Genomic DNA, 52,031 nt, shown 5'->3' with positions numbered 1-52,031 from the left:
CTCACAAAGACGAGCGAAATCCCTGCGATCCCGCCCCATCCAAACATCCCCGGTTACTGCGCAACAGGCCCATCGTGGGAGAAGGAAAAGTCCCCTCCCGCGTCAGAACGCGTCCATCCTGGCCGCGACCTTCGCGATGAACCTCGTCCGCGTCTCGTCCGTCGACAGGTTCATCGAGTAATGCGCGAGGTAGGAGACCGACCCGCCGGGTTTGATGGTGGCGCGCAGCACCCGCTTGACCAGCTTGCGCGGCGGGTCGCCCATCAGCATGGCGCGGAACCGGCTGCCGCCATAGGTGGTGACCGCCGCGACCTTGTGAATGTTGTGCAGCGACGGCTGCACCTTGCCGTTGACCAGCTTGAACGACACGCCGGGCAGGAAGACGCGATCGAAAAAGCCTTTCAAAATGGCCGGATAGCCGAAGTTCCACACCGGAAACGACAGCACCAGCGCCTCGGCCCGCAGTAAGCGCTCGACATAGGCTGACGCCGGATCGCCGTCGCTGCGTTCGTCGTGATAGGACAGCCGTTCGGCCCGCGTCAGCCTGGGATCGAAACCCTCCGCATAGAGATCGCAGTCGTCGACGACATGGCCGGCGGCCTTCAGCCGCTCGATGATCGTCCGGTGCAGATCGGCGTTGAAGCTGGTCTCCACAGGATGAGCGTAGAGGACGAAGACGTTCACAGGAGAACATCTCGCAAGTCGGCACCAAGCACCCCCCTCTGCCCTGCCGGGCATCTCCCCCTCAAGTGGGGAGATCGGCTGTCAGTATCGCTTTCGCCAGTTGACGACGTTGGAAGATGGTCGAGACGATGGAACTGCCAATCTCCCCCCTTGAGGGGGAGATGCCAAGTGGTGGCAAAGAGGGCAGGCCAGAGGGGGGTACAGCGCCACACGCCCGTCATCGTCTCAACCCGCCTTCTCCAGTCCCTTGAACAGGAACGACTTGCCCGAGCGATAATCATAGTCCGGGTTCTCCCAGGCGATCATCTTGCCCGGATTGAGCAGCCCTTGCGGGTCGGTTTCGCGCTTGAAGGCGAGCTGCACCTCGTCGGTGCGCTTCATGCCGCCTTCTTCCAGCGTGTAGCGGTGCGGGTTGAAGATCCAGCAGCCATTGTCCTCGTGGATGCGGATGATCTCGTCGAGCCGCTCCGCCGTGGTGAAACGCACCAGCGGCAGCCCTGCGATGCCGATGGCGCCGTCGAAGCGGATGAATTCGAGATGCGCCGGCACCTCGTCGCCGAAGCGATCGACCATCGCCTTGACGTGGCCGAGGTGGTCCGGCGAAGGGTAGCGGGTCTGCAGGTAGGTGATCGTCGGATCGACCCGGATGGCACGCAGCGTCGTGTGGTTCCAGGTCAGCTCATAGGCCGGCGGCAACCCTTTGAGATCGGCCTCCTTGTCGGCCCGGAAGACAATCTCGCCCTTGCTGCGCGCCGTGAAGGCAAGGAAGGCATCCATCGCATGCGGTGCGATCATCAGGACGACGATGCTTTGGCCGCGCCGGAAAAACCGCTGGTGGCGCTTGAAATAATCGTAGGGGATCGGTGCTGCGATCGGCGTGATCAGTTTCGCCAGTATGCCGTCCTGGATGGCGAGGTCGTTGCCGAACCCGGCCGCATCCATGAAATCGTCGAAGCCGACGATGACGTCGATCCAGTCATAGCTGGCGGTCAGCGGCATCTCGACTTCGGTGATGATGCCGTTGGTGCCGTAGGCATGCATCACCTTCAGCACGTCCTCGCCGGTGAGCTCCATGACACGCGGCTCAGCCTCCATCGTCACGGTCCTCAGCCGGATGACATTGCCGAGGTCGCGCAGTCCGCCCCAGCGGATCGAGCCGATACCGCCGGAGCCGCCGGCGACGAAGCCGCCGATCGACGCCGTGTTGTAGGTCGACGGCGACATGCGGAGCTCCTGGCCGGAATGCGCCCGCGTCGCTCTGTCCATGTCGGCGAGCACGGCGCCGGGGCCGGTGACGACACGGCCGGGGGCGATCGTCTTGACCGCGTTCATCTCGGCGAGATTGAGCACGACGCCGCCGGACAAGGGCATCGCTTGGCCGTAGTTCCCGGTGCCGCTGCCGCGCGGCGTCACCGGCACGCCATGCCGGTGACAGGCGGCGAGAATGCGGACGACCTCGTCTTCGGTTTTCGGCGTCACGATCAGGTCGCCGGTGACGTGATCGAGCTGCTGCTTCAGCACCGGGCTGTACCAGTAGAAGTCGCGGCTCTTCTGCTGGACGATCGCCGGATGGTCGTCGATCTTCAAACCGTGCAGGTCGCGCTTGAGCGCCGCAATATCCATCATTCCACCATCAGATCATCGAGTTCGGCATAATCGGGCAACTGGCGCTCGATCGCCAGGCCGTCGCGTACAACGATGCGATCCGATTCGGGCCGTGACAGCAATTCCGTCCAGCTCCGCCCCTTGAAGACGACGAAATCGGCCGGCGCTCCGGCGGCAAGCGTGCCGAAACCGTCGAGCCGCATCACCTTGGCCGGCGTCGAAGTCACCGCTTTCGGCCAGTCGGCGACGGGATGGTCGAGATGCAGGATGCGCGTCGCCATCCGGTAAACCTCAAGCATGTCGAGATCGCCATAGGCGTAGAACGGGTCGCGCGTATTGTCGGAGGCGACGGCCACGGCAATGCCGCGCGCCTTCATCTCGTGCAGCAACGTCACCCCGCGCCAGCGCGGCGTGGTGTTGTCGCCGCGCCGGTCCTGCAGATAGAGATTGCACATCGGCAGCGACACCACCGCCAGGCCGGCCTTGGCGACCTTGTCTAGCGTGTCGAGCACGTCGAGATCGGGCTGGCGCGCCAGCGAGCAGCAATGGCCGACCAGGATGTTCCCCTCGAAACCGTTCCAAAGGGCGGCTTCGGCGATTTTCTTCAACGAGATCGCCGCGATATCGTCGGTCTCGTCGGCATGGAAATCGAGGTCGAGGCCGTGCTTGATCGCCTGCGCAAATACCTGGTCAAGCAGTTCTTCGAGATCCGGCACCATATAGGTGACGACGCCGAGCACGCCGTTGGCCGCAGCCACTCGCTTGGCCAGCCTCTCGAACCATTTCCTGTCGCGCACGCCCTCGATGCCGAGCAGGCAGACCGCCTGCAGCTCGATGCGGCCGCGCCATTCATCCCGCATCGTCTCGAACACCGGCCAGGAGATCTCTTCCTGCGGCGCAACGCTGTCGAGATGCGTGCGCAGCGCCCTGGTACCATGCGCATAGGCCGAGCGCAGCGAAAAATCCATGCGGCGGGCAACGTCGTCGGCGCTCCAGCGCGCCGCCCGGTCGGCGCCCGTTGCATTCAGCGCGCCCATGAAGGTGCCGTCCGGGTTGGGCTTTCGAGGCCAGATATGGCCCTTGTCGATATGGGTGTGGCAGTCGACGAAGCAGGGCAAGACGATCCGGCCGCCGAGATCGGTGGCGCCTGCCGGTGCATTGGATCGCTGATGTGCTGCAATGCTGGAGATTTTTCCATTGGCGACGGCGATATCCGTAAGCGCAAAGCCGTCGGCATCGAAGGCAGCCGCAAGTCCTGGCGTCAGCGACTGATGAACACGAACGTTTGCAAGATGATAAGGACCAGAGGCTGGTATCAAGCCGCACTCCCCTTTGTCCTGCAGGACATCTCCCCCTCAAAGGGGGAGATGGGCAGCTTCAACCGGGGCACACGCCTTGCCACGTCAGTAATTGGCGAAATCCGAAATGAGGTCCAATCTCCCCCCATGAGGGGGAGATGTCCGGCAGGGCAGAGGGGGGTAACGGCGCCGACCATGCCTACCGCTCCTGCCTCAGTGCGCTCTCGTGCCAGCGCCGCAAAATGAGATGCGATACCAGCGACAGAACCAGGAAGATCAGGATGCCGGTGAGCGAGATCAGGATCAGCGCGGCGAACAGCCTTGGCGCGTTGAGCCGGTAGCCGGCCTCGATGATGCGCGAGGCGAGGCCGGACGACTGGCCGGTGGCACCGGCGACGAACTCGGCCACCACCGCGCCGATCAGCGACAGCCCGCCGGCGATCTTCAGCCCGCCGAGGAAATAAGGCATCGCCGCCGGCAGCCGCAGGTAGCGCAATTGCTGCCAGCGGGTCGCACCATTGAGCTTGAACATGTCGCGCAGATTGCGGTCGACCGAATTGAGGCCGAGCGTGGTGTTGGAGAGGATTGGGAAGAAGGCGACGATCCAGGCGCAAAGCAAAAGCTTTGTCGTCTGGTTGTCGACATAGATGTTGATCAGCGGAAAGATCGCGACGATCGGCGTCACCTGGAGCACGATGGCGAACGGAAAGAACGACATCTCCACCCATTTCGACTGAGCGAACAGCACCGCCAGCCCGACGCCGCCGATGACGGCGAGAAGCAGGCTCAAGAAGGTGATCCTGAGTGTCACCAGCAGCGAGGAGAACAGCAGCCCGGCATCGTCATGCAACGTCTGCAGCACCACGCCGGGACGCGGCAGGATGTATTTCGGGATGTCGTTCCAGACGCAGACACGGTCCCACAGCCAGATCGCCAGGATCATGATCGCCAGCGGCAGCAGCCATCTGCCGATGCGCTCGAAGCGCTCCTGGCGGACGCGGCGCGCCTCCTCCGGGTCGAGCGCCAGGACTGGTTCTTCAATGGCCGTCATGATGCGGTCCGGCAGTTGAGTTGATGGCGCCGATCAGCACGTCGGATGCCTGGCGGCAGAGCGCGGCATAGTCGGGCGAGGTGCGAAACGCCTCGTCGCGCGGATAGGGCGCGTCGACGGCAAGCTCCGCGAACACTCGGCCCGGCCGCGCCGCCATGACGACGACGCGGTTGGAGAGGAAAACGCTTTCGAAGACGCTGTGGGTGACGAAAACGACGGTGAAACGCTCATCCTGCCATAGCTCCAGAAGGTCATTGTTGAGCTTGAAGCGGGTGATCTCGTCGAGTGCCGCGAACGGCTCGTCCATCAACAAAATCCGTGGCTTGGTCACCATGGCGCGGGCGATCGAGACGCGCATCTTCATGCCGCCCGACAGTTCGCGCGGCACCGCCTTCTCGAAGCCGGTCAGGTGAACCCGCGCCAGCATCTCCATCACCGTTGGTGCCGCCTTGGCCCGCGACACGCCCTTCAGCCGCAGCGGCAGCCAGACATTGTCGAAGACGTCGGCCCAGGGCAGCAGCGTGGGCTCCTGGAAGACGAAGCCGATATTCGAGCGGTCGCCGATATTCGAATGATCGCGGGCGCCGCTGCCGCGCCAGTCGAGCAGGCCCGAGGTCGGCGTCGACAGGCCGGCAATCAGCCGGAGAGCCGTCGATTTCCCGCAGCCGGACGGCCCGAGCAGGCTGAGGAAATCGCCTTCCCGGATCGTCAGCTCGACATTGCTGAGCGCGGTGACGCCGTTGGAAAAAAACTTGCCGACGCCACGCAGCGCCAACAGCGTCGGCCCCGGTACACTTCCTGGCTGTTGCGCCACTTTCTCCAGCTTCACGGTCTACTTCTTCAGGTCGAGCCCGACGCTCTTGTTGACGAAGGAAAGCGTGTAGGCCTTCTTGATGTCGATGCCCGCCGACGCGACCTTGGCCTTGACCATCTTGTCGTAAAAACTCTGGATGCGCGCGTCGGTCATGGCGCCGATGCCGAGCTTTTCGCTGTCGCCGGAATCGACCACGCCGAACTTCTTCAACTGCTCTATCGAGAAGGCGATCTGCTCATCCGTCATGTCCGGATTTTCCTTCTTGATCATTTCGTTGGCGGCCTTGTTGTCGCCGTAGAGATAATTGTACCAGCCCTTGGCCGAACCATCGACGAAGCACTGGACTACCTCGGGCCGCTTGTCGATCGTCTCCTGCATGGTCTCGACCGTCGTTGCATATGTGTCCCAGCCATAGTCGGCCAGCAGGAACTGGTTCGGCGTGAAACCGCCCTGCTTCTGGACGGCGAATGGCTCCGAGGTGACGTAACCCTGCTGGATCGACTTCTTGTTGGCGATGAACGGCGCAGGGTTGAAGGTGTATGGCACGCGCTTGGCGGCATCGAAGCCAAGGTCGGTGACCATCCACTGGAAGAAGGTCTGCGCACCTTCGTCGCCGAGGATGTACTGGTCGGCGTTCTTCAGGTCTTCCCATTTGTCCAGCCCCTGGCCGGGATGCGACATGATGACCTGCGGGTCCTTCTGGAAGTCGGCGGCCACGACGCGCATCGGTATGCCTTGCTGCACGGCATCGAAGGCCGACAGCAAATTGCCGCCCATGTAGAAATCGATCTTGCCGGCCAGCAGCAGCGGCCGGCCGCTGACCTGTGGGCCGCCCTGCATGATCGTCACGTCGATGCCGCAGGCCGCATAGGTGCCATCCGCCACCGCCTGGTAGTAACCGCCATGCTCCGGCTCGGCCAGCCAATTGGTGCCGAAGGTGACTTTTTCGTTCGCTGCCGCAGCAAGCGTGCCTGCGCCAAGCAGCACGATCGCGCCGGCCGAAATCTTCAGTTTTCCGTACATCCACACCACCCTTTGTTCGCTCCGGCGCGTCACGCGGCGGGCTCGACACCATTGTTTCAAGAAGCAAGACACATGCCACCGGCGCGTTGCGCCGGGACCGCCCGCTTGTGCAATGCCCGCCTGTGCAATGGCGGCGCGAAGGCCGGACGGGTCATGCTGTACGAAAGGCATCGTGCCTATTTTTTGATCGCCTGTCCACATTCGCCCTCGTGACATGCACCGCCATCTTGATGCCCGTATCGATCCCGCATTAGAGCGACGTGCGTCCACTTGGACGCACAAAGTACGCTCTAAAACTTCGTATCCTGTCGCATCGTGCTTTCCGAAAATCGATCTCGATTTTCGGGCCGATGCGATAGGCTGCCGTGAACGGAGATTGCCATGTTCAAATTTCTCACGCCGAAGTCGATCAAGCCGCCCTTCGCCCGCTACAGCCACGGCGTCGAGCTGCCGCCCGGCAAGCGGCTGGTGCTGTGTTCGGGCCAGGTCGCGATCACAGCGGACGACCAGATCCCGGAAGACGCCGGCGCACAGGCCGAGCTCTGTTTCCAGAACATATCGGCGATTCTCGGCGAGGCCGGGCTCAGCCTGTCCGACATCGTCCGCATCAACGCCTACGTCACCGACCGCGCCTTCCTGCGCCCCTATATGGAGGTTCGCGACCGGCTGTTCGCCAGCCCTGCGCCGGCCTCGACGCTGATGATCGTTTCAGGTTTTGCCCGGCCGGAATTCAAGGTCGAGATCGAGGTCATCGCGGCGGGTTGAGCAGCGCTGGCCAGCGGCTGGAATCGACAGGCCGATGATCTCAAGTTACACGACAAAGGTTGGCGCTGCCCCTCATCCACCTGCCGGCGCCTTCTCCCCGTGTAGTGACGGGGAGAAGAGCTAGCCGGAACGCTGGCGATCCCCCTCTCCCCCGTCCTTCACGGGGAGAGGCTAAGGGTGAGGGGCAGCGCAAACCCATTCAGTCTCTTCGAGGTTCAAAATGGCCGGAACAAAAAAGCGCGTATGGTGGGGTGACTACCGGACCACCGAATACGCGACCATCGATCCTGAGGCGACCATTGCCGTTCTGCCGCTGGCAGCGATCGAGCAGCACGGGCCGCATCTGCCGGTTTCGACCGACACCTCGATCATGAACGGTATGCTGGAAACGGTGATCGCCCGCCTGCCCGGCGATCTCGACATCCGCATCCTGCCGGTGCAGGCGGTAGGCAAGTCGAACGAGCACCTGCATGCGCCCGGCACCCTCACCCTGCCGGCGACGACCTTGGTCGAGGCATGGACCGAACTCGGCCTGTCGGTCGCGCGCGCCGGCGTCCGAAAACTGATTGTCGTCAACTCGCATGGCGGCAATGAAGAGATCATGGGCATCGTCACCCGCGAATTGCGTGTGCGGGCAAAGATGCTGGCGGTAAAGACCAGCTGGCAGCGCTTTGGCCGGCCGGCCGGTATGTACACCGATCTCGAAGACCGCCACGGCATTCATGGCGGCGACGTCGAGACCTCGCTGATGCTGCATTTCCGGTCCGACCTCGTCGATATGGCCAAGGCCGACAATTTCGTGTCCAAGGTCGCCCGCGCCGAAAAGGAATTTTCGCTGCTGCGCCACACCGGAACGCACGCCTTCGCCTGGATCGCCAGCGATCTCAACCCGAATGGCGTGGTCGGCGACGCCAGCATTGCCACCGCCGAAAAAGGCCGGCTCACCGCCGAACATCAGGCCGACGGCTTCATCGGCTTGGTTAGGGACATGCGGAAGGCCAAGCTGGCGGATTGGCTGGCGTAGGTGTTTGATCCCACCAGCTCAGGCCTCGCTCACGAGGGGCGATTCCATTCGCGCGAGGATCCTCACTTCCCCTCTTGAAGCGGCGACACCGTGTAGATTTCGTCCAGTATCTTCACCATCAAGGTGTTGGCGGTCGTCTGGCCGTCGAGCGCGAGAGTCAGGTTGGTCCATATGACCAGGGTGACGTCATTGGCCGGATCGTAGCCCATGAAGGACTGGTAACCGGGCATCTCGCCTTCGTGATAGTAGATTTCGTTAGGCCCGAAGGTCAGCGTTAGGATGCCATAGCCGTATTTTTGCATGGCGGGTTCGCCCGGCTCCGGCGCCACAGGGCTTGCAAGCCACTGCCGCTGGAAGTCGGCATTGAAGAGCTTGCCCCCGACCAGCGCGCGCATCCAGGTCGCGAGGTCATCGGCGGTGGAGATGACCCCGCCAGCCGCAAAGTAGGCGGACGGGTTCTGCCATGTGTCGTCGTTGGGCTTGAGCGTTCCGGCCCTGGCCGCAGCTTGGAGGTCGTCCGGATAGGGCGCATCAGCCAGGGCGTACGAAGTACTGCCGTAGAGGTAACCGTTTGAGTATGGCTCGGGGATGGCGTTCGACGTGCTCGGCGGCAACGCCGTGTTCTTCATGCCGAGCGGCCCGAACAGGCGGTCCCGGAAGATGGTCGAGAGCGGCTTGCCGTCGATCCTCTCGGCAACAAGGCCGAGCAGATAGTAGTTGGTGTTGTTGTACTCGAATTCGGCACCCGGCGCGAAGTCCGGCGGCCGTTTGAACGCCATGCCGAGTACTTCATCAGCGGCCCATACCCTATAAGGATACGTGTCCAGGCTTTCGGCAAGTTCCGGCGCATTTGTGAAGTTAGGGAGGCCGCTCCGCATTGTTATGAGCTGCCGAATGGTTATCTCGTCGCCGTTGGGAACGCGCTGGACGTATTTCGAGATCAGATCGGCAAAGCTCAGTTTGCCTTCCTGCACCAGTTGCACGATAACAGCGGCGGTCATCGTCTTGGTGTTCGAGGCCGCACGGAAGTGGGTATCGGCGCGCGGCGGGTTCGTGGCACCCAGTTCAGTCGTACCGTAGCCGAAGACGAGGTTGCCCCGCGGAGTCTCGAGCAAAACCATGGCACCGGGCAGCATAAGTTCCTTGGCCAAACCCTCGACAGTGGCTTGGAGCGCTGCCGGGTCGATCGACTTGAGAGCCGGCATGGAGGCGGCCACGGCGCTGCCTGTCGCGCAGACCACGCCAACAACGATGGCCAAAATTCTCCCGATCATCATTCGCCCCTTGGCCGTTTCCTAGAACTCCTGCGCACTTTCCTGGAATTTGTTTTTAGGCTCAGATTTTCAATTCGAACGGTGTGCCTTCGAAAGCATCCGCGCCGCGCCCGATCGCCTGGATCGCTTCGATCATCCGGCCCCTGCGATCGAGCAGCGTGTCGGCGATCGCGATCAGCCGCGGATTGGGTGTCGCCGTCGGCGACAGCCTGCGCAGAGTCTCGGCCAACTCGGCCTCGTCGCGCTTCGGCGCCAGCGCTGCCGCGATGATATAGGCCGAGGCGGTCGAGCGGCTGATGCCGGCATAGCAATGCACCACCAGCGGCCGCGAGCGATCCCATTGGCGGGCGAAATCGAGCAGGGTCACAACGTGCTCCTCGCCCGGCATGGTCATGCCCTCCTGCGCCACCGCAATGTCGTGCATGACCAGATGCAGATGGTTTTCCCTGGTGATCGAGGCCGGTCGCACCACCTCCGTTCCGGCGGCGAGCAGCGAAAGCAGCCGCCCGGCGCCGGTCTTCGTCACCGTTTCCTCGACTTTGGACAGCGAGCAGACATGGATCATTGGGTCGTTTCTCCCTTGGCATCATCGTCGCGCCGCGAGGCCCAGCCGGCAAGCGCCGATTCGAGCCGCCGCCATTCTTCATCGGCTCCCGGCAGGCCGGCGCGCAGCACATCCGGCCGGCCGGCGAAATGCCGAAGCAGGATGCCGCGCTGGCCGAGCACCGAAAACAGGCCGGCGGCGCCCGCCAGCCTGAGATAACGGAACAGCGTGGTGCCACCGGCGACAGGCACGCCGAAGCGGCCGAACAGCGTGTCGAGCCGTGCGGCGTCCTCGGCCAGACGGTGCCGCATCCCGGCCTGCCAGCCGGTGTCGGCAAGCGCCCTTATGCCATATTCGAGCGCCGGCCCGGCAACCGCCCATGGCCCGAATTGCGCCTCCAGCCGCTCGACCATCAGCGCGTCGGCCAATGCAAACCCAAGCCGCAGGCCGGCCAGGCCGAAGAACTTGCCGAATGAGCGCAGCACGACGATGCCGCCCTGGTCGACGTCGCCGGCCAGGCTCTCGCTGCGCGGGCCGACATCCATGAAGGCCTCGTCGACGACCAGCAGCCCGCCTCTGGCGCGTAATGTCCCTGCAAGTCGAAGCAATCTTTCGCGCTCGACGACGCGCCCGTCCGGGTTGTTTGGATTGACGACGATCGCAAGGTTGGCCGCCGCCAGGGCTTCGCAATCATCGACTTCAGCCGCCGCGTGGCCAGCGATCGCTGCTGCCCGTCGATGCTCGGCATAAGTCGGCCCGAGCACCAGCGCCTTGCCCGGGCTGACCAGCGAAGCGACGCGCGGCAACAGGATTTGCGTGCCGGGCGCCGCCACGACGTTCGCCGCCGACGGCGCGCCATAGGCGCTTGCCGCGAGTTCAGCCAAGTCGCGGCTGCGCGCCGTTTCCGGCAATCGCGACAGGGCGGTGGCGGGCAAATCGAAAAGCGGGTAGGAGTGCGGATTGATCCCGGTCGAGAGGTCGATGAAAGGCAGCGGCGCGTGAGGGAAAAGCGCCCTCGCCCGGCCAAGGCTTCCGCCGTGGTCCACCGCCGCCGTCACTCCATCAAGAGACTTCATGTCGATCCTGATCACTTCCCTGTCGCTGGCCATCGAACTTGTACTCGGCTACCCGGCCCGGCTCTTCGATGCCATTGGCCATCCCGTCACCTGGTTCGGCAGGCTGATATCCTTTCTCGACCGCAGGCTCAACCGCGCCACTGATTCCGACGCCGACCGTCGCCGCTGGGGCGTCGTCGCGCTGCTGGTGATCGTCCTGGTGCCGGCCGCCCTCGCCTTCTGGATCGAAGCCATGCTTTGGAGCATTCCCTTCGGCTTGTTGGTCACCGCAATCCTGGCGACGTCGCTGCTGTCGCAGAAGAGCCTTGCCGAGCATGTCGAAGCGGTGGCCGACGCACTCGACAGCGGCGGACTGGACATGGGCCGCATCGCCGTCTCCAGGATCGTCGGCCGCGATCCGGAAAAGCTCGACAGGGCCGCTGTCTGCCGCGCAGCGATCGAAAGTCTTGCCGAGAATTTCTCCGACGGCGTCGTCGCGCCGGCCTTCTGGATCGGTATTGGCGGGCTCGCCGGCGGCGTCGCCTACAAGGCCGCAAACACCGCCGATTCGATGATCGGCCACCGCACGCCGCGCCACGAAGCCTTCGGCTGGGCGGCTGCGCGCTTCGACGACTGGATCAACCTGCCGGCGTCGCGGCTGACGGCGCTGCTGATCGTGCTTGCGGCTTTCCTGGTCAAGGGCGCCGACGCCAAAGCCGCCTGGCACGCCGTGCGGCGCGATGCGAAAAAACACCGCTCGCCCAATGCCGGCTGGCCGGAGGCAGCGATGGCCGGCGCGCTCGGCCTGGCGCTCGCCGGCCCCCGTTCCTACGACGGCGTGATGGTCGAAGACGCGTTGATGGGCGAGGGCGGCCGCCGCGACGATGTCGAGAGCACCGACGTCCGACGGGCGCTGAAACTCTACCAGGTCGCCGACTTGCTGCTGATTGCGCTGTTCGGGGTGGTCGCAGTGGTTGTTATCTTGGCGTGACCTGCGCTCGAGATCGACGGAAACAAAAAACCCGCCAAGCGGCGGGTCGTTGGAGCCAATTAGCACCATAGCGAAATTAATAGCATAGCTGCCGGCACAAAGCAAGAACAAAATAGGGCAACGCCTCAAATAATCGGTTCAGGTCGGCGCTGCCCCTCAGCCTTAGCTCCCCGTGAAAAGACAGGGAGAGGGAGATCGCCAGCGTTGCGGCTAGCTCCTTGTCCCCGTCCTTCACGGGGAGAAGTCGCCGGCAGGCGATGAGGGGCAGCGCTGACCTTGACAAACCAGCAACACCCCTCAGAACTCAATCCCCTGCTGCGCCTTCACGCCGGCGGAGAAGTGGTGCTTGGTCACGGCCATCTCGGTGACCAGGTCGGCCGCCTCGACCAGTGCCGGCTTGGCGTTGCGGCCGGTGACGACGATATGCAGGCCTTCGCGGCGTGACTTCAGCGCCGCGACCACCTTTTCGAGGTCGAGATAGTCGTAACGCAGCGCGATGTTCAACTCGTCGAGCACCACCAGGCTGATCGACGGCTCGGCCATCAGCTCGAGCGCCTTCGCCCAGGCGGCCTCGGCCGCCGCGATGTCGCGTTTCAGGTCCTGCGTCTCCCACGTAAAGCCCTCGCCCATGGCGTGCCAGAGGACACGGTCGCCGAAGGCGGCAAAGGCGTCCTTCTCGCCGGTGTGCCATTTGCCCTTGATGAACTGGACGACGCCGACACGCTTGCCGTAGCCGAGCATCCTGAGCGCCAGACCGAAGGCGGCCGTGGTCTTGCCCTTGCCCGGCCCGGTGTTGACGATCAACAGCCCCTTCTCGACCGTCTTGGCTGCAACCTCGGCGTCCTGCACCGCCTTGCGCTTGGCCATCTTGGCGCGGTGGCGTTCCTCGTCCCCCTGTTCAATGGTCTTGGGATCGATAGTATCAGCCATGTCATTTCACCTTGAGCGGCAGCCCCGCCACCATCAAAAGCACGGTGCCGGCGACCGCCGCGACGTCCTGGTTCAGCCGGCCGGCGGCATCGCGAAACCGTCTTGCCAGCGCATTGTCCGGCACGATGCCCTGGCCGACCTCGTTGGACACCACGAACCACGGGCCACGCGGCCGCGACAGCACATCGGCCAGCCTTTGGCATTCGGCCTCGACATCATGGTCGGCCAGCATATGGTTGGTCAGCCACAGCGTCAGGCAGTCGATCAGCACCGGCTGGCCGTCGGGCAGTGCCTCGATCGCGCCGGCAAGGTCGAGCGGCGCCTCGATGGTCGTCCAGCCATCGCCTCGCCGCGAGCGGTGCAGCGCGATGCGCTGACGCATCTCCTCGTCATAGGCTTGCGCTGTGGCGATATAGCTCCACGGCGCCGGACAGGCGCTCACCAGCCTCTCGGCATGCGCGCTCTTGCCGGAGCGCGCACCGCCGATGACCAGGGTCAGCGCCCCGGCAGCGCGGTCAGGCAAAGCTGTCGCGCAGGCTGGTTGCCGCGCCGGTGAAGCGTCCGCGCACCAGCCCGACGACCATACCGAGCACCAGCCAGAACACCAGATTGGTCAGCGTCACCGCCACCACGAACTGATGATGCAGGCCTTCCGGGATCGCCGTCTCGAAACTGTCGGGCTGCGGCGCGCCGACAATATGCGGCGCAACGATCAACGCCACGGCAAGGATCGCCAGCGGCAGCGATCTGCGGAAGGCGATAAGGCCGAGACCGGCCGCTGTCGCCACCACTGTTGCCCACCACCAGATCTGGCGTTGGACAAGGTCGGCCGCCGGCATCGCCGGCAGTTCCGGCGCCAGGCCGAGGCCGGGCGCCAGCGTGAACACGGCAAAGCCGGCCAGGCCCCAGAACAGGCCCTGGCGCCAATTGCCGATGCCGCCGGCGAATTCCGAAACCGCGACCAGGACCAGTGCGAAGCCAATGCCGGTGACGATATTGGCAACGACGCTGAAACCAAAGCGCTCGAAGCCGTCGGCCGGCGCCCAGCCTTCGTCTTCAGCCGGAGCCATTGCTTCAGCCGGTGCCGGCGCGGCGCTGCTCATAGCCATCGTGCCGGCGGCGTTTTCGGCCGGTGCCGCAGGTGCCGCGGCATGGTCATGGCCGCCGCCGGCCTGTTCGTAGACTTCCGCTTTCAGGATGAGCGGCACGGTGGCGTAGGCCTGCATGCAGGCGAGAACGACGCCGGCCACAAGCCCTGCGATCGCCGCGATGAAGACGACGTTGCGAAACAGTGTCATGATGTCAGCCCCTTGTCAGTGGCAGGGAAAGCCCATCGAGTGGCGATAGTCGTGCGCGGCATTGTGGACCGCATCGATATGCGAGAAGCCGACAAAGCCCATGACGAAAATGCCGAGGAATGCAGCAAGCGCCAGCTGCAGGAGACGCGACTGCGAGGAGGCGGAAGCGCCGAGCGAAACGGAAGCGGTATTCATGTCTTGTCCTTTCGCCCTCCACCCGAGGGCATAGAAGTCAGTTTCCTGTCGCCGGCAGGTCTCCTGGCTCGCGGATCAGCGCCCTTCCCCACCTTCCCGAAGGCGAACCTTCAGTGGCATATGGAGAGGACTACCGCACACAGTTGCGGGGGCAGCCACGGCATTGGGCAAACAATTTCGCCCGCACCGCATTCCCTCTTGGTTCCAAACGGAACCGACGACATCAGCGACTATAGGCAGAATCGCCGCGCCCGGCAAACCAAATTCCGCCGGATCGTGTGGCGAATGCGCCGCCTCGCCAAACCGGAGAACTGGCGCCGCAGACGTCGCGATCTGCGCGGTCAAACAGAACGGCCTGCGTTCGATGCGGCACTGCACCGCTTCCACAATTGGGTGTTCGAGCGCCATGCGGCGCTCGAACATCAAAGCGATTTGGGCAGATAGCGCCAGGTGACGAAGCCGCAGATCGCCGCCAGCAGGCCGAGTGTCGCGAAAACCGCGCCCAGGCCGAAGAACGCCAGCACCACGGAATAGACCAGCGGCGGCGTCAGCTCGGAAAAGTCGAGATAGGTGCGGTAGACCGCCGCCATCTGTGCCCGCTCATACGAGCGCACCGAGCGCATGAAGGCGGTCGAGCCCAGCGCATCGAGCGCGATGGTGAAGAAGGCACCGCAAAGCAGCAAGGCGCCGGTGATGAGCGGTGCGGCCTCGCCGACGGCGCCGGCCGCCAGCAGCGTTGCCGACATCGCGAAATAGGCGAACGTCATGGTGCGCCGGCCGCCGAAACGCTTTCCTGCCCTGCCCCAGAAGATGGCCATGAACAAAAGCGCATTGCCGGCCGAAACCAAGAGGCCGCCGGCGAGCTTGCCCTCGCCGGTGATCACCATGAACAGCGGCCCATAGACGAAGAACGTCGTCCAGAAGCAGGAGCGGCCGAAAGCGATCAGCCAGGCCAGCCTCAGCCTTGGCTGCGCGACGAAGCGGCCGATATTGGCCAGCGGATTGACCGGCCGCGTCTTGCCGGGGCGGATCGACGGGTTATCGCCAAGCCGGTAAGTCCAGAACAGCGCCAGTAAAGCCATGGCGAAGACGGCCACCGCGCCATGCGCGGCATAGATGCCGAAACGCGTGTAGAGGTAAATTCCGAGGGTCGGCCCGGTGGTCCAGGCAAGCATCGACCACGCCATGCGCAGCGACTCGGCCTGCATGAAATCGGTCTTGCGGATATGGTCCATGATGTAAAGGTTGAGCGTGATCGCCAGCGCGCCGGCGCCGACGATGCGGCAGAGCATGCCGACCACCTGGCCAGCCAGCGTATGGGTGACGAAGAACAGCGAGCCGGCGGCCAGCAGGCAGGCGCCGGCGGTATAGACCCAGCGCCGGGCAAAGCGGGCGATCAGCATCGGCATGAACAGCGTCGCCGACAGGCCGAGCATCGCCACGATCGTGTAGAGGATCGAAACAATCTGCTCGTTGTGCAGTATCTCATAGGCCTGGATCGGGATGACGCTGGACACGGTGGCGCGCGCGAAGGATTCGACCGCATAGAGCGAGGCGAAGGTGCGGGCATCCGCCGGCCGCAAGGCCGCAAGCCAGATCGGATGGCGCACATGGGTAGCCATTGTGTTCCCCGAAGCCGAATCGCCCGAAGCAGGGTTGGAGCACAAATCTGCCGCGGCGATTCCTGGCCGCGTAACAGGAAACCGACGCCTTCACGGCAAAAAGCGAAGCCGGCCAAAGGCTTTCCGGCTCTGGCCTAAAGCAGCCCTGATGCCGCCGTCACCAACGCAAAGCAAGGCCCTGCTTCTTTTGACGGTGGCAACCGTGATAGTCGTCTTGCCGGGGCTGAACCAAGACAGCGAGACCAATGAGCATCGACACGCCGAGCGCAGCCGTTCAGGATCAACCGAAGTCGAAGCGCATCGCCGCTATCGACATTGCACGCGGCATCGCATTGCTTGCCATGGCGAGCTATCATTTCACCTGGGACCTCGAATTCTTCGGCTACACCGATCCCGGCCTCACCGCCTTCGGCTGGTGGAAAATCTACGCGCGCTGCATCGCCTCGAGCTTCCTGTTCCTGGTCGGCATCAGCCTCTATCTCGCCCATGGCAAAAAAATCCGCTGGACCGGCTTCTGGAAGCGCTTCGCCATGGTTGCCGGGGCAGCGCTCGCAATATCGCTGGTCACCCGCATCGCCACGCCCGACGGCTTCATCTTCTTCGGCATATTGCACGAGATCGCGCTCGCCAGCTTGCTCGGCCTGGCGTTCCTGCGGCTGCCGGCGCTGCTGACGCTTGCCGTGGCGGCCCTCGTTATCGCCGCGCCTTTCTACTTGCGATCCGAGCTTTTCGATCATCCGGCTTTGTGGTGGGTCGGCCTGTCGGCGACCAACCCGCGCTCCAATGACTACGTTCCGCTGCTGCCCTGGTTCGGCGCCGTACTTGCCGGCATCGCGGTTACCAAGCTCGCCGCCACCTCCGGCGCACTGACGCGGCTGTCGGCCTTGGCGCCCGGCCGCTGGGCAAACCCGCTGGTCTTCATCGGCCGGCACAGCCTTGCCTTCTATTTGATCCATCAGCCTGTGCTGATCGGCTCGGTCTGGCTGTTTTCGCAATTCATGCCGGCGCCGGCCGAAACCAGGGAGGTGAGTTTTCTGAAATCCTGCCAGATATCCTGCGAGCAGGCACGCGACACCGAGTTCTGCTCCAGCTATTGTGCCTGCATGCTGGACACTCTCCAGGGCGAAGCCTCGCTTGACCGGCTCTACAGCAACGACCAGTCCCTGGAGTGGAAGGCGCATATTGGCGAGCTCGCCGGCACCTGCACCGCCCAAGCCGAGGCGGCGGAACTGGGAACGCGCTAATCGAGGGAGGACAATAATGAGCGACAGTCACCCGAAACCCGTGCAGCAAAATCCTGGGCAGCCGAAGCTGGGGCACATCCCATGGCCGCCGCTGATCTATATCGCCGCCATCATCGTCAGCGTCGCGCTAGGGCTGTTCTATCCGCTGCCGTGGATCGGCGATCTTCTCGGCGACATCCTGTTCGCCGCCGGCCTTGTGGGGTTGGTGGCGGTTGCCGCGCTCTGGTTCACGGCAATTCGCACCATGATCCGCGCCAAGACGACGCTCAACCCGAACGGCGTGCCTGACCATCTGGTGACCACCGGACCCTTCGCCGTCAGCCGCAACCCGATCTACCTCGCCAACACATTGCTGCTGGTCAGCCTCGCCTTTGTCACGGGGATCGCCTGGTTCCTGCCGCTGGCGGTCATCGCGGCGTTCTTGACGCAGAAGCTGACGATCGAGAGCGAGGAGAAGGTGCTGACCGCCAAATTCGGCAAAAAGTACCGGGACTACGCCAAAAGGGTGCGGCGCTGGATTTGAGCCGAGGCTGACACCGCGCCTATGTGGTGACGCCGAGTTCCACCAGCCGCTCGACGCAGGATTCCTCGGCTTGGTCGAGTTCGGCCAGGGTCTCTTCGAGGTCGCGGCGTTTCTGGCGCAAATGCTCACGCTTTTCCTCGATTCGCTTGATCATCAATTTGAGTTGGCCGACCTCGCCGGGCGGCTCCCTGTACATCTGGATGATTTCGCGGATCTCGTTGATCGAGAAGCCGAGCCTTTTTCCCCGCATGATCTGGCGGATCAGATGCCGGTCCGATGGCCGGAACAGCCGGGTGCGGCCGCGCCTTACCGGCTGCACCAGCCCTTCATCCTCGTAGAAGCGCAACGTCCGCGTCGACACGTCGAATTCCCGGGTCAGTTCCGTGATCGAATAATATTCCCGCATCGTCACTCCAATGCCCCGACCACGCCGCGAGTTCCAACTGGCCGGCGCCGCCGGCGCTCAGGCGCGTACCAGAATCGGCGGACAAGGCGCTTTCCAAAGCCTCGCACGGCATTTACGTAAAAGTCAATTTAGGTGCCGTTCAGCGCACGCCGAACCACCATGTGGCGAGCCCGAGAAAGGCAAAGAAACCGACGACATCGGTGACCGTGGTGACGAAAACCGCCGAAGCCACAGCCGGATCGATCTTGAAGCGGTCGAGCAGCAGCGGGATAAGGATGCCTGCCAGAGCCGCCACGAACATGTTGATGATCATCGCAGCCGCAATGATGCCGCCGAGATTGCGATCGTGGAACCAGGCAGCAGCCACGAGGCCGATCAGGATGGCGAAAATGATGCCGTTGATGAAGCCCACCCCGATCTCGCGGCGGATGATGCGGCCGGCATTGTAGATGTCGAGGTCCCTGGTCGCCAGCGCCCGCACCGTGACGGTCATGGTCTGCGAGCCGGCATTGCCGCCCATGCCGGCGACGATCGGCATCAGCACCGCCAGCGCCACGATATGCTCGATGGTGCGGTCGAACAGGCCGATCACCGAAGCCGCCAGGAAAGCCGTCAAAAGATTGACCAGCAGCCAGGGCACGCGCGAGCGCGAGGTCGAAAAGATGCTGTCCGAGAGTTCTTCGTCACCGACGCCGCCCATGCGCAGCAGATCTTCCTCGGCCTCCTGCTGGATGACGTCGACGACGTCGTCGATGGTCAGCACGCCGACCAGCCGCTCGTTCTCGTCGACGACGGCGGCGGACAGAAGATCGTATTGTTCGAATTCGCGTGCCGCCTCCTCCTGGTCCATGGTGGCCGGGATGGCATGCCTGGTCTCATGCATGACCTCTTCGACCTTGACCGAGCGCTTGGTACGCAGGATCTGGTCGAGGTCGATGGCGCCGAGCAGCTTGAAGCTCGGATCGATGACGAAGATCTGGCTGAAACGGTCGGGAAGATTGTTGTCCTCGCGCATGTAGTCAATCGTCTGGCCGATCGTCCAGAAGGGCGGCACCGCGACGAACTCCGTCTGCATGCGGCGGCCGGCGGTCTCTTCGGGATAATCGAGCGAGCGCCGCAGCCTGATCCGCTCGGTGAACGGCAGTTGCGACAGGATCTCGTCCTGGTCCTCCTGGTCGAGGTCTTCGAGAATGTAGACGGCATCGTCGGAATCGAGATCCTGCACCGCCTGGGCGATCTGCGCATTGGGCAGACTGTCAACGATGTCGCGGCGGATCGCCTCGTCAACCTCGGTCAGCGCGGAAAAATCGAAATCCTTGCCCAGCAATTCGACCAGCGCGCGTCGCTGTTCCGGATGCAGCGCCTCGAGCAGGTGGCCGAGTTCCGACTGGTGCAGATCGTCGACTTCACGCTTCAGCGTCAGCGTATCGCGATCGGCGATCGCGGCCCCGATCTGGGCGAGGAACGACGACAGGATGACGCCGTCCTCGTCATAGATGTCGGCGCGGCGCTCCTCGGCGGCCCTGGCGCCGGTCATCTGTTCGTCCTGGCCTTCCACCAGCGCCTCCCGCCATCGGATTTCCGGATAAGGTGCCTGTCAGGTCTAACGCATGACCCTGACAATCGGAATCGATTTTGCGAAAGGACCATGCGCAACGGCAAATTGCTACAGCGCCGTTCGCGCGTCCAAACGACGCAACGCATACCGGATGGTAGGAGGAGAGGACGTTCTACAAACCTGCGGCGCTGCAAAACCTTTGCGGCGCCAGGTAAAGGGCAGCGTATCTCCCCGCCCGGTCAACCAGATGGGGAGATCGACACTGATTCAAAACGGCGAGGCCGGCAGTGCGAGGGCCTCGCTGGTATTGGACTGGAAGGCTTCCCGATCAGGCGGCGTGGCGCTTCGCCTCGGCCGCATAGCGGTCCAGGAGACCGCTCCAGCCACCCTCGGATTCGAAGGCCTCGCGCATCGCCTCTGCGGTTTCGCCCATGTTCTCCAGAAGCCTGTGCTCGAGTTCCACACGCGTCGCGTTCTCACCGAGCGCGACAAAGCGGATCTCGACTTCGGTCAGCAGTGCCGGATCGTAGCGCCAGCCGGCTCCAATGCGCCAGGCGAGCGTCAGCCTGGACGGCGGATCCCAGGCGAGAACCTCGCCCCAATCGCATTGTGACCCATCCTCGCCAATCTCGTACCAGCGGCCGCCGGCTTTCGGTTCGATCACCGCGGTCGTCAGGGCGGATTTGCCGATCGAGTGCGAAGCCGGCCACCAGCGCCCGAATCCTGTGGTGAACACATCGAATGCCTTGTCGAGCGGCACCTCCACGGTCACCGACTTCCTGACCGGCGCGGGCTTGATCATGGTCGTCATTTCCTCTTCTCCTTGCTGTTGTCGACTTCCCGTTTGAAGGCGTCGAGCGCATCGCCCCACATGCGGTCGAGCCAGGCGCGCATCTCGCCAAGTCCATGCGGGTCGAGATGATAGATGTTGCTGGCACCTTTCGGCTCTGCGCGGACCAGCCGGGCTTCCTTCAAAACCTTGAGGTGCTGCGATACGGCCGGCTGCGAGACCGGAAGCACTCGCGTCAGATCGATGACCGAGCGTGGCCGATCGGCGATGAGCTCGAACACCTTGCGGCGTGTCGGATCGGCCAAGGCCACCATGCCTGCGTAATCATAAATCATGACTTATGATAAGCTAAAACTTATGATACGTCAACAGGAGGCGGCAGGCCGCGTTAAGCACCGACCAGTTCGGTTTCCAGCCCCCGGGGCAATCCCTTCACGCAGGGGCTTGGACAGCAAATGCGGATGCAAGATTACAGGGAAACAATCCGTCGCATGCGAGCCGGCGGCAAATGTCGACCACCGGGGAAAAGTAAACCTGGCGGCAAGGTTTTTACCTTATCGGTATATGTGTCTCTCCGGCGAAACGTTAAGAACGGGTAAATTGGTTTGGCCCTAACCACGGAAGCCTCTCGCTACAGGCCCTCCGCCATATGGCAATTGCGCCTCTCATTGTTCATGGCGACATATGTTTTAGGCGCATCCGCACTATACCCAGAAGTATTCTATACGTCTGCCTCAATCTATTCTCACAAATTTCTTGTTGGGATCCCGGTGTTGTTTATCGGTGGCGTCTGCTGTGCCGCGCTAATCCATGGCCGGCGGCAACCGGTTCGCTACGCACTGGATTTGGCTCAAGGGCGCTGGCGTGGTTGTCTGCTGGTGCTGCTGTTCTTCTTTGCCAGCTTGACCGCGTTCTCTACCTACAAGATCGCCATCCCGTCCGTCGTCCCATACTATGCCGACAACTGGTTGGCCGACGCTGACGAATGGCTGCACGGGATGCCGCCATGGGAGATCGTCCATAAGCTCGACAGCAACGATTGGTCGTCCGTCGTCTTCAACAGCTATGAAGTCATTTGGTTTTACCAGTGGTTCGGCACCATCCTTTTCGTGTCGCTCTGGTCGGACGAGATTGCCCGCATCCGCTATCTCTGCGCAGCAGCGCTGACGTTGTCCGTCCTCGGAACGGTCTTGGCCCTGGCGCTGGCATCGGTCGGACCGGTTTACTACCACCACTTTGTCGGCGTGGATCGCTTCCACGGATTGAATGCGGCCCTGGACAGGCTGGACCATAGTTACATGGTGCGGGACCCCGCGGCATATCTCCTGATGGCTTACCAGAGCGGCCGGCCAAGTCTTGGCGGCGGCATCTCGGCCATGCCAAGCATGCATGTCGCCTTTGCCGTATTGAACGCCTATTTGCTGTCATCGATCAATCGCTGGCTTGGCGTTCTGGGTTGGACCTTTGCAGCCCTGATCCTGTACGGATCGGTGTTCACTGGCTGGCACTATGCCGTGGACGGCTACGCATCGATCGTTGTTGTATCGGTGATCTGGTGGGCGACCGGACGCCTGGTGCGCGAATAGCTATGTGCGCTTGTCGATGGATGGCCATGGCCGCCGATGGCCAGTTCGCATAAGCCAAACTCGCGACCGCAATCAGGCACAAAGCACGTGCCCCGACAAGGACGCTCCCCGCCGTGCGAGAATTCAACGAGGAAGAGATTCCGCTTTCGAATTTAATGGTGCGGTCGAGATGCAGCGCCGCAACGCCTCCCGCGTTGATTTTAAAGCATTTCTCTACGATTCCGCGGCGATTTGTATTGAGGGCGGTTCGGCAGCGGCAGAGCATGTAGTTCCAGCCAGCCACTGTCGGCGGGCAATTGGCCGCCCTGGCAGCGCATCCTCCTCCTGACAAACACCTAGTGCGGTCAACCCTTAGGCGCCGCGCCGCGCCGCTCGAGCGCGGTTTTGCGAATGATTTCTGCGATCTCCGGGCTGCTGCTGCACAGCATCTGGAAATCCGCCGAGTGTAGCGACAGGAGTGAGACCACCGTTGTGGCGCTGACGGTCGCCGAGCGCGGTTCGCCGGTGATCAGCGCCATCTCGCCGAAGAAGGCGCCAGGGCCCAGCTCCACCGGGTTCGGCGTCGCGACGCTGACGCGCCCCTCCACGACGAAGAACATCTGATCACCGGTCTCGCCCTTGCGGCAGATCACAGCGCCAGCCGGCACGCTGCGAGGTCGTAATGCGCGCACGATCTCGACTAGTGTGGCCGGGCCGAGCTTCTGAAACAACGGCACGGCGGCGACCAATTGCCAATTGCGGACGAAATCCTCGCGACGGACTTCTTGATAAAAGCCGGTGGCAAGAATGCCAGCCCAGAGCGCGAAGATGCCGATGCCACTCATCATGACCGCCCCGGCAAGGACGCGGCCGGCGAAGCTTTCCGGAATAGCGTCGCCATAGCCGGTGGTGGACAGCGTGACCACCGCCCACCACATTGCCTGGGGGATGCTGCCGAACTTTTGCGGTTGGACGTCGCGCTCGATTACATAGGCTGCGAGCGCAACACCGAACAGAACGATGCCGAAGACCGTGGCGACGCCGATCAGGTTGCGCGCTTCGTTGGTCAGGATTCTGCCCAGCAGCGGGAAGAAAGTTGAATCGCGCAGCGGTTTCAGCAGCCAGACAGCACAGTAGAGGCTCCGATCGGGCGTGCCGACGAGCAGAAATGCGGCGAGTGGAACCAAAACCGCGAGCATATCAATGGCGATTGCCGGCGTCCTGTCCCGAACGTCTCCCGCCCGGCGCTTGAGCAGTTTCTCGGCCAATTCCAGGAGATAGACGCCCCAAATGACCGCGAGCACGGCAGCCAAAGCCAGTCTGCTTCGCCCGGACATGTCCGGTGTCGTGAGCGCAGCCACCGCCACAAGCCCAGTCGCAGCCAGCACCGCGTTGAGCGGCGCGTAAATTCTTAAGAAAGGCAGTACCGACATTCTATGCCCACGAGCGGATGCTACCCTCCAGAATAGGATGCCTTCAAGGCAAGCGCAAAGGTGCTTGCTTTCGCTGCGATGCCCATCACCAACCGTGAACTCAGATGTCCGGGAAAGTGAACAGACGGCATAGGACGCGAATTAACAAATTACGGTGACAGTGGGCTTTTTGCCGTATTTGCACGGCTGTGCGACAAGCCTGAAAAATCGCAATAACTTCCACAGCCAAAGACTGAACAGCCAGAAGACTGATTGGTGCGGTCGAGAAGACTCGAACTTCCACGGGTTGCCCCACAGCGACCTCAACGCTGCGCGTCTACCAATTCCGCCACGACCGCACGTGGTAGGAGCCGGAACCAACCGGCCCGCGGCGTGTAGCAAATCGTTTCCGGTGAAACAAGTGCGCGGCCAGCAATAATCGGCCGGACATCGGCATAACTCTTCAAGGGCCGAACGTGCCGGAACTGGACGTTTGTACCGATTGCCGCCATATGAGTGGCGAGACGAGATATCATGACGGACCGCAGCCAGATCGCCACGTCGTTCCTGCCCTTGCCCGGCTCGGCGCCGGTCGAATGGCGCATCGAGCCTGGGCTCACCGCCTATCCCGATGCGCTCGCCCTGATGGAGGCGCGAGCCGAGGCAATCCGCAGCGGCGCCGCCGGCGAGATGGTCTGGCTGGTCGAGCACCCGCCGCTCTACACCGCCGGCACCAGCGCCCGCGTCGAGGACCTGATCGAGCCGGACCGCTTCCCGGTCTTTGCCGCCGGGCGTGGCGGCGAATACACCTATCATGGGCCAGGCCAGCGGGTCGCCTACGTCATGCTCGACCTGAAGCGGCGGCGCGAGGATGTCCGCGCCTTCGTCGCCGCTCTCGAACAATGGATCATCGGCTCACTGGCCGCCTTCAACGTACGCGGCGAACGCCGCGAGGACCGCGTCGGCGTCTGGGTGGTTCGGCCGGACCGCCCCGCTTTGCCCGACGGCTCGGCGGCCGAGGACAAGATCGCCGCCATCGGCATAAGGCTGAGGCGCTGGGTGAGCTTTCACGGCATCGCCATCAATGTCGAGCCGGACCTTAGCCATTTCAGCGGCATCGTGCCGTGCGGCGTCCAGGATCACGGCGTCACCAGCCTTGTCGACCTCGGCCTTCCCGTAACCATGGCCGACCTCGACCTGGCGCTGAAATCCGCTTTCGAGGACGTGTTCGGGCCCGCCGCGGTGTCGCCTGTCGAAGTGTCCCGCAAGGCCGGCTGAAACACTCGCCCAATGCCTGCGCCAATATGCGAAGGCGGCCCTCGCTCATCAGCATCGAGCCCGCCCTTGAGCTCAATCCTCACATCGCGCCGATCCAGATTGCCATGGAAATGAGGAACGTGCTCATGCACACCAGCGAAACGACATCCTGAACAAGATCGGTCATAACTCTCTCCTGTTGTTAGTATGTTCGTATTTTGTTCTAATTTTGTTCGAATGTCAACGATCGCAGCCCGGGTGTCACCGGAATTGCGCTCGGTCATTTCGACAGGGTTAAGAAAGGGTTGAAAAGGGAGATGCGGGCGTTTCGGGGCCGACAGGCGCGCGCAAGTGGCGGGACGGCGCACGGCAGCTCGCAGGCCGGCATCGCCTCAATAGCAGCGCACCCCTAAAGCGGCACGACCTTGCCGTCGGCCAGCGTCACGCGGCGGTCCATGCGCGAGGCGAGCTCATGATTATGAGTGGCGATCAGCGCCGCCAGGCCCGATTGCCGGACCAGCGCTGCCAGCGCCTCGAACACATAGGAAGCAGTCACCGGGTCGAGATTGCCGGTCGGCTCGTCGGCCAAAAGCACCAGCGGCGCATTGGCGACGGCACGCGCAATGGCGACCCGCTGCTGCTCGCCGCCGGAGAGCTCGGAGGGGCGATGCTGTGCCCGCTTGCCGATCTGCATATAGTCGAGCAATTGCGCCGCCCGCTCGGCCGCCTCCTTGCGCGGCAGCCCTTTTATCAGCTGCGGCATCATGATGTTTTCCAGCGCCGAGAATTCAGGCAGCAAATGATGGAACTGATAGACGAAGCCGAGGTCGTTGCGGCGGATCGCCGTGCGCTCGTCGTCGGAAAGCCGGCCGCAGGCGCGCCCCGCCAGGATCACGTCGCCGGCGTCCGGTCGCTCCAGCAGCCCGGCGGTGTGTAGCAGCGTCGACTTGCCGGTGCCCGACGGCGCCACAAGCGCCACCATCTCGCCACGCTTCAGCGAAAAATCGGCGCCGTTCAGGATGGTCAGCTTGCGCGGTCCCTGCACATAGTGCCGTTCGACGCTCTTCAGCTCGATAATGGCTTCGGCCATCACTCGTACCTCAGCGCTTCGACCGGATCGAGCCTGGCCGCGCGCCACGCCGGAAACAGCGTGGCCAGGAACGACAGCGCCAGCGCCATGAGAACGACGGAGATCGTCTCGCCGGCATCCATGCGGGCCGGCAATTGGCTCAGGAAATAAAGCTCGGGATTGAACAGCCGCTCGTTGGCCAGCCAGGAGAAGAACTGGCGAATGCGCTCGACGTTGAGGCAGATCACGATGCCGAGCAGCACGCCGGCGATGGTGCCGACAACGCCGATCGCAGCCCCGGTCATCAGGAAGATGCGCAGGATCGCGCTGCGCGTCGCGCCCATGGTGCGCAGGATGGCGATGTCGTGGCCCTTGTCCTTCACCAGCATGATCAGGCCCGAAATGATGTTGAGCGCCGCCACCAGCACGATCAGGGTCAGGATCATGAACATGACGTTGCGCTCGACCTGCAGCGCGTCGAAGAACGTCTTGTTGCGTTGCCGCCAATCGACAAGGCTGATCGGCCGCTGCGCCGCATCTTCGACCTTCGGCTTCAGCGCGTCGATATTGTCGGGATTGTCGGCGTAGATCTCGATCGTCTGCGCCCGGCCGTCCATGTTGAAGTAAAGCTGCGCTTCCGAGAACGGCATGTAGACGATCGAGCTGTCATATTCCGACATGCCGACCTCGAAGATCGCGGTGACCGGATAGCCTTTCATGCGCGGCGTCGTGCCAAGCGGCGTGATGTCGCCCTCGGGCGAAATCAGCGTGATCGTATCGCCAAGCACTAGCCCGAGATTCTCGGCCATGCGGCTGCCGATGGCGACGCCTTCGCCGGTGTCGAAGCCGACGATCGAGCCCTCCTTGATATTGTTGGCGACGATGGTGATCTTGCCGAGATCCTCGCCGCGTATGCCGCGCACCAGCGCGCCGGTGCCGCCGCCGACATTGCCTTGCGCCAGCACCTGCCCGTCGATCAGCGGGATGGCGTATTTGACGCCGGGCACGCCGTTGATGCGGCCGGCGACCTGGGCATAGTCCTCCAGCGGCATATCGAGCGGCTGCACGATCAGGTGCCCGTTGACGCCTAGGATGCGCGTCAGCAGTTCGGCGCGAAAGCCGTTCATCACCGCCATGACGACGATCAGCGTGGCGACGCCCAGCATGATGCCGAGGAAGGAGATCGAAGCGATGACCGAGATCACCGTCTCCTTGCGACGCGAGCGCAGATAGCGCCACGCCACCATGCGCTCGAAGCCGGAAAAAGGCCCGGCGCCCGATGGTCTTGCTGCCGCCGCTTTGTTCATGCGGCGGCACCGAAACGCTGCTTCACGTCCGCGATCGGCAGCGTCTCGCGCTCGCCGGTCCTGCGGTTCTTGATTTCGACCTCGCCGGCGGCGATGCCGCGCGGCCCGACGATCACCTGCCACGGCAGCCCGATCAGATCGGCGGTGGCGAACTTGCCGCCCGGCCGCTGGTCGGTGTCGTCGTAGAGCACCTCCTTGCCGGCGGCGGCAAAAGCGGCGTGCAGCTCGCCGCAGACGCGATCGCATTCGGCATCGCCGGCCTTCATGTTGATCAAGCCGACATCGAACGGCGTCACCGCCTCCGGCCAGATGATGCCGTTATCGTCATGACTGGCTTCGATGATCGCGGCGACCAGCCTGGACGGGCCGATGCCGTAGGAACCGCCAGAAACGAAATGATCCTTGCCGTCCGGGCCTGTCACCTTGGCGCCCATCGGCTTGGAATATTTGTCGCCGAAATGGAAGATATGACCAACCTCGATGCCGCGCGCCGAGACCCGGTCGCTCGCGGGCACCTTCTCCCATGCCGCCTCGTCATGCATCTCGTCGGTGGCGGCATAGGGCGTCGTCCATGTCTTGACGATGGCGCCGATCTCGGCGTCGTTCGAAAAATCCGTGTCTGCGCCAGGCACTGCCAGCGAGAGATAATCGCGGTGGCAAAACACCTGGCTCTCGCCGGTGTCGGCCAGGATGATGAACTCATGGCTGAGGTCGCCGCCGATCGGCCCGGTGTCGGCGCGCATCGGGATAGCCTGCAGCCCCATGCGCGTAAACGTCCTGAGATAGGACACGAACATGCGGTTATAGGCGGCCTTGGCGCCTTCATAATCGAGGTCGAAGGAATAGGCGTCCTTCATCAGGAACTCGCGCGAACGCATGACGCCGAAGCGCGGGCGCACCTCGTCGCGAAACTTCCACTGGATGTGATAGAGGTTGAGCGGCAGGTCCTTGTAGGACTTGACGTAGGAGCGGAAGATCTCGGTGACCATCTCCTCGTTGGTCGGCCCGTAGAGCATATCGCGGTCTTGCCGGTCCTTGATGCGCAGCATCTCCTTGCCGTAATCTTCATAGCGGCCACTTTCGCGCCACAGCTCGGCCGATTGGATGGTCGGCATCAGGATTTCGAGCGCGCCGGCGCGATTCTGCTCCTCGCGGATAATCCGGCAGACCTTGTCCAGCACCCGCTTGCCGAGCGGCAGCCAGGAAAAGCTGCCCTGCCCCTGCTGGCGGATCATGCCGGCACGCAGCATCAGCCGATGCGAGACGATCTCGGCCTCGCGCGGGTTTTCTTTGAGGATGGGCAGGAAATAGCGCGACAAACGCATGAACTGGTCCGTGAGAGAGGATGGCGGCGCCGGAATCGGCGCGGCACAGGCTTGCTTGCCCCGGCTTCATAGCCATTTCATGGCGGAATGGAAACCCGGCCCAGGCGCTGCACAGGCGCCGCAATTGCCGCACGCGGCTTGCTGGGCGTTTCGCAAGCAACGCCTGCCGTACTATTGTGCACTGCAGCACGAGATTGCCTGTTTCCGGGCAAAATTCTTCGTGACATTTTCACCCGCCTTAGGCTAGTGTGCCCACATAACCGAGAGGGTAGAGAAAAATCTGCCCTCCTACGCGGTCAAAGTCTTGGGAGGATGCGATCTAGGCGCGGTAACTCGCTGCCGCCGGACACCGGAAACAGATCGGACGCGTTTAAATTGCAAGGCCTCGCGCCTTGCATTTTTTTTGTGCAATCATTTGGTTAGCACGACAGATTACCAAACTACATGACGTTGCGTCAGCCCAAACCCACCCCGGGGCTTTACTTGGGTTGACCTTGCTGGCTCAGCTTGATCGCAGGGCGTCGGCTAGGCTGGGATAGCCGGACACGGTAGGTAGCCGGCTAATGCGCTGGGCTCTGGTTGAAATCCGGCACGATGTGCGGGATGTCGTCGATGCCGAGGCCAAGCCCTCTCGTGATGCCGTAGAAGATGCCCATGAGGACCAGCGTGGCGATTGTCGTGCGCAGCGCCGCGCGCAGCATATGCGGTCCGCGCGGTGCGCTCGGAACCGTGCCAAGCGTCACGTCCCGGTCCTCGTCCTGTGTCCGCATGCTGAACGGCAGCACGGCGAACAACACCACCCACCATGTGGCGAAGAACAGGGCGACAAACGAAACCCAACTCATGCTTGCTCCAGTTCGACCAGCGTGCCGAAGAAATCCTTGGGGTGCAGAAACAATACCGGTTTGCCATGCGCGCCGGTCTTCGGCTTGCCGTCGCCCAGCACGCGCGCGCCGCTGGCCTTGAGACGGTCGCGTGCCGCAACAATGTCGTCCACCTCGTAGCAGAGATGGTGCATGCCGCCGGACGGATTCTTCTCGAGGAATGCGGCGATCGGCGAGGCTTCGCCTAGCGGCTCGAGCAACTCGATCCTGGTGTTGCCGACGTCGACGAACACCACCGTAACGCCATGCTCCGGCAGCGCCTGCGGCGCGGTTACGTGCGCGCCAAGCGTATCACGATAGACCGCCGCAGCCGCGGCCAGATCCGGCACCGCAAGCGCGACATGGTTGAGGCGTCCGAGCATAGGGTACTCCCGGGTTAGGGGGTAGGGGAGTAAGGCAGTAGGGGAGTAGGGAAAAAGGATCTAGAAGTGCAGACTGTTTGCGCTCCTACTTCCTACTTTCCCTACTCCCCTACTGCCTTACTCCCCTATTCCCTTGTTCGTCACCGCGTGACGAACACTGTCACCAGTGGCTTCTTGCCCCAGGCTTCGTTGGCCGCGCCGCGCACCGCGCGCCGCACCGCCTCCTGGACCAGGTCGAGGTCTTTTCGGCGCTGGCGGGGGATGGAGTCCACGGCGCCGATTGCCGCATCGATCATCAGGTCTTCCAGGCTCTCGCCGCTGCCGTCGGCCTCGGCGACGCCGATGGCGACGAGATCGGGATCGCCGGCAAGCTCGTATTTGTCGTCGAGCACGACGTTGACGGCGACATGGCCGGCAAAGGACAGCTTGCGGCGGTCGCGAATGCCCATCGCCTGATCGCTGCCGATCAGCCTTCCGTCCTTGTAGATGCGGCCGAACGGAACCTGGTCGATGATGGCGGCGGCACCCGGATACAGCCTGAGCATGTCGCCGTCGCGCACCTGCGCCACCTGGCCGATGCCGGACGTCGACATCAGCGAGCCCTGCGCCACCAGATGCGCCGCCTCGCCATGAACGGGAACGCCGATCTGCGGCCGCACCCATTCATACATCTTGCGCAATTCGCTGCGGCGTGGATGGCCGGAGACATGCACCAGCGCATCGCCGTCCTCGATGATCTTGATGCCGAGATCGATCAGGCGGTTCTTGATTTCGAGGATCGCCTTCTCGTTGCCGGGAATGGTGCGCGAGGAAAACACCACCGTGTCGCCGGCCGTCAGCGCCACCGATTTCATCTCGTCGCGCGACAGCTTGGCAAGTGCGGCAAGCGGCTCGCCTTGGCTTCCGGTGCAGATGATGACGAGGTTTTCGCGCGGGATGAAGCCGTAATCCTCCTCGGCGATGAATTCCGGCAACCCGTCCATATAACCGAGTTCATCAGCCACATCGATGACGCGCTTCATCGAGCGGCCAAGCACCAGGCATTGGCGGCCGGCATCCCGCGCTGCCTTGGCGATCGAGACGATGCGGCCGACATTGGAGGAGAAGCTGCTGACGGCGACACGGCCCTTGGCATTCTGGATGACACCCTTGAGGCCCTCGCCCACCGCCACTTCCGACGGTGATTCCCCCTCCCGCAGCGCGTTGGTGGAATCGCAGATCAACGCCAGCACGCCCTTGTCGCCATAGGCACGGAAGCGTGCCTCGTCGGTCATCGGCCCCACCGTCGGCGCCGGGTCGATCTTCCAGTCGCCGGTATGGATGACGACGCCGGCCGGCGTGGTGATCGCCAGCGACATCGGTTCGGGAATGGAGTGCGCGACGGGGATGGCCTCGATCTCGAACGGACCGACGGTGAATTTCTCGCCAGCCCGGTAGATCGTCACTGGGATCTTCGGCGCCCCTTGCTCGCCCTGCCGCTTGGCTTCCAGCAGGCCGGCGCCGAACGGCGTCATCCAGACCGGCGCCTTGAGCTTCGGCCAGATGTCGTGCAGCGCGCCGTAGTGGTCCTCATGTGCATGGGTAATGACGATGCCGCGCAGATTGGCGACATTCTCCTCGATGAAGCGGGTGTCGGGCAGTACCAGGTCGACGCCGGGCAGGGTTGCATCGGGAAAAGTGACGCCGACGTCGACGACGATCCATTCGCGCGCATTGGCCGGCCCATAGCCGTAGAGGGCGAAGTTCATGCCGATCTCGCCGACACCGCCGAGCGGCACGAAGACAAGTTCGGCATTTTCCGCTGTCGCCATGGTCTTTCCTTCCTTGCCGGTCAAATTGTGGGCCGGTCAAATTCAAGCTGGTCAAATACCTGGCCAGTCAAACGTATTGGCCAGTCAACCGACGGCCGATGCGACCGCGCCGAAATGCACGTCGCCGGCGGCGATCGTCAGAACCGAGCCTTCATCGTCGCGGATCACGAAACGGCAGTCTTCGTCAATGGTCTCGAAGGTGCCGCGCACCACATTACCGTCAATTCTGACAGCAACCTGCCCGCCAAGCCCCGCCGCACGCGCCAGCCAGCGCCGCCTGACGGCGGCAAGCCCACGCCCTTCGTTCCACAGCCGGGCATTCTCGCTCCATGCATCCGACAGCGCCAGAAACAGCGTCTCGGCATCGCAAGCAGACCCCAGCGCGTTGAGCGACGTCGCTGGATAGGGCAAATCATTGGGATAAGCCACCACATTGACGCCGATGCCGACAGCCACCGCCGAACGGTCGCCATCCAGCATCGCCGATTCCAGCAGGATGCCGGCGAGCTTGGCGCGCGAGGCAAGCACGTCGTTCGGCCATTTCAACTCGAAGCGGTTCTTGCCCTGGCTCGCACCATCGAGGCCGATCGCAATCCTGCCTTTCGGCACGACGGCGTCGAGCGCGTCGGCCAGCGCCAGTCCGGCAACGAAGCCGAGCGTCGCGGCAAGTCGAAGCTCGGTGTTGGTGATCACCAGCAGCGTCGCCGCCAGGTTGCCCTCGGGCGTCGCCCAGGCGCGGCCGCGGCGGCCACGTCCCGCTTCCTGCTTTTTTGAGACGACCCAGAGTTTGCCCGGATCGCCGGCCCGCGCGTGCTCCAGCGCCAACGCATTGGTGGAGCCGACCGTATCGTGCGCCTCGAGCCGGAACCCTTCCGAAGCCGCGGTTGGAGCCAGCCTGAACGTCATTCCGTTAGAAGAAGGTCTTGGCCGCGGCGGCTGCGTAGGTTCCGATCGGGCCGCCGATCAGCACGTAGAACAGCACGAAAGCGCCGCAGGCGCCGAGCACGACGCGCAGTTCGGTCGCCATCGGCACGAAGCCCCCGACCGGTTCGTCGAACCACATGAGCTTGATGATGCGCAGATAATAATAGGCGCCCACCACGGAGGCCAGCACGCCGATGATCGCCAGCGCGTAGAGGTTGGCATTGATGGCGGCGAGGAACACGTACCACTTCCCCCAGAAGCCGGCGAGCGGCGGGATACCGGCCAGCGAGAACATCAGGATGGTGAGGATCGTCGCCATGATCGGGTTGGTCGCCGACAGACCGGCGAGATCGCTGATCTGCTCGACATTGCCCTCCTTGCGCCGCATGGCCAGGATGAAGGCGAAGGTGCCGAGCGTCATCACCAGATAGATCAGCATGTAGATGGCGACGCCGCGCACGCCGTCCTGGCTGTTGGCGGCAAGGCCGACCAGAGCATAACCCATATGGCCGATGGAGGAATAGGCCATCAGCCGCTTGATGTTGGTCTGGCCGATGGCCGCGAATGCGCCGAGCGCCATCGAGGCGATCGAGATGAAGACGATGATCTGCTGCCAGTCGGCGGCGATCGGCTTGAAGGCGCCCATGGTGACGCGCACCATCAGCGCCATCGCCGCCATTTTGGGTGCCGCCGCCAGAAAGGCCGTCACCGGCGTCGGCGCGCCCTCATAGACGTCGGGCGTCCACATATGGAACGGCACCGCCGAGATCTTGAAGGCAAGGCCGGCCAGCACAAAGACCAGGCCGAAGACGAGGCCGAGCTGGCGCCCGCCGCCGCTCAGCGCCGCGGCGATCTCCTGGAAGCCGGTGTTGCCCGTGTAGCCGTAGACCAGCGAGATGCCGTAAAGCAGCATGCCCGACGACAGCGCGCCAAGGACGAAATACTTCAGCCCGGCCTCGGTCGAGCGCAGATTATCGCGGTTGATCGCCGCCAGCACGTAGATCGCCAGCGACTGCAGCTCGAGGCCGAGATAGAGCCCGATCATGCCGTTGGCCGAGATCATCAGCATCATGCCGAGCGTGCAGAGCAGGATCAGCACCGGATATTCGAACTTGTCGAAATGCTCCGCCTGGGCAAAGCGGACCGACATGACCAGCGTCACCGCCGAGCCGATCAGCGCCAACATCTTCATGAAGCGGGCGAATGGGTCCTGGATGAAGGCTTCGCCATAGGCGTTGCCCTGTCCCGGGGAAAAGATCAGCCAGGCGCCGGCGATCACCAGCACGGCAACAGCAAGGCCGCTCACCGTGACGGCGGTGTTGGCGCGCGAATAGGCGCCGAGCATCAACAGCGCCAAGGCGCCGATGGCGAGGATCAGCTCTGGCGTCGAGAGCGACAGGCTGGAGAGAAGGTCCGGCGTCATGGTTCGCAAACCCCCAGTCAGTTCGCCGCCGCGGTCTGCGCGGCGCCGATGGATGCGGTGACATTGGTAACGAGCGCCTTGACCGATTCGGCCGTCGCGTCGAAGATCGGCGCCGGATAGACGCCAAAGAAGATGACCAGCGCGACCAGCGGATAGATGATCACCTTTTCGCGCGTCGACAGGTCGAGCAAACCTTTCAGGCTTTCTTTGGTCAGTGCGCCGAAGATCACCTTGCGGTAGAGCCAGAGCGCATAGGCCGCCGACAGTATGACGCCGGTGGCGGCGAAGAACGCCACCCAGGTGTTGACCCGGAACACGCCGAGCATGGTCAGGAACTCGCCGACGAAGCCGCTGGTGCCGGGCAGGCCGACATTGGCCATGGTGAAGATCATGAACACGGTTGCATATTTCGGCATGTTGTTGACCAACCCGCCATAGGCGTCGATGTCACGCGTGTGCATGCGGTCGTAGACGACGCCGACGCAGAGGAACAGCGCGCCGGAGACCAGGCCGTGCGACAGCATCTGGAAGATCGAGCCCTGGACGCCTTCCTGGTTCATCGCGAAGATGCCCATGGTAACGAAGCCCATGTGAGCGACCGACGAATAGGCGATCAGCTTCTTCATGTCCTCCTGCATCAGCGCCACCAGCGAGGTGTAGATGATGGCGACGACGGAAAGCGTGAAGATCAGCGGCGCGAACATTTCGGATGCGATCGGAAACATCGGCAGCGAAAAACGCAGGAAGCCGTACCCGCCCATCTTGAGCAGGATGGCGGCCAGGATCACCGAGCCGGCCGTCGGTGCTTCGACATGCGCGTCCGGCAGCCAGGTATGCACCGGCCACATCGGCATCTTCACCGCAAAGGACGCGAAGAAGGCAAGCCATAGCCAGGTCTGCATATTGGCCGGGAAATTATGCGTCAGAAGCGTCGGGATATCGGTGGTGCCGGACTGGAAGAACATCGCCATGATGGCGAGCAGCATCAGCACCGAGCCGGCCAGGGTGTAGAGGAAGAACTTGAACGAGGCATAGACGCGCCGCTTGCCGCCCCACACGCCGATGATGATGAACATCGGGATAAGGCCGGCTTCGAAGAAGACGTAGAACAAGACGATGTCGAGCGCACAGAACACGCCGATCATCAGCGTCTCGAGCAGCAGGAAGGCGATCATATAGGCTTTGACGCGCTTCTCGATCGATTCCCACGAGGCGAGAATGCAGAGCGGCATTAGGAAGGTGGTCAGGATGACGAACAGCATGGAGATGCCGTCTACGCCCATATGGTAGGAGATGCCGGAATCCAGCCAGGCAAACTTCTCGACGAACTGGAAGCCAGGTTGCGAATTGTCGAAGCCGGTCCAGATAAACAGCGAAATCACAAACGTGAACGCAGTCGTGAAAAGCGCGATGGCGCGGATGTTGCGGCGCGCGTTCTCGCTGTCATCACGCACGAAAAGGATGAGCAGCACACCAACCAGCGGCAGGAAGGTGACCAGCGATAGGATCGGCCAGGCGGTCATCAGAGCATCATCCAGGTGACGAGTGCGGCAACGCCGATCAGCATGGCGAAGGCATAGTGGTAGAGATAGCCGGTCTGCAGCTTGACGACCCGGTTGGTGACGTCGACGACGCGCGCCGAAATGCCGTCCGGCCCGAGTCCGTCGATGACGGTGCCGTCGCCGGTCTTCCACAGGAAGTGGCCGAGGCGCTTTGCCGGCCGCACGAACAGGAAGTCGTAGAGCTCGTCGAAATACCATTTGTTGAGCAGGAAGGCGTAGAGCAGGCGATGGTTGGCAGCGACGCTCCGAGGCATTTCCGGCGCGCGAACATAGAACTGCCAGGCTATCGCAAAGCCGATCAGCATGGCGATGAACGGCGACAACTCGACCCATAACGGCACTTCGTGGATTTCGTGCAGGATCTGGTTGTCCGGCAGCGTGAACAGCGACGCCTTCCAGAATTCGGCATAGCCCTCGCCGATGAAGGCGCCGTGGAAGATCACACCGGCGAGCAGCGCGCCAGCCGCCAGGATGAACAGCGGCACCAGCATGACCGGCGGCGATTCATGGACATGGTGCATGACCTCGTGGCTGGCCCGCGGCTCGCCGTGGAAGGTCATGAAGATCAGCCGCCAGGAGTAGAAGGAGGTGAAGCAGGCAGCAATGACCAGCAATATGAAGGCAAATGCGGCGACCGCATTGTGGCCGGCGAAGGCCGCTTCGATGATGGCGTCCTTGGAAAAGAAGCCGGCCGTGCCGATGATCGTTACCGGAATGCCGACACCGGTCAGCGCCAGCGTGCCGATCACCATCATCCAGTAAGTCGTCGGGATCAGCGTCCTTAGGCCACCCATTTTGCGCATGTCCTGCTCGTCGGAGACGGCGTGGATGACCGAGCCCGAGCCGAGGAACAGCAGCGCCTTGAAGAAGGCGTGGGTGAACAGATGGAAAATCGCCGCGCCATAGGCGCCGACGCCGAGCGCCACGAACATGTAGCCGAGCTGCGAACAGGTCGAATAGGCGATGACGCGCTTGATGTCGTTCTGGACAAGACCGACTGTCGCCGCGAAGAAGGCGGTGAAGGCGCCGATGAAGGTGACCACCGTCAGTGCCGAATGCGACAGCTCGAATAGCGGCGACAGCCGCGCCAGCATGAACACGCCTGCCGTCACCATGGTGGCGGCATGGATCAGTGCCGAGACCGGCGTCGGGCCCTCCATGGCATCCGGGAGCCAGGTGTGCAGCGGCACCTGCGCCGACTTGCCCATGGCGCCCATGAACAGGAGCAGGCAGACAACCGTCATCGCGGCCTGCTTATCAAGCGCATAGCCGAGGAAGGTCAGTACGGCCGCGCCTTGCGGCGCGCCTTCCGCCGGAATGAACGTCGCCGCATTGGCGAAGATGGTGCCGAGATTGACCGAGCCGAACAGCACGAACACGCCGAATATGCCGAGCGCAAAGCCGAAATCGCCGACGCGGTTGACGACGAAGGCCTTGATCGCAGCTGCATTGGCCGACGGCTTCTTGTACCAGAAGCCGATCAGCAGATAGGAGGCAAGGCCGACGCCTTCCCAGCCGAAGAACATCTGCACGAGGTTGTCGGCCGTCACCAGCATCAGCATGGCGAAGGTGAACAGCGACAGATAGGCGAAGAAGCGCGGCCGGTCCGGGTCGTGATGCATGTAGCCGATCGAGTAGACATGGACCAGCGCCGACACCGTATTGACGACGACCAGCATCACCACGGTCAGCGTATCGATCCGCAGCGCCCACGACGCTTCGAGGCCGCCTGACTGGATCCAGCGCAGCACCGGCACGGTGAACACCTCCCCGCCGCCGAAGCCGACCGAGAAGAAGGCAACCCACGACAGCACAGCCGCGATCACCAGGAAGCCGGAGGTGATGTATTCAGAAGCCTTGGCGCCGAGCGAAGTGCCGAACAGGCCGACGATCAGGAAGCCGAGCAGCGGAAGGAAGACGATGGCCTGATACATGGTGGTTCCGTCAACCCTTCATCATGTTCACGTCTTCGACCGCGATCGAGCCGCGGTTGCGGAAGAAGACGACGAGAATGGCAAGGCCGATCGCCGCTTCGGCCGCCGCGACCGTCAGCACGAACAGTGCGAAAACCTGGCCGACCAAATCGCCGAGCGCCGCCGAAAAGGCGACGAAATTGATGTTGACCGCAAGCAGGATCAGCTCGATCGACATCAAGATGACGATGACGTTCCTGCGGTTCAGGAAGATGCCGAACACGCCGAGCGTGAACAGGATCGCCGATACGGTCAGGTAGTGCGCGATGCCGACGACCATCTCAGACTCCTTCGCCCGTCTTGACCTTGCGGATTTCCACTCCGGTTGCTGCCGTGCGGCCGACCTGGGCGGCGATCGACTGCCGCTTGACGCCCGGCTTGTGGCGCAGCGTCAGCACGATGGCGCCGATCATGGCGACCAGCAGCACCAGGCCAGCTACCTGGAAGTAATAGACGTAATCCGTATAGAGGATGTCGCCAAGCGCCGCCGTATTGGAGCGCGCGGCCAGGTCCGGAATGGGCTTGGCGACCGTCGCCGCCAGTTTCGGCGCGAATGTATAGCCGCCGAGCACCACGATAAGCTCCGCCGCCAGGATCAGCCCGACCAGCGCGCCGATCGGTGCATATTGCAGGGCGCCTTCCTTCATTTCGGCGAAGTCGACGTCGAGCATCATGACCACGAACAGGAACAGCACCAGCACCGCGCCGACATAGACGACGAGCAGGATCATCGCCAGGAACTCGGCGCCGGTCAGCATGAACAGGCCGGCGGCGTTGAAGAAGGTCAGGATCAGGAACAGCACCGAATGCACGGGATTGCGCGCCGAAATGACCATGAACGCCGATGCCACCGCGACAAAGGCGAAGAGGTAGAAAAAGGCCGCCTCTAGTCCACTCAGCATGGGTTCCCCCGGGTTTCCTGTCAGAACAGGACGTTCGTCCTGTTTTTTGCCACCGCCTCCGGTCGGCAAGTTGCGTGTTCCTATCGCATGTTCCGATCGGGTTGAAAGACCCGATCGAAAAGAAAACATGCGACACTCTTTCATTCCGGAGGATGATCTTGTCCGAAAAGTCTGCAACTTTTCGGGATCATCCTCTGAACGAGGCCCTCGCCCCGTTCATGCATCAAATATCAGCGGTAAGGCGCATCCAGCGAGATGTTGCGCGCCAGCTCACGCTCCCAGCGGTCGCCATTGGCCAGAAGCCTGTCCTTGTCGTAATAAAGTTCCTCGCGCGTCTCCGTCGCGAACTCGAAATTCGGCCCCTCGACGATGGCGTCGACCGGGCAGGCTTCCTGGCAGAAGCCGCAATAGATGCATTTCACCATATCGATGTCGTAGCGCACGGTGCGCCGCGTGCCGTCATTGCGGCGTGGGCCGGCTTCGATGGTGATGGCCTGCGCCGGGCAGATCGCCTCGCACAATTTGCAGGCGATGCAGCGTTCCTCGCCGTTCGGATAACGGCGCAGCGCATGTTCGCCGCGGAAGCGCGGGCTGACCGGTCCCTTCTCATGCGGATAGTTGATCGTCTCCTTCGGCGCGAAGAACTGGCGCATCGATAGGAAGAAAGCGCCGACGAAATCCTGCAAAAGCAGTGACTTGGCGGCCTGGGATAATGCAGACATCAGGCAAACCCCGTGATTTTTAGGAAAGCGGCGGTGGCGACCACCATGAACAGCGAGATCGGCAGGAAGACCTTCCAGCCGAGCCGCATCAACTGGTCGTAGCGGTAGCGCGGCACGAACGCCTTCACCATCGAGAACATGAAGAACACCAGGCAGACCTTGAGCACGAACCAGATCAGCCCCGGCACCCAGGTGAACGGCGCGAAGTTGAAGGGCGGCAGCCAGCCGCCAAGGAACAGGATGGTGGCCAGCGCGCACATCAGGACGACGGCGACATATTCGCCGAGGAAGAACAACAGGAACGGCGTCGAGGAATATTCGACCATGTGGCCGGCGACGAGTTCCGATTCGGCTTCCACGAGGTCGAAGGGCGGACGGTTGGTCTCGGCCAACGCCGAGATGAAGAAGACGATGAACATCGGGAACAGCGACAGCCAATGCCAGTCGAGGAAGGTGTTGGGCAGGCCGAGCCGCGTGCCCAGCCCGTCCTGCTGCGACAGGACGATGTCGGACAGGTTGAGCGAGCCGACGCAAAGCAGCACGGTGACGATGACAAAGCCGATCGAGACTTCGTAGGACACCATCTGCGCCGCCGAGCGCAGCGCGCCAAGGAACGGGTATTTCGAATTGGACGCCCAGCCGCCCATGATCACGCCATAGACCTCGAGCGAGGAGATGGCGAAGACATAGAGGATGCCGACATTGACGTTGGCGATCGCCCAGCCTTCATTGACCGGTATGACCGCCCATGCAGAGATCGCCAGCACCGCCGACACCAAGGGCGCCAGCAGGAAAACGCCCTTATTGGCGCCGGACGGGATCACCGGTTCCTTGAAGACGAATTTCAGCAGATCGGCGAAGGCCTGCAGCGTGCCCCACGGGCCGACGACGTTCGGTCCGCGGCGCAATTGCACCGCCGCCCAGATCTTGCGGTCTGCGTAAAGCACATAGGCGACGAAGATCAACAGAACGACGATCAGCACGACCGACTTCAAAAGGATCAGCAGCGCCGGCAGCACATAAAAGGAGAAGAAGGTGTCCATATCTACTCCGCCGCCTGCCTGAAGCCGTTTTTCGCCAAAGCCGAGCATTCGGCCATCACCGCGGAAGCCCGCGCGATCGGATTGGTCAGGTAGAAATCCTTGACCGGTGAGGTGAAGGTGCCCTTGTTCAGCCGACCGCCGAGCTTGGCCACCCTGGCGATGTCGGCCGGGTCGCCGGCCGCGACATGGTCGACGCGGGCAAGATGCGGGTATTGCGCATAGAGCTTTGCGCGCAGTTGCTGCAGCGAATCGAACGGCAGCTTCTTGCCGAGCACATCCGACAGTGCCCGAAGGATCGCCCAGTCCTCGCGCGCTTCGCCGGGCGCGAAGCCGGCACGGTTGGTCTGCTGCACGCGGCCTTCGGTGTTGACGAAGGTGCCCGACTTCTCGGTATAGGCGGCGCCCGGCAGGATGACGTTGGCGCGATGCGCGCCCTTGTCGCCATGCGTGCCGATATAGACGACGAAAGCGCCGCCGATCTTTGCCATGTCGATCTCGTCGGCGCCGAGCAGGAACAGCACGTCGGTCTCGCCCAGCATGCCGGCGACATTCCTGCCGCCCTCGCCCGGCACGAAGCCGACATCGAGGCCGCCGACGCGTGCCGCGGCGGTGTGCAGCACGGCAAAGCCGTTCCAGTCGGCCCTAGCGGCGTTGACGGCGACGGCGAGCTTCGCCGCCTGGCCGAGCACGGCCGTCCCGTCCGGACGCGCCAGCGCACCCTGTCCGACGATGATCAGCGGATGCGTCGCCTTCTTCAGCAGCTGGAAGAACTTGCCGTTGCCGTCGGCCAGATCCTTCAGCGATTCCGGCCCGGCGCCGAGCTGCTCGTAATCATAGCGCGTATCGCCGATATCGCCGATGACGCCGACCGGCAGATTGCCGGCCCGCCAGCGCTTGCGGATGCGGGCGTTGAGCAGGGATGCCTCGAAGCGCGGATTGGCGCCGATGATCAGCACTGCATCGGCCTGTTCGATGCCTTCGATGGTCGGGTTGAAGACATAGCTCGCCCGGCCGAGCGACGGATCGAGTGCGGCACCGTCCTGGCGGCAGTCGGTGTTCCTCGAGCCGAGCGAAGCCATCAGAAGCTTCAGCGCGTAGATCTCCTCGACGGCTGCGAGATCGCCGGCAATGGCGCCGATCTTTTCGGGTGCGGCATTCGACACCGCTTCCTTGATCGCGGCAAAAGCCTCGGCCCAGCTTGCGGGGGCCAGTCTGCCGTCCTTGCGCACATAGGGCCGGTCGAGGCGCTGCGTGCGCAGGCCGTCCCAGATAAAGCGGGTCTTGTCGGAAATCCACTCCTCGTTCACCGCCTCGTTGGTACGCGGCAGGATGCGCATCACTTCGCGGCCCCGGCTATCGACGCGGATGGCCGAGCCGACGGCGTCCATCACGTCGATCGACTCTGTCTTGGTCAGTTCCCAAGGGCGTGCCTGGAAGGCGTAGGGTTTGGAGGTCAGCGCGCCGACCGGGCAAAGGTCGATGACATTGCCCTGCAGTTCCGAAGTCATCGCGCTTTCGAGATAGGTGGTGATCTCGGCATCCTCGCCGCGGCCGATCAGACCAAGCTCCGATATGCCGGCAATCTCGGTGGTAAAGCGGACGCAGCGCGTGCAATGGATGCAGCGGTTCATGATCGTCTTGACCAGCGGCCCGATATACTTGTCTTCGACCGCCCGCTTGTTCTCGTGGTAGCGCGAGGAATCGACGCCGAACGCCATCGCCTGGTCCTGCAGATCGCACTCGCCGCCCTGATCGCAGATCGGGCAGTCCAGCGGATGGTTGATCAGCAGGAATTCCATCACGCCTTCGCGGGCCTTCTTGACCATCGGCGTGTTGGTGAAGATTTCCGGCGGCTCGCCATTTGGACCGGGGCGCAGGTCGCGCACGCCCATGGCGCAGGACGCCTGCGGCTTGGGCGGGCCGCCCTTCACCTCGATCAGGCACATGCGGCAATTGCCGGCGATCGACAGCCGCTCATGGAAGCAGAAGCGCGGCACTTCCGCACCTGCGTCCTCGGCCGCCTGCAGCAGCGTGTAGTGGTCGGGTACAGTGATCTCTTTCCCGTCGACCTTGAGCTTTGCCATTTCGCCTCAAACCCCTGCGGACGTTCCGCAATCTTTCCTTCCGTGCGCAGCCGACGCCGCGCACGATATTGAATTCAATTTTTGGCCTCGGCCAATGCGGCCGCCTGACCGATCCAGCCGTCACGGCCGATACGGCCCTTCAACGACAGGTAATCTTCGACCCAGGCGATCTCTTGCGGCGTCCACGCGGCAATCTGGGCGTATGTCCAGATGCCAAGGCCGTTCAGCACCTTTTCCAGTTTCGGCCCGATGCCCGATATTGCCTTGAGGTCGACGGGCACGGCTGGCCGGTCCATCGGCTTGGGCTGCTTGAAATCTTCCGGCATGAGCCCGGCCGATGCGTCCGCTGCAACGGTGCTCGCATTCGCCACGCTCCGCGCCGCAGTGCTTGTCGCAATGTCGGTCACGTCATTGGCGAAGGACTGCGCCTCGGCAATCAGGGTTTTGGTGGCTGCGCGCGCCTTGGTCGAGGAGGTTTTGCCGGTCGCGGAAACGCGTTCGGTCCGGGCCTCGAAATCCTCGGTGACCGGCTGCCAAAGCCGCTGCGAGGTCTCGGCCACGCCTGAAAGCACGCCTATCCAGACGCCAAAGGCGTGGTTGGCAAGCCCGATGCCGAGTGCCGTCATCGCCGCCGCGCCGGCGACAGGATGCGCCAGGAGATTGACGGCGCTGGCCATCTCCTTCGGCATTGTCCTGGTCAGGTCCTGGTTCATCTTCAAGAACGGGTCCCCATCTGGCGTCAAATCGTCGGGTATCGAAAACAGCGACATAGGTGGTCTCCTGGTCGTTTCCGTCTGCCCCGCGCTCGTTTCCTCGTTTCGGGCATTCGCCCGCATTTTTTGAATTCTTCTATTCCGCCGCCGCCAGCACCGGTTCGGCGCGGTGTGCGTTGCGCGAAAACTCGTCGATGCGCCGCTCCACCTCGCCACGGAAATGCCGCATCAGGCCCTGGATCGGCCATGCCGCCGCATCGCCCAGAGCGCAGATCGTGTGGCCCTCGACCTGCTTGGTCACGTCGAGCAGCATGTCGATCTCGCGCTTCTGCGCCTCACCGCGCACCAGCCGTTCCATCACCCGCCACATCCAGCCCGTGCCCTCACGGCAGGGCGTGCACTGGCCGCAGCTCTCGTGCTTGTAGAAATAGGACAGCCTCGCGATCGCCTTCACGACATCGGTCGATTTGTCCATGACGATGACAGCCGCGGTGCCTAGGCCCGATTTCAGGTCGCGCAGCGCATCGAAATCCATCGGCGCGTCGATGATCTGCTCGGCCGGCACCAACGGCACCGAGGCGCCGCCCGGAATGACCGCCAGCAGATTGTCCCAGCCGCCGCGGATGCCGCCGCAATGCGTCTCGATCAGTTCGCGGAACGGGATCGACATCGCCTCCTCGACGGTACACGGATTGTTGACGTGGCCGGAGATGCAGAACAGCTTGGTGCCGGCATTGTTGGGCCGGCCGAAGGACGAGAACCAGGCCGCACCGCGGCGCAGGATGGTTGGCGCCACGGCGATGGACTCGACATTGTTGACCGTCGTCGGGCAGCCATAGAGGCCGACATTGGCCGGAAACGGCGGCTTCAGCCGCGGCTGGCCTTTCTTGCCTTCGAGGCTTTCGAGCAGCGCCGTTTCCTCGCCACAGATATAGGCGCCGGCACCATGGTGCATGTAGATGTCGAAATCGTAGCCGGAGGTGTTGTTCTTGCCGATCAGCTTGGCCGCATAGGCCTCGTCGATGGCGAGTTGCAGCGCCTCGCGCTCGCGGATGAACTCGCCGCGCACATAGATGTAGGCGGCGACCGCGCCCATGGCGAAGCCGGCGATCAGGCAGCCCTCGACCAGCGTATGCGGATCGTGGCGCAATATATCGCGGTCCTTGCAGGTGCCGGGTTCGGACTCGTCGGCATTGACAACGAGATAACTCGGCCGGCCGTCGCTCTGCTTGGGCATGAACGACCATTTGAGCCCGGTCGGGAAGCCGGCGCCGCCGCGGCCGCGCAGGCCCGATGCCTTCATCTCGTTGACGATCCACTCGCGCCCCTTGGCGATGATGCCGGGCGTGTTGTCCCAGGCGCCGCGCGCCATGGCGCCGGCCAGCGACTTGTCGAAGCGGCCGTAGATGTTGTTGAAGATGCGGTCTCTGTCCTGAAGCATTGCTCGTTCCTCAGACCGGCTTCTTGCCGGTCGGCCGGCTCCCGTTTCCGGGCGACGGCTTGGCCGCTTCGGCGGCAGCCTTCGCCGGTTTAACCTTGGCCTCCGGCGCTTTGAAAGCAGACGCCGGCTCGGCCTTGTTCTTGGAGCCTTTGCGCTGTTTCGAGACGTCCTCGACCTGCGGCTCGGCCTTGTTGGCATTGGCGGCCGAATGCAGAGGCGCTGCAACGCTCGCCGCCTTCTCCGCCGCTGGCGCGACTTTTGTCGCCGACGGCGATTTCAGCGCCGGGCTGGTCTCGACCGCATCGGTCTTCGGCTTGCTGGCATTCGAGGGCGCAACTGGCGCCGGTGCAGGCGCGGCAGCAGGCGGAACCGGCGCTGCGGCAGCGGCCGCCGGCGCCGCTTCCTTGGCGGCTTTGGTCGCGGCCCTGGTTTCCCGGTCGCGGGTCGCCTTGAGGATCGCCTTTTCACTCTTAAGGGTCGTCAGGCCGCTGGCCGGCTCGGAAGTGACGCGGCCGTTTTGCGGTCCCGGTTCCACCGTGGCGCCCTTACCGGCGTCATAAAGGTCGATGATCTCGGCAAGCCGCTCCGGCGTCAAATCCTCATAGGTGTCCTTGAATATCATCACCATCGGCGCGTTGACGCAGGCGCCGAGACACTCGATCTCCTCCCACGACAGCGTGCCTTTGTCGTTGGTGTGGAACTGGTCGTGATGGATCTTCGAGCGGCACACATCCATCAGCGCTTCCGAGCCGCGCAGCATGCAGGGCGTGGTGCCGCAGACCTGGATATGGGCGCGGCTGCCGACCGGATTGAGCTGGTATTGCGTATAGAAGGTGGCAACTTCCAGCCCTCTGATATAGGGCATGCCGAGCATGTCGGAGATCGCCTCGATCGCCGCCTTGGTCACCCAGCCTTCCTGCTCCTGCGCCAGCATCAGCAAGGGAATGATCGCGGATTGCTCGCGCCCCTTCGGATATTTCTTGATCCACTGCTTCGCCGCTGCCGCATTCGCCCGGTTGAAGGCGAAGGAGGCTGGCTGGAGGCTGGCTTCTGCGAGACGGCGGACTGACATTTAGCGATCGACCTCACCAAACACGATGTCGAGGGAGCCGAGAACGGCGGTGACGTCGGCCAGCATGTGGCCGCGACACAAAAAGTCCATGGCTTGCAGATGCGCAAAGCCCGGCGCGCGCAGCTTGCAGCGGTAGGGCTTGTTGGTGCCGTCGGAGACGAGATAGACGCCGAACTCGCCCTTCGGCGCCTCGACCGCGGCATAGACCTCGCCGGCCGGCACGCGGTAGCCTTCGGTGTACAGCTTGAAGTGATGGATCAGCGCTTCCATCGAGCGCTTCATCGCCGCGCGCTTCGGCGGCACCACCTTGCCGTCGAGGTTCGACACCGGCCCGCCGCCCTCCTTGCCGAGCAACAGGTCGACGCACTGGCGCATGATTTTCGCCGACTGCCGCATCTCTTCCATGCGTACAAGATAACGGTCGAAACAGTCGCCGTTCTTGCCGACTGGAATGTCGAAATCCAGCTCGGCATAGCATTCGTAGGGTTGCGATTTGCGCAGGTCCCACGGCGCACCCGAGCCGCGCACCATGACGCCGGAAAAGCCCCAGGCCCAGGCGTCCGCCAGGGAGACGGTGGCAATGTCGACATTTCGCTGTTTGAAGATGCGATTACCGGTCAAAAGCGCGTCGAGGTCGTCGATCGACTTCAGGAACGGGTCGATCCACTTGCCGATGTCCTCGATCAGCTTCTGCGGCAGGTCCTGATGCACGCCGCCCGGCCGGAAATAGGCCGCATGCATGCGCGAGCCCGAGGCGCGCTCGTAAAACACCATCAGCTTTTCGCGCTCGACAAAGCCCCACAGCGGCGGCGTCAGCGCGCCGACATCCATCGCCTGCGTCGTCACATTGAGGATGTGCGACATGATGCGGCCGATCTCAGAGTAGAGAACTCGAATAAGCTGCCCGCGCTTCGGCACCTCGATGCCGAGCAGCCGCTCGGCTGCGAGCGCAAAGGCATGCTCCTGGTTCATCGGCGCGCAATAGTCGAGCCGGTCGAGATAAGGCACCGCCTGCAGATAAGTCTTGTGCTCGATCAGCTTTTCCGTGCCGCGATGCAACAGTCCGATATGCGGATCGACCCGGTCGACGACCTCGCCGTCGAGCTCCAGCACGAGGCGCAAAACGCCGTGCGCAGCCGGATGCTGTGGGCCGAAATTGATGTTGAAGTTGCGGACGGAGGTTTCAGCCATGGAGGCGCCTCTGGCGAAGAGTCAGTAGTGAGTAGTGAGTAGTGATCATCAACCTCAATGCCTGCTTCATTCCGCCTGCTTGGCCTGCACCGTCCGGATAAGAGATCTCGTCATTTTTCCAATCTCTTCGCATCGCAGTAGCAGTTCAATCTCATCGTCTTTTCGTAGCAGCCCAACCCGGCATGCCAGCAAAATGTGCGTTTCCAGTTCCTTCAACGAACCTTGCGCCATGCGCAAAAATTGAACGAACGAACCTCTGTTTTCTCGACCGTATCCCTCCGCGACGTTGGCTGCGATCGAAACCGTCGATCGGCGCATCTGCGAGGTCATGCCGTAGATCTCCTCCTTCGGAAACCCTTTACTGATGCGGTAACAATCTTCAGCAAGCACCATCGCCGATTGCCACACCTTCAGGTCGCGATAAGATTCGATCCTTTTTTCCAATTCCTACTCACTACTCACTACTCACTGTTTTGCCTTCTCGTCCCCCGGCAGAACATAATCCGTGCCTTCCCATGGGGACAGAAAATCGAAATTGCGGAATTCCTGCTTGAGCTCCACCGGCTCGTAGATGACGCGCTTGGCTTCGTCGTCGTAGCGTACCTCGACGAAGCCGGTCAGCGGAAAGTCCTTGCGCAGCGGATGGCCTTCGAAGCCGTAGTCGGTCAGAATCCGCCGCAGATCGGGATGACCCGAAAACAGCACGCCATAGAGATCGTAGGTTTCGCGTTCGAACCAGTCGGCGCCGGGATATATGCCGGTGATTGACGGCACCAGCGTCTCTTCGTCGGCCTGGACCTTGATGCGGATGCGGATATTCTGCCTCGGCGACAGCAAATGGTAGACGACGTCGAAGCGCTTTGCCCGCGACGGGTAATCGGCGCCGCAGACGTCGATGATCGAGATGAACTGGCATTTCGGGTCGTCGCGCAGGAAGGTCACTACCTCGATCAGGTCGCGCGGTTCGACTGAGATGGTGAGTTCGCCATAGGCGAGCACCGCCTCGCCGATCCGGCCGGTCAGCTTCTCGCCGAGATAGGTAGAGAGGTCATTCAACGCCTGGGTCATGACAGCCTCGCCAACCAGCCTAGAACCTTGTGCGAGTCATCCGGATCTTTCTCGCCAAACCAACCGCTCTCCCTGGCGGCATCAATGGTCAAAAAAACCTGACATTCATTGTCGTCACCCGGCTCGCCAAAAAACAGCTTTCCAACGAACTGCCGGGTTTCCAGATTGGCGGGGTCGCCATTTAGAGCAACGCATTCCACAAACAGCTTTTCGGCAGGCGCTCCCTGGCCAGACGCGGCGGAGGGAAACTTGGCCGACATTTCAGCAATCAGATTCTTGGTGCGATCGCCAAGCGATCGCAGTCTCACGTCGCCGTGATAAAAGACTATTCGTGGGTCGCTTGTCGGCTCAGCTTCCCAGTCATCCAATCGGATGTCGACACCAACACCAGCAGCACCAAATTTCGTGTCTGTTGAAAGCGCCGACGAATAAAACGTCGAACCGGAGTCCGTCTTTACAAATCGCTGCTCGAACGTTTTGAACATCAAATCCAGCCAAGGCTCAGGGTTGCCATAAATGATCCGATCTTCATCCATGGCGATTTACCGTTCGATCGTGCCGGTGCGGCGGATCTTCTTCTGCAGCAGAAGGATGCCGTAGAGCAGCGCTTCGGCGCTCGGCGGGCAGCCGGGCACGTAGATGTCGACCGGCACGATGCGGTCGCAGCCGCGCACCACCGAATAGGAATAATGATAATAGCCGCCGCCGTTGGCGCAGGAGCCCATCGAGATGACGTAGCGCGGCTCCGGCATCTGATCGTAGACCTTGCGCAGCGCCGGCGCCATCTTGTTGGTCAGCGTGCCGGCAACGATCATGATGTCGGACTGACGCGGAGACGCGCGCGGCGCGACACCGAACCTCTCGGAGTCATAGCGCGGCATCGAGGTATGGATCATCTCGACCGCGCAGCAGGCGAGACCGAAGGTCATGAACATCAGCGAGCCGCTGCGCGCCCAGGTGATCAGCGCCTCGGTCGAGGTGACGAGAAAGCCCTTGTCGGCGAGCTCGTTGTTGATCTCCAGGAAGAACGGATCGTCGGACCCCACCGGCCTGCCGGTGTTGGGGTCGATGAGGCCCTTGGGCTTCGGCGCGACGAGCGTGCCGGAACTGTCGTTCAATCCCATTCCAGCGCTCCTTTTTTCCATTCATAGGCAAAGCCGATGGTCAGCACCGCCAAAAACACCATCATCGACCAGAAGCCGAGCATGCCGATCTGGCTGAACGACACCGCCCAAGGAAACAGGAAGGCTACCTCCAGATCGAAGATGATGAACAGGATCGACACCAAGTAGAAGCGGATGTCGAACTTCATGCGCGCATCGTCGAACGAGTTGAAGCCGCATTCATAGGCCGAAAGCTTTTCCGGATCGGGGTTGCGGTAGGCCACCAGGAAGGGTGCGGCAAGCAGCGCCAGCCCGACCACCAGCGCCACGCCGATGAACAGGACGATGGGCAGGTACGAACCTAAAAGTGCGTTCATGCTGCAGTTTCCGTTGGCGGCCAATCCACTCTGATTACAGCACCGGACCCACTTGCGGAAGCGTGACAGTTTAACCACTGAACCGTTTTAAGGGGGCTCTATGCTGCAACGCGGCGAGGGTTAGCGCAGCGCTTTCGGCGAAGCAAGTCAAACCTTGTTCAAATCGCGGTACTGGGCGGCATATCCGGGAAAACTGGTCAGATCCGCTCCTGTTTGATTTCTTTCACTTTTCACTCCACTTTTCTCTCCTGACATGGATACCGCCAAAACCCTGCTAGCATGGCGCGGAATCACAGATTCTCTTCTCTGTCCGGCATCATCAGGATACCCGCATTGATGAAGGAAAAAATCTCACTTCGCATGGCCCGCCGCATCGCGCTGGCGGCACAGGGATTCAATGACCCCCGACCCGCCGGTACACCCGACCGCCGACATCTGGCCCGCGTGCTTGCCCGTACCGGCCTGCTGCAGATCGATTCCGTCAGCGCCGTGGTGCGCGCCCACTACATGCCGCTCTATTCGCGGCTTGGCCCCTACAAGCTGGCGCTGCTCGACGACGCCGCCATAACGCGCAAGCGCATGGTCTTTGAATATTGGGCGCACGAAGCCTCCTTCCTGCCGGTCGAGACCTATCCGCTGATGCGCTGGCGCATGCAGCGGGCCGAGCGCGGCGAGGAAATGTACAGCGGACTGGCCAAATGGGGCCGCGAGCACGCCGCCTATATCGAAGACATCTATCGCGAGGTCGCCGAACGAGGCCCGATCGCGGCGTCGGCTTTCGAAGGCCAGAAGGGTTCGGGCGGCTGGTGGGGCTGGAGCCATGCCAAGCACGCCTTCGAATGGCTGTTCTGGGCCGGCCGCATCACCACCGCGCATCGCCGCGGCTTCGAACGGTTCTACGATCTGCCGGAGCGCGTACTGCCGCCCGCGATACTCGCTCTACCGGTTCCCTGCCCCGAGGACGCCCACCGCGAATTGCTGCGCATCTCCGCCCGCGCCCATGGCGTCGCCACGGCAGGCGACCTGCGCGACTATTTCCGCCTCTCGCCCGCCGATATTAAGGGCCGCATCGAGGAGCTGGTCGAGGCTGGCGAGCTGTTGCCGGTGAGCGTCGACGGCTGGAGCAAAACAGCCTATCTCCATAAGAACGTCCGTTTGCCGCGCAGGATCGAGGCGCGCGCCTTGCTTGCGCCGTTCGATCCCGTGGTCTTCGAGCGGTCGCGCACCGAGCGATTGTTCGACTTCCACTACCGCATCGAGATCTACACGCCGGCCGAAAAGCGCCGGTATGGCTATTATGTGCTGCCGTTCCTGCTCGGCGACAGCATCGTCGGGCGCGTCGACCTCAGGGCCGACCGTCCGGCCGGCGTATTGCGCGTCCATGCCGCCTATGCGGAGCCCGGCGCCCCGCCACAAACCGCTGCCGAACTCTTCGAGGAATTGAAGCAGATGCAGGGCTGGCTCGGGCTTGAGCGCATCGCGGTGACGGCTGCCGGCGACCTTGGCCGGCCGCTCGCAGATATCGCCGCGTCATAGACGTGCGTTGACACGACTGCCTCCACAAGCCTAAATCCGTTTCAGACGGTCCCCTGCCCGCAACGGCAGGGGCCAAGAGGGAATGCGGTGCGAAATCTCGATTTCAAATCCGCGGCTGTCCCCGCAACTGTAAGCGACGAGCCAAGGCCGAAAACCACTGGGATATTCCCGGGAAGGCGGCACCAAGGCGATGACCCGCGAGCCAGGAGACCTGCCGTCTAGGACATAAGAATCCGATCGCCTGGCGGGTTTTCCGGGCAAGGAGCCTGATTTGGAACGCGACAGCAGTTTTTCGGCTGAGACAGCGGATTTATTGTCCGGCCCTGACGATTCCCCGGCCGGCGTTACCGTCATCGTCTGCTCTTCCTGCCGTGACGAGACCGGTTCGGACGCTCATCCCCGCGCCGGCGAACTGCTCGCCGAGGACACGCGCCGCGCCGCTTCCGGCGAAAACATCAAAATCCGCACCGTCGAATGCCTCGGCAATTGCAAGCGCCGGCTCAGCGCCGCCATGCTGCGCGACGGCTGCTGGAGTTACGTCTTCGGCGACCTGACCGCGACCAGCGGCGCCGATCTCGTGACCGGCGCAAAGCTGTTCGCCACCTCGACGGATGGGCTCATTCCGTGGCGCGGCCGTCCCGATTGCCTGAAGCGCGGTCTGGTTGCCCGCATCCCTCCCCTCGACCTTTTGAAGGACTTGATATGACCGCTGCCCCCCTTTCGCGCGTCCCCTGCACCGTCGTTACCGGATTTCTCGGCGCCGGCAAGACGACATTGATCCGCCATTTGCTCGAAAACGCCAAAGGCAAGCGGCTGGCCATCATCGTCAACGAGTTCGGCGACATCGGCATCGACGGCGAGATCCTGAAGGGCTGCGGCATCGACACCTGCCCCGAGGAAAACATTGTCGAGCTGGCCAATGGCTGCATCTGCTGCACTGTCGCCGACGATTTCGTCCCGGCACTCGACCAGATCCTGTCGCTGATGCCGAGGGTCGACCATATCCTGATCGAGACGTCCGGGCTGGCCCTGCCCAAGCCGCTGGTCCAGGCCTTCCAGTGGCCGTCGGTCAAGAGCCGGGTGACCGTCGATGGCGTTATCGCCGTCGTCGACGGACCGGCGCTGGCTGATGGGCGCGTCGCCAACGACATGGACGCCCTGCAGGCGCAGCGCGCGCAGGACGAGACGCTCGAACACGACGATCCGGTCGA

General features: G+C 62.9%; 53 protein-coding genes, 1 tRNA gene and 2 riboswitches (1 of these 56 running past the window's edge). Of the genes, 10 read left to right on the top strand and 44 right to left on the bottom strand.

Annotation, left to right across the window (positions count from 1 at the left end):
• Nucleotides 1–102: 102 nt before the first annotated feature.
• The 6 genes from NKJ12_RS15795 to NKJ12_RS15770 form a co-directional block, all read right to left on the bottom strand.
• Nucleotides 103–684, bottom strand: a complete 582-nt coding sequence (locus NKJ12_RS15795) for an NAD(P)H-dependent oxidoreductase (RefSeq protein ID WP_352703674.1) — start codon at nucleotides 682–684, stop codon at nucleotides 103–105.
• A gap of 225 nt (nucleotides 685–909) precedes the next feature.
• Entirely contained in the window at nucleotides 910–2,310 is a 1,401-nt protein-coding gene (locus NKJ12_RS15790) for an FAD-binding oxidoreductase (protein ID WP_502905709.1), read from the bottom strand.
• Entirely contained in the window at nucleotides 2,307–3,608 is a 1,302-nt protein-coding gene (locus NKJ12_RS15785) for a cytosine deaminase (RefSeq protein ID WP_352688149.1), read from the bottom strand. Before NKJ12_RS15785 ends, NKJ12_RS15790 begins: the two co-directional genes overlap by 4 nt.
• A 178-nt stretch (nucleotides 3,609–3,786) precedes the next feature.
• A complete protein-coding gene (locus tag NKJ12_RS15780) occupies nucleotides 3,787–4,638 on the bottom strand; it encodes an ABC transporter permease (RefSeq protein ID WP_254818144.1) in 852 nt (283 codons plus the stop codon).
• Nucleotides 4,625–5,467 carry an ABC transporter ATP-binding protein gene (locus tag NKJ12_RS15775; RefSeq protein WP_352703672.1) on the bottom strand — a complete coding sequence of 281 codons (843 nt, stop codon included), beginning with the start codon at nucleotides 5,465–5,467 and terminating at the stop codon, nucleotides 4,625–4,627. The genes NKJ12_RS15780 and NKJ12_RS15775 overlap by 14 nt, the downstream gene beginning before the upstream one ends.
• 3 nt (nucleotides 5,468–5,470) lie before the next feature.
• Nucleotides 5,471–6,475 carry an ABC transporter substrate-binding protein gene (locus NKJ12_RS15770; RefSeq protein ID WP_352688145.1) on the bottom strand — a complete coding sequence of 335 codons (1,005 nt, stop codon included), beginning with the start codon at nucleotides 6,473–6,475 and terminating at the stop codon, nucleotides 5,471–5,473.
• Between the two features lie 381 nt (nucleotides 6,476–6,856).
• On the opposite strand from NKJ12_RS15770, the gene NKJ12_RS15765 reads away from it, so the two are divergent.
• Together NKJ12_RS15765 and NKJ12_RS15760 are read left to right on the top strand one after the other, a co-directional pair.
• Nucleotides 6,857–7,240 carry a RidA family protein gene (locus NKJ12_RS15765; protein WP_352688143.1) on the top strand — a complete coding sequence of 128 codons (384 nt, stop codon included), beginning with the start codon at nucleotides 6,857–6,859 and terminating at the stop codon, nucleotides 7,238–7,240.
• 220 nt (nucleotides 7,241–7,460) lie between these two features.
• The gene (locus NKJ12_RS15760) at nucleotides 7,461–8,264 is read left to right on the top strand and encodes a creatininase family protein (protein WP_352688141.1); all 804 of its coding nucleotides are present in this window, start codon (nucleotides 7,461–7,463) and stop codon (nucleotides 8,262–8,264) included.
• A 62-nt stretch (nucleotides 8,265–8,326) separates the two neighbouring features.
• On the opposite strand, the gene NKJ12_RS15755 is transcribed toward NKJ12_RS15760, so the two are convergent.
• From NKJ12_RS15755 to cobD, 3 genes are all read right to left on the bottom strand, one after another.
• A complete protein-coding gene (locus NKJ12_RS15755) occupies nucleotides 8,327–9,538 on the bottom strand; it encodes a serine hydrolase domain-containing protein (RefSeq protein WP_352703670.1) in 1,212 nt (403 codons plus the stop codon).
• 61 nt (nucleotides 9,539–9,599) lie between these two features.
• Complete coding sequence (locus NKJ12_RS15750; RefSeq protein ID WP_352646973.1) at nucleotides 9,600–10,103, bottom strand: tyrosine phosphatase family protein; 504 nt, start codon at nucleotides 10,101–10,103, stop codon at nucleotides 9,600–9,602.
• A complete protein-coding gene (gene cobD / locus NKJ12_RS15745; RefSeq protein WP_352703668.1) occupies nucleotides 10,100–11,158 on the bottom strand; it encodes a threonine-phosphate decarboxylase CobD in 1,059 nt (352 codons plus the stop codon). The genes NKJ12_RS15750 and cobD overlap by 4 nt, the downstream gene beginning before the upstream one ends.
• Here cobD and cbiB point away from each other — a divergent pair.
• Nucleotides 11,157–12,128, top strand: a complete 972-nt coding sequence (gene cbiB / locus NKJ12_RS15740; protein WP_352703666.1) for an adenosylcobinamide-phosphate synthase CbiB — start codon at nucleotides 11,157–11,159, stop codon at nucleotides 12,126–12,128. The two genes, cobD and cbiB, sit on opposite strands and share 2 nt — an antisense overlap.
• Before the next feature lie 297 nt (nucleotides 12,129–12,425).
• On the opposite strand, the gene cobO is transcribed toward cbiB, so the two are convergent.
• The 5 genes from cobO to NKJ12_RS15715 all read right to left on the bottom strand — a co-directional run bounded on the left by cobO (nucleotide 12,426) and on the right by NKJ12_RS15715 (nucleotide 16,173).
• A complete protein-coding gene (gene cobO, locus NKJ12_RS15735) occupies nucleotides 12,426–13,058 on the bottom strand; it encodes a cob(I)yrinic acid a,c-diamide adenosyltransferase (protein ID WP_352477569.1) in 633 nt (210 codons plus the stop codon).
• A 1-nt stretch (nucleotide 13,059) separates the two neighbouring features.
• On the bottom strand, nucleotides 13,060–13,581 hold the full coding sequence (gene cobU, locus NKJ12_RS15730) for a bifunctional adenosylcobinamide kinase/adenosylcobinamide-phosphate guanylyltransferase (RefSeq protein WP_352505717.1): 522 nt from the start codon (nucleotides 13,579–13,581) through the stop codon (nucleotides 13,060–13,062).
• Nucleotides 13,574–14,356, bottom strand: a complete 783-nt coding sequence (locus tag NKJ12_RS15725; protein ID WP_352505716.1) for a CbtA family protein — start codon at nucleotides 14,354–14,356, stop codon at nucleotides 13,574–13,576. The genes cobU and NKJ12_RS15725 overlap by 8 nt, the downstream gene beginning before the upstream one ends.
• Nucleotides 14,357–14,371: 15 nt before the next feature.
• The gene (locus tag NKJ12_RS15720; RefSeq protein ID WP_352505715.1) at nucleotides 14,372–14,551 is read right to left on the bottom strand and encodes a CbtB domain-containing protein; all 180 of its coding nucleotides are present in this window, start codon (nucleotides 14,549–14,551) and stop codon (nucleotides 14,372–14,374) included.
• Nucleotides 14,552–14,587: 36 nt separating this feature from the next.
• Nucleotides 14,588–14,785: riboswitch (cobalamin riboswitch) on the bottom strand.
• A 188-nt stretch (nucleotides 14,786–14,973) separates the two neighbouring features.
• On the bottom strand, nucleotides 14,974–16,173 hold the full coding sequence (locus NKJ12_RS15715) for an MFS transporter (protein ID WP_352505714.1): 1,200 nt from the start codon (nucleotides 16,171–16,173) through the stop codon (nucleotides 14,974–14,976).
• Between the two features lie 245 nt (nucleotides 16,174–16,418).
• Between NKJ12_RS15715 and NKJ12_RS15710 the strand changes: the two genes are divergently transcribed.
• Complete coding sequence (locus tag NKJ12_RS15710; RefSeq protein ID WP_352505713.1) at nucleotides 16,419–17,417, top strand: heparan-alpha-glucosaminide N-acetyltransferase; 999 nt, start codon at nucleotides 16,419–16,421, stop codon at nucleotides 17,415–17,417.
• Nucleotides 17,418–17,433: 16 nt separating this feature from the next.
• On the top strand, nucleotides 17,434–17,940 hold the full coding sequence (locus NKJ12_RS15705; protein ID WP_352454650.1) for a methyltransferase family protein: 507 nt from the start codon (nucleotides 17,434–17,436) through the stop codon (nucleotides 17,938–17,940).
• A 19-nt stretch (nucleotides 17,941–17,959) separates the two neighbouring features.
• On the opposite strand, the gene NKJ12_RS15700 is transcribed toward NKJ12_RS15705, so the two are convergent.
• The 4 genes from NKJ12_RS15700 to NKJ12_RS15685 all read right to left on the bottom strand — a co-directional run bounded on the left by NKJ12_RS15700 (nucleotide 17,960) and on the right by NKJ12_RS15685 (nucleotide 21,029).
• Nucleotides 17,960–18,346, bottom strand: a complete 387-nt coding sequence (locus NKJ12_RS15700) for a MerR family transcriptional regulator (RefSeq protein ID WP_254818129.1) — start codon at nucleotides 18,344–18,346, stop codon at nucleotides 17,960–17,962.
• Nucleotides 18,347–18,485: 139 nt separating this feature from the next.
• Complete coding sequence (gene mgtE / locus NKJ12_RS15695) at nucleotides 18,486–19,883, bottom strand: magnesium transporter (RefSeq protein WP_502894205.1); 1,398 nt, start codon at nucleotides 19,881–19,883, stop codon at nucleotides 18,486–18,488.
• Nucleotides 19,884–20,232: 349 nt separating this feature from the next.
• Nucleotides 20,233–20,715 carry an SRPBCC family protein gene (locus NKJ12_RS15690; protein ID WP_254818127.1) on the bottom strand — a complete coding sequence of 161 codons (483 nt, stop codon included), beginning with the start codon at nucleotides 20,713–20,715 and terminating at the stop codon, nucleotides 20,233–20,235.
• On the bottom strand, nucleotides 20,712–21,029 hold the full coding sequence (locus NKJ12_RS15685; RefSeq protein ID WP_023676569.1) for an ArsR/SmtB family transcription factor: 318 nt from the start codon (nucleotides 21,027–21,029) through the stop codon (nucleotides 20,712–20,714). Before NKJ12_RS15685 ends, NKJ12_RS15690 begins: the two co-directional genes overlap by 4 nt.
• A 435-nt stretch (nucleotides 21,030–21,464) precedes the next feature.
• On the opposite strand from NKJ12_RS15685, the gene NKJ12_RS15680 reads away from it, so the two are divergent.
• Nucleotides 21,465–22,280, top strand: coding sequence for a phosphatase PAP2 family protein (locus NKJ12_RS15680; protein ID WP_352703661.1), 816 nt, complete (start codon nucleotides 21,465–21,467; stop codon nucleotides 22,278–22,280).
• A 344-nt stretch (nucleotides 22,281–22,624) separates the two neighbouring features.
• Here the strand turns inward: NKJ12_RS15680 and NKJ12_RS15675 are convergent, their stop codons facing one another.
• On the bottom strand, nucleotides 22,625–23,692 hold the full coding sequence (locus NKJ12_RS15675; protein ID WP_352505710.1) for a cyclic nucleotide-gated potassium channel: 1,068 nt from the start codon (nucleotides 23,690–23,692) through the stop codon (nucleotides 22,625–22,627).
• A gap of 253 nt (nucleotides 23,693–23,945) precedes the next feature.
• Nucleotides 23,946–24,030, bottom strand: a tRNA-Leu gene (locus NKJ12_RS15670).
• Nucleotides 24,031–24,205: 175 nt separating this feature from the next.
• Here NKJ12_RS15670 and lipB point away from each other — a divergent pair.
• Complete coding sequence (lipB, locus tag NKJ12_RS15665; protein ID WP_352505709.1) at nucleotides 24,206–24,949, top strand: lipoyl(octanoyl) transferase LipB; 744 nt, start codon at nucleotides 24,206–24,208, stop codon at nucleotides 24,947–24,949.
• A 388-nt stretch (nucleotides 24,950–25,337) separates the two neighbouring features.
• Here lipB and NKJ12_RS15660 read toward each other — a convergent pair whose 3' ends face one another.
• From NKJ12_RS15660 to NKJ12_RS15545, 24 genes are all read right to left on the bottom strand, one after another.
• The gene (locus tag NKJ12_RS15660; protein ID WP_352703657.1) at nucleotides 25,338–26,021 is read right to left on the bottom strand and encodes an ABC transporter ATP-binding protein; all 684 of its coding nucleotides are present in this window, start codon (nucleotides 26,019–26,021) and stop codon (nucleotides 25,338–25,340) included.
• Nucleotides 26,018–27,304: a lipoprotein-releasing ABC transporter permease subunit gene (locus tag NKJ12_RS15655; protein WP_352505708.1), complete on the bottom strand. Its 1,287-nt coding sequence runs from the start codon at nucleotides 27,302–27,304 to the stop codon at nucleotides 26,018–26,020. The genes NKJ12_RS15660 and NKJ12_RS15655 overlap by 4 nt, the downstream gene beginning before the upstream one ends.
• Nucleotides 27,301–28,629, bottom strand: a complete 1,329-nt coding sequence (gene proS, locus NKJ12_RS15650) for a proline--tRNA ligase (protein WP_352703654.1) — start codon at nucleotides 28,627–28,629, stop codon at nucleotides 27,301–27,303. The genes NKJ12_RS15655 and proS overlap by 4 nt, the downstream gene beginning before the upstream one ends.
• Before the next feature lie 560 nt (nucleotides 28,630–29,189).
• Nucleotides 29,190–29,474, bottom strand: coding sequence for a DUF1467 family protein (locus NKJ12_RS15645; RefSeq protein ID WP_254818117.1), 285 nt, complete (start codon nucleotides 29,472–29,474; stop codon nucleotides 29,190–29,192).
• On the bottom strand, nucleotides 29,471–29,875 hold the full coding sequence (gene mce, locus NKJ12_RS15640; RefSeq protein ID WP_254818116.1) for a methylmalonyl-CoA epimerase: 405 nt from the start codon (nucleotides 29,873–29,875) through the stop codon (nucleotides 29,471–29,473). The genes NKJ12_RS15645 and mce overlap by 4 nt, the downstream gene beginning before the upstream one ends.
• Before the next feature lie 140 nt (nucleotides 29,876–30,015).
• Nucleotides 30,016–31,686 (bottom strand): ribonuclease J, encoded by a 1,671-nt coding sequence (locus NKJ12_RS15635; RefSeq protein WP_352703652.1) that lies wholly within the window; start codon nucleotides 31,684–31,686, stop codon nucleotides 30,016–30,018.
• Between the two features lie 84 nt (nucleotides 31,687–31,770).
• Complete coding sequence (locus NKJ12_RS15630; protein ID WP_352703650.1) at nucleotides 31,771–32,592, bottom strand: biotin--[acetyl-CoA-carboxylase] ligase; 822 nt, start codon at nucleotides 32,590–32,592, stop codon at nucleotides 31,771–31,773.
• A 4-nt stretch (nucleotides 32,593–32,596) separates the two neighbouring features.
• Entirely contained in the window at nucleotides 32,597–34,033 is a 1,437-nt protein-coding gene (gene nuoN / locus NKJ12_RS15625; RefSeq protein ID WP_352703648.1) for an NADH-quinone oxidoreductase subunit NuoN, read from the bottom strand.
• Nucleotides 34,034–34,050: 17 nt separating this feature from the next.
• Nucleotides 34,051–35,556, bottom strand: coding sequence for an NADH-quinone oxidoreductase subunit M (locus NKJ12_RS15620; RefSeq protein WP_352450009.1), 1,506 nt, complete (start codon nucleotides 35,554–35,556; stop codon nucleotides 34,051–34,053).
• On the bottom strand, nucleotides 35,556–37,529 hold the full coding sequence (gene nuoL / locus NKJ12_RS15615; RefSeq protein ID WP_352703645.1) for an NADH-quinone oxidoreductase subunit L: 1,974 nt from the start codon (nucleotides 37,527–37,529) through the stop codon (nucleotides 35,556–35,558). The genes NKJ12_RS15620 and nuoL overlap by 1 nt, the downstream gene beginning before the upstream one ends.
• A 10-nt stretch (nucleotides 37,530–37,539) precedes the next feature.
• On the bottom strand, nucleotides 37,540–37,848 hold the full coding sequence (nuoK, locus tag NKJ12_RS15610; RefSeq protein WP_023676620.1) for an NADH-quinone oxidoreductase subunit NuoK: 309 nt from the start codon (nucleotides 37,846–37,848) through the stop codon (nucleotides 37,540–37,542).
• 1 nt (nucleotide 37,849) lies between these two features.
• The gene (locus NKJ12_RS15605; RefSeq protein WP_352703643.1) at nucleotides 37,850–38,470 is read right to left on the bottom strand and encodes an NADH-quinone oxidoreductase subunit J; all 621 of its coding nucleotides are present in this window, start codon (nucleotides 38,468–38,470) and stop codon (nucleotides 37,850–37,852) included.
• 230 nt (nucleotides 38,471–38,700) lie between these two features.
• Entirely contained in the window at nucleotides 38,701–39,192 is a 492-nt protein-coding gene (gene nuoI, locus NKJ12_RS15600; RefSeq protein ID WP_254818109.1) for an NADH-quinone oxidoreductase subunit NuoI, read from the bottom strand.
• A complete protein-coding gene (gene nuoH, locus NKJ12_RS15595; RefSeq protein ID WP_292663045.1) occupies nucleotides 39,192–40,235 on the bottom strand; it encodes an NADH-quinone oxidoreductase subunit NuoH in 1,044 nt (347 codons plus the stop codon). Before nuoH ends, nuoI begins: the two co-directional genes overlap by 1 nt.
• Nucleotides 40,236–40,237: 2 nt before the next feature.
• A complete protein-coding gene (gene nuoG, locus NKJ12_RS15590) occupies nucleotides 40,238–42,319 on the bottom strand; it encodes an NADH-quinone oxidoreductase subunit NuoG (protein WP_352703641.1) in 2,082 nt (693 codons plus the stop codon).
• Nucleotides 42,320–42,393: 74 nt separating this feature from the next.
• Entirely contained in the window at nucleotides 42,394–43,089 is a 696-nt protein-coding gene (locus NKJ12_RS15585; protein WP_352703639.1) for a helix-hairpin-helix domain-containing protein, read from the bottom strand.
• A gap of 79 nt (nucleotides 43,090–43,168) precedes the next feature.
• Nucleotides 43,169–44,473: an NADH-quinone oxidoreductase subunit NuoF gene (gene nuoF / locus NKJ12_RS15580; protein ID WP_352703638.1), complete on the bottom strand. Its 1,305-nt coding sequence runs from the start codon at nucleotides 44,471–44,473 to the stop codon at nucleotides 43,169–43,171.
• A 10-nt stretch (nucleotides 44,474–44,483) separates the two neighbouring features.
• On the bottom strand, nucleotides 44,484–45,545 hold the full coding sequence (nuoE, locus tag NKJ12_RS15575; protein WP_352703635.1) for an NADH-quinone oxidoreductase subunit NuoE: 1,062 nt from the start codon (nucleotides 45,543–45,545) through the stop codon (nucleotides 44,484–44,486).
• Complete coding sequence (locus NKJ12_RS15570; protein ID WP_254818103.1) at nucleotides 45,546–46,736, bottom strand: NADH-quinone oxidoreductase subunit D; 1,191 nt, start codon at nucleotides 46,734–46,736, stop codon at nucleotides 45,546–45,548.
• Nucleotides 46,737–46,802: 66 nt separating this feature from the next.
• Nucleotides 46,803–47,180 (bottom strand): four helix bundle protein, encoded by a 378-nt coding sequence (locus tag NKJ12_RS15565; RefSeq protein ID WP_352703633.1) that lies wholly within the window; start codon nucleotides 47,178–47,180, stop codon nucleotides 46,803–46,805.
• Between the two features lie 21 nt (nucleotides 47,181–47,201).
• Complete coding sequence (locus tag NKJ12_RS15560) at nucleotides 47,202–47,804, bottom strand: NADH-quinone oxidoreductase subunit C (RefSeq protein WP_023720748.1); 603 nt, start codon at nucleotides 47,802–47,804, stop codon at nucleotides 47,202–47,204.
• The gene (locus NKJ12_RS15555; RefSeq protein ID WP_352703631.1) at nucleotides 47,801–48,340 is read right to left on the bottom strand and encodes a hypothetical protein; all 540 of its coding nucleotides are present in this window, start codon (nucleotides 48,338–48,340) and stop codon (nucleotides 47,801–47,803) included. The genes NKJ12_RS15560 and NKJ12_RS15555 overlap by 4 nt, the downstream gene beginning before the upstream one ends.
• Nucleotides 48,341–48,346: 6 nt before the next feature.
• Nucleotides 48,347–48,928 (bottom strand): NuoB/complex I 20 kDa subunit family protein, encoded by a 582-nt coding sequence (locus NKJ12_RS15550; protein ID WP_023670824.1) that lies wholly within the window; start codon nucleotides 48,926–48,928, stop codon nucleotides 48,347–48,349.
• Nucleotides 48,919–49,284 carry an NADH-quinone oxidoreductase subunit A gene (locus NKJ12_RS15545; protein WP_023720750.1) on the bottom strand — a complete coding sequence of 122 codons (366 nt, stop codon included), beginning with the start codon at nucleotides 49,282–49,284 and terminating at the stop codon, nucleotides 48,919–48,921. Before NKJ12_RS15545 ends, NKJ12_RS15550 begins: the two co-directional genes overlap by 10 nt.
• Nucleotides 49,285–49,620: 336 nt before the next feature.
• Between NKJ12_RS15545 and NKJ12_RS15540 the strand changes: the two genes are divergently transcribed.
• From NKJ12_RS15540 to cobW, 3 genes are all read left to right on the top strand, one after another.
• Complete coding sequence (locus NKJ12_RS15540; RefSeq protein ID WP_352505864.1) at nucleotides 49,621–50,820, top strand: winged helix-turn-helix domain-containing protein; 1,200 nt, start codon at nucleotides 49,621–49,623, stop codon at nucleotides 50,818–50,820.
• 29 nt (nucleotides 50,821–50,849) lie between these two features.
• Nucleotides 50,850–51,053: riboswitch (cobalamin riboswitch) on the top strand.
• Between the two features lie 38 nt (nucleotides 51,054–51,091).
• A complete protein-coding gene (locus tag NKJ12_RS15535; RefSeq protein ID WP_352688105.1) occupies nucleotides 51,092–51,526 on the top strand; it encodes a DUF1636 family protein in 435 nt (144 codons plus the stop codon).
• Nucleotides 51,523–52,031, top strand: partial view of a cobalamin biosynthesis protein CobW gene (cobW, locus tag NKJ12_RS15530; protein ID WP_352688103.1) — the 5' end (the start) only. The gene runs 532 nt beyond the window's last position; the window shows 509 of its 1,041 coding nt (coding positions 1–509); it begins with the start codon at nucleotides 51,523–51,525; the stop codon falls past the right edge of the window. Before NKJ12_RS15535 ends, cobW begins: the two co-directional genes overlap by 4 nt.

Origin of the sequence: Mesorhizobium sp. M0195, from assembly GCF_040322115.1 — a bacterium.
Lineage (GTDB): Bacteria > Pseudomonadota > Alphaproteobacteria > Rhizobiales > Rhizobiaceae > Mesorhizobium.
This window is presented reverse-complemented; position numbering and strand designations above follow the sequence as displayed.

What these genes read in the sequence shown, in the direction of transcription:
- NKJ12_RS15790 (WP_502905709.1), bottom strand. Translation starts at nt 2,310, where the DNA reads ATGATGGATATTGCGGCGCTCAAGCGCGACCTGCACGGTTTGAAGATC.
- NKJ12_RS15780 (WP_254818144.1), bottom strand. Translation starts at nt 4,638, where the DNA reads ATGACGGCCATTGAAGAACCAGTCCTGGCGCTCGACCCGGAGGAGGCG.
- NKJ12_RS15770 (WP_352688145.1), bottom strand. Translation starts at nt 6,475, where the DNA reads ATGTACGGAAAACTGAAGATTTCGGCCGGCGCGATCGTGCTGCTTGGC.
- NKJ12_RS15765 (WP_352688143.1), top strand. Translation starts at nt 6,857, where the DNA reads ATGTTCAAATTTCTCACGCCGAAGTCGATCAAGCCGCCCTTCGCCCGC.
- NKJ12_RS15760 (WP_352688141.1), top strand. Translation starts at nt 7,461, where the DNA reads ATGGCCGGAACAAAAAAGCGCGTATGGTGGGGTGACTACCGGACCACC.
- NKJ12_RS15755 (WP_352703670.1), bottom strand. Translation starts at nt 9,538, where the DNA reads ATGATCGGGAGAATTTTGGCCATCGTTGTTGGCGTGGTCTGCGCGACA.
- NKJ12_RS15750 (WP_352646973.1), bottom strand. Translation starts at nt 10,103, where the DNA reads ATGATCCATGTCTGCTCGCTGTCCAAAGTCGAGGAAACGGTGACGAAG.
- cbiB (WP_352703666.1), top strand. Translation starts at nt 11,157, where the DNA reads ATGTCGATCCTGATCACTTCCCTGTCGCTGGCCATCGAACTTGTACTC.
- cobD (WP_352703668.1), bottom strand. Translation starts at nt 11,158, where the DNA reads ATGAAGTCTCTTGATGGAGTGACGGCGGCGGTGGACCACGGCGGAAGC.
- cobO (WP_352477569.1), bottom strand. Translation starts at nt 13,058, where the DNA reads ATGGCTGATACTATCGATCCCAAGACCATTGAACAGGGGGACGAGGAA.
- NKJ12_RS15725 (WP_352505716.1), bottom strand. Translation starts at nt 14,356, where the DNA reads ATGACACTGTTTCGCAACGTCGTCTTCATCGCGGCGATCGCAGGGCTT.
- NKJ12_RS15720 (WP_352505715.1), bottom strand. Translation starts at nt 14,551, where the DNA reads ATGAATACCGCTTCCGTTTCGCTCGGCGCTTCCGCCTCCTCGCAGTCG.
- NKJ12_RS15715 (WP_352505714.1), bottom strand. Translation starts at nt 16,173, where the DNA reads ATGGCTACCCATGTGCGCCATCCGATCTGGCTTGCGGCCTTGCGGCCG.
- NKJ12_RS15710 (WP_352505713.1), top strand. Translation starts at nt 16,419, where the DNA reads ATGAGCATCGACACGCCGAGCGCAGCCGTTCAGGATCAACCGAAGTCG.
- NKJ12_RS15705 (WP_352454650.1), top strand. Translation starts at nt 17,434, where the DNA reads ATGAGCGACAGTCACCCGAAACCCGTGCAGCAAAATCCTGGGCAGCCG.
- NKJ12_RS15700 (WP_254818129.1), bottom strand. Translation starts at nt 18,346, where the DNA reads ATGCGGGAATATTATTCGATCACGGAACTGACCCGGGAATTCGACGTG.
- mgtE (WP_502894205.1), bottom strand. Translation starts at nt 19,883, where the DNA reads ATGACCGGCGCCAGGGCCGCCGAGGAGCGCCGCGCCGACATCTATGAC.
- NKJ12_RS15690 (WP_254818127.1), bottom strand. Translation starts at nt 20,715, where the DNA reads ATGACGACCATGATCAAGCCCGCGCCGGTCAGGAAGTCGGTGACCGTG.
- NKJ12_RS15685 (WP_023676569.1), bottom strand. Translation starts at nt 21,029, where the DNA reads ATGATTTATGATTACGCAGGCATGGTGGCCTTGGCCGATCCGACACGC.
- NKJ12_RS15675 (WP_352505710.1), bottom strand. Translation starts at nt 23,692, where the DNA reads ATGTCGGTACTGCCTTTCTTAAGAATTTACGCGCCGCTCAACGCGGTG.
- lipB (WP_352505709.1), top strand. Translation starts at nt 24,206, where the DNA reads ATGACGGACCGCAGCCAGATCGCCACGTCGTTCCTGCCCTTGCCCGGC.
- NKJ12_RS15655 (WP_352505708.1), bottom strand. Translation starts at nt 27,304, where the DNA reads ATGAACAAAGCGGCGGCAGCAAGACCATCGGGCGCCGGGCCTTTTTCC.
- proS (WP_352703654.1), bottom strand. Translation starts at nt 28,629, where the DNA reads ATGCGTTTGTCGCGCTATTTCCTGCCCATCCTCAAAGAAAACCCGCGC.
- NKJ12_RS15645 (WP_254818117.1), bottom strand. Translation starts at nt 29,474, where the DNA reads ATGAGTTGGGTTTCGTTTGTCGCCCTGTTCTTCGCCACATGGTGGGTG.
- mce (WP_254818116.1), bottom strand. Translation starts at nt 29,875, where the DNA reads ATGCTCGGACGCCTCAACCATGTCGCGCTTGCGGTGCCGGATCTGGCC.
- NKJ12_RS15635 (WP_352703652.1), bottom strand. Translation starts at nt 31,686, where the DNA reads ATGGCGACAGCGGAAAATGCCGAACTTGTCTTCGTGCCGCTCGGCGGT.
- NKJ12_RS15630 (WP_352703650.1), bottom strand. Translation starts at nt 32,592, where the DNA reads ATGACGTTCAGGCTGGCTCCAACCGCGGCTTCGGAAGGGTTCCGGCTC.
- nuoN (WP_352703648.1), bottom strand. Translation starts at nt 34,033, where the DNA reads ATGACGCCGGACCTTCTCTCCAGCCTGTCGCTCTCGACGCCAGAGCTG.
- NKJ12_RS15620 (WP_352450009.1), bottom strand. Translation starts at nt 35,556, where the DNA reads ATGACCGCCTGGCCGATCCTATCGCTGGTCACCTTCCTGCCGCTGGTT.
- nuoL (WP_352703645.1), bottom strand. Translation starts at nt 37,529, where the DNA reads ATGTATCAGGCCATCGTCTTCCTTCCGCTGCTCGGCTTCCTGATCGTC.
- nuoK (WP_023676620.1), bottom strand. Translation starts at nt 37,848, where the DNA reads ATGGTCGTCGGCATCGCGCACTACCTGACCGTATCGGCGATCCTGTTC.
- NKJ12_RS15605 (WP_352703643.1), bottom strand. Translation starts at nt 38,470, where the DNA reads ATGCTGAGTGGACTAGAGGCGGCCTTTTTCTACCTCTTCGCCTTTGTC.
- nuoI (WP_254818109.1), bottom strand. Translation starts at nt 39,192, where the DNA reads ATGTCTGCATTATCCCAGGCCGCCAAGTCACTGCTTTTGCAGGATTTC.
- nuoH (WP_292663045.1), bottom strand. Translation starts at nt 40,235, where the DNA reads ATGGACACCTTCTTCTCCTTTTATGTGCTGCCGGCGCTGCTGATCCTT.
- nuoG (WP_352703641.1), bottom strand. Translation starts at nt 42,319, where the DNA reads ATGGCAAAGCTCAAGGTCGACGGGAAAGAGATCACTGTACCCGACCAC.
- NKJ12_RS15585 (WP_352703639.1), bottom strand. Translation starts at nt 43,089, where the DNA reads ATGTCGCTGTTTTCGATACCCGACGATTTGACGCCAGATGGGGACCCG.
- nuoF (WP_352703638.1), bottom strand. Translation starts at nt 44,473, where the DNA reads ATGCTTCAGGACAGAGACCGCATCTTCAACAACATCTACGGCCGCTTC.
- nuoE (WP_352703635.1), bottom strand. Translation starts at nt 45,545, where the DNA reads ATGTCAGTCCGCCGTCTCGCAGAAGCCAGCCTCCAGCCAGCCTCCTTC.
- NKJ12_RS15570 (WP_254818103.1), bottom strand. Translation starts at nt 46,736, where the DNA reads ATGGCTGAAACCTCCGTCCGCAACTTCAACATCAATTTCGGCCCACAG.
- NKJ12_RS15560 (WP_023720748.1), bottom strand. Translation starts at nt 47,804, where the DNA reads ATGACCCAGGCGTTGAATGACCTCTCTACCTATCTCGGCGAGAAGCTG.
- NKJ12_RS15555 (WP_352703631.1), bottom strand. Translation starts at nt 48,340, where the DNA reads ATGGATGAAGATCGGATCATTTATGGCAACCCTGAGCCTTGGCTGGAT.
- NKJ12_RS15550 (WP_023670824.1), bottom strand. Translation starts at nt 48,928, where the DNA reads ATGGGATTGAACGACAGTTCCGGCACGCTCGTCGCGCCGAAGCCCAAG.
- NKJ12_RS15545 (WP_023720750.1), bottom strand. Translation starts at nt 49,284, where the DNA reads ATGAACGCACTTTTAGGTTCGTACCTGCCCATCGTCCTGTTCATCGGC.
- NKJ12_RS15540 (WP_352505864.1), top strand. Translation starts at nt 49,621, where the DNA reads ATGAAGGAAAAAATCTCACTTCGCATGGCCCGCCGCATCGCGCTGGCG.